Source organism: Candidatus Methanoprimaticola sp. MG2 (genome assembly GCF_047501175.1).
Taxonomy (GTDB): domain Archaea; phylum Thermoplasmatota; class Thermoplasmata; order Methanomassiliicoccales; family Methanomethylophilaceae; genus Methanoprimaticola.
On the sequence record NZ_JBEQWH010000013.1, the window covers coordinates 1 to 44,676 of the forward strand.

Consider the following 44,676-nt stretch of genomic DNA (forward strand, 5'->3'; position numbering starts at 1 on the left):
CCTCCGGACCGTCCCAATGAGGGGGCGGTCCGTCGGCCGTACGGGTGTTCGCGATGTCGGAGGAGAGGCCGTCGTTTTCCAAAGGAGATTGGATCGTTGAGCGTTTCGGAACTCTAGCAGGCGATTGTTTGGAAAGGCATCCTTGTAAGCGTTCCCTGACGGCCTCGAGAGTACATGGATGATTCCGTATTTATAGATTGGCTGATACATCCAACCATCATAGGGTCCGGAATATGATGTCCGGGCCTATCCTGTCACGTCAGATCGGTCTCGGCCGGATCGGCGTCTCATATGGCGTCTGAGTCGACTGTTGGGTCGCACTGGAAGCATCGCGCATCCGGGAGATGGTCCTCGGGGAGTCGAGTGCGGCCACGTGTGAACAAGGGCATGTTGATCCTCAGGCATCGTCTACATTCCGCGCACCAAGGGTCTGGGAGTCGGGGAAGACGCGGTGTGCTTCCCGCCGTACGCGGTCCCATCGTTGTGATCTGCGAAACTTGATGTCAGCGGGATCACGGCCTTACGTTGCATCGGATCGATGGAGAGGTCGCCGCTTCCAAAAGGAGGATTGGATTATGAGCATTCTGGAACCCAAGCAGGTGATTGTCGGGACATGGCAATATCAGGTGTTCCGTGACGACCTCGGAAGTACATGGGAGGTTCTATATTTATAAATTGGCTGATACATCCATCCATAACATTCATGGAATCGACGCATATGTCGGTTCGTATGAGGGTGCATGCGGAGGGTATGATGAATGGTGAGGTGACAGATGATCGTCCATCGGCATACTGCTACAGATGTGGGCATTTCTGGACGACGAGGGCCGATTCGACACCTCGGAGATGTCCTCGGTGTCATTCATCAAGATGGGACGTTCCGGAGAGACGCGTCCGTATCTGCAGATTCTGCGGCAATGAATTCAGGATGGAGTCGTTGGAGTATTCATGTCCGTCCTGTGGGCGGAGGCAGAACGAGCCAGATTCGGATCGGAACCTGCATTGCAACCAATGCGATTATGATTGGGTCCGTAGAGGGAGTGCCCTTCCCAAAAGCTGTCCACTCTGTCGTTCGACCGGGTGGAACCTTCCAAAGGCGGAACGCATTATGTGTCAGCAATGCGGATATGTGTGGAGGAACCAGTCTCGGCATCCGTCGAAGTGCCCTCTGTGCCAGTCCCGGGTGTGGGACCGTCCTTCCATGGCCGTGCGCTGTCAGAGGTGCGGGCATGCATGGAGGATGAGGCCTACGCGGTCGGACGATGCCGCATCCATGTGTCCCAGATGTAAGAGCCGGAAGTGGAACGAGCCTATGGCCGTGGTAACAAACTCCGGGGATGGAGTTCCACAATACTCCGGTGTCAGGACCCGTCCCGAGACGATGCTCATCGTCTGTAAGGGATGTGGCTCCAAGTGGTACACAAGGGATGGCGGGACGATATCATGCCCTAGATGTGGGCTCCAGGTAAGCTATCACGACAGGATCGAGACGACATCCATGCGTCTATGGTCGTCCGAGAGCATGTTCCTGACATATGTGGTAGAGAACGGCTATGGATGCGTATACCTGTGGGATGATGACATCCCGGTCTCGTGCATGTACATTCAAGAGGTACTGAGGCAATTGGACCTGACCATCGGGGATCTGATCAGGCGTGTGAACAACGGCGAGCTGAAGGACGAGTTCTCGTCGCTCGCGAACGATATGGTCCGGCATAAGGACGATTATGTGCAGACCATCGATTATTTCAGGAAGAGGCTGTCCCTGACCTTCGATGATGCGGAGATCCTCGCATTGCATTTCACGGGCATGGGGACGGAAGCGATAGCCAGACATCTGTTCAAGGACGAGGGCGATGTCCGGCAGGCCTTCGACAGGATAATGGACGCTTATTCAAATTCCGGCATCATCGTGGACGATACGATATTCACCGAGGACCCGTTCAGTCACTATCGTCGATGTTTTTTCTGTAAAATGACCTTAATTACGAGGATTCTACACATTGTTCGAGGTCATATTACATAAGTTACCACTTTTTTCCATAACAACATATTAGAAACAATAATTGATATTGGATGATATGTCCAACACAGTGCACAACGCTCTTCAGACACTGGATGAGCATGCAATCGGATCGGACCACAGGGCGGTTGGCATCGTGGAGGTCAAGATGGACAGGGACGGCATATGCAATTGTCCCTTCTGTAACAGCGGTTTCAAGGTCACGACCGCGGATGATGACAGTGATCTTCTGAAGTGCAGGAGATGCGGTTATCGGTGGATGAGCAGAGGCGGTGAGCCGATGAAGTGTCCCAAATGCGGTTCATATGCCTGGAACAAACCGATGTTGGAGTGCAGATGCAACGTGTGCAACTACAATTGGATATCCAGGAAGGTCGGAGGGCCGTCCCGTTGCCCCAATTGCAAATCCAACAGGTGGGACGAGGTCCCAGGGATGTTCTTCAAGGAACTGGTCGAGGAGGATGCCCCGGAGGTCAAGAGAAAGTGGGTGCTGTCCCGTTATGAAGCGGGGGAGGGATGCATCCAGATAGCGTCCGCGTTGGGCCTTCCGGTGTTCAATGTGATCCGGACGATCAAGGAAGCACAGAACATCGACTATCTTCCAAGGTTGTGAACCGGGAGTCCGGGCATGTGTCGGCATCCACTTGATCGGATGGCAATGCACTCGACATCGGATGAGCTGGAGGGCCGCATCCCCTGCCGCGGCCATGGCCACGTGCTTCGTCTCCCCTCCGCCCACGATCAGGACGTCCCCGTCCACCATCGATGTCAGCTTGCGTATGTTCTCGGACACTTTCGGCTTATGGACGTCCATGTCCCAGTTCGGCAGCATGATCAGGCGTCCGTCCTCCATCACCCACGTGGTGCATCCGTCTCCCCCGGCCCTTATGCCGGCATTCCTCTGGTCTATCCCGTTGAAGACCTTCTCCGAGGCCTCGCTGATGACGACCCCCTGCTGATACCTGCCGAGGACGAAGGTCGGTACGGACATGCACACCGCCCTCATGCCCAGTGCGGAGAGGAACTCCGTCCCGTTCCTGTTCAGCGACACCCCTCTCTGCCGTATCTTCACGAGGTCGTAGTCCAGCAGGATGTTCAGCAGGCTGCGGGTACTGCCCTCGCCTATGCCGAGGTAGGTAGAGATCCTGGACCTGCCTACCGTCTTCCCATCCGACAGATAGTCCAGCAGGTAGAAAACGTCGGAGTCGGAGAGCATGCTGCCGGAACCGTTTTTCTTGTAGTCCAGGATCAGAACCATGTCCGTTCGTACGAGACGGTCATGATTTAGAGTTTGTCAGAGATGGACGGGTCTGTGGCACACTGTGCAGAACGTTAAGGAAACGTGGAGAGCATGCGACGGGATGGTCCGTATTGGTCATGGTGTGCCCGTACGACCTATCCGCCCGGATCTCTTGGCCGCCGGTACACACGATGCCGACCTGCGGTTCCGTATTTCAATTGGACCTCGATTGGTTGGATGCATATTCCACATAGTACGGAACATCGTCCCATTGCGCCGGGACATCCGGATCCCCTGCATGGGGAGCGGGAGTCCGGACCTATCCGCCCGGATGATGAGATCGGTGGCATACGGGTTGGATGCGGGCACTTTTTTATAACCATATTATGCTGACATCTCATCGAATCCAGGTGAGATTGTGGACGTATCGGAAATCGCGGAAAGACTGGCCTCCGGAGGCGAGGCCACGGATGTGGAGCTTGCAGCTTTGATCACTGCCGAGGGAGAGGACCGTGATGCGGTCTTCGAGGCAGCACGCAGGGTCCGTGACCGCGAGTTCGGAAAGAAGACGTTCCTCTATGGGTTCGTATACTTCTCGACCTACTGCAGGAACGAGTGCTCCTTCTGCTACTACCGTAAGAGCAACGGGATCGACAGATACCGTAAGACCAAGGACGAGATCGTGGACCTGGCCAAAGGGATAAAGAAGGCGGGCATCAACCTTGCGGACCTGACCATGGGCGAGGACCCGTTCATGATCAAGAACAACTATGAGAACTTCCTGGACCTGGTGTCCACCATACGCGATGAGGTCGGGCTCTCCATAATGGCTTCTCCCGGAGCGGTCCCCCAGGAGGACTTCCCGAGGATGAGGGATGCCGGGGCGGACATCATGGCCTGCTACCAGGAGACGTACAACAGGCAGCTCTTCGCGGACCGCCGTCTCGCCCAGGACTTCGACTACAGGCGCAACCAGAAGGTCTGGGCGATGCAGAACGGCATGCTGGCGGAGGATGGCATGATGGTCGGCATCGGCGAGACCGTCGAGGACCGTGTCCATGCGATACGCGAGATGATCGCGCTGGGATGTGACCAGGTCCGCGCCATGACGTTCGTCCCCCAGGAAGGGACCCCCATGGAGCAGTCGGGCACCGTCGATTCGGTCAACGAGCTCCTGTGTCTCGCGGCGATGAGGCTTCTGCGCCACGATGTCCTCATACCGGCCACCCTGGACGTGGAGGGCATCGCCGGGATGAGGACCCGTCTCGATGCCGGAGCCAATGTCGTGACGTCCATCATACCCGCACAGAGCCAGCTCGCAGGAGTGGCACAGTGCAGCATGGACATCGAGGACGGGCACAGGTGTGCCGATTACGTGATAGAGCGTCTCAGGGAGATGGGGCGCGAGCCTGCCACCGCCGATGAGCTCAAGAACGAGTTCGCCAGGAGGAAGGCCAGGATAGTCGCCTGATGTCCCGATCGGTCAGGGGGCCGTCCGTCCCCTGACCCGACACTCTGTCTGGGTCTCGTCCGATCGTCGGACGAGGGACCCTTTTCAACCGTCCTCCTTCAAAGCATTAATACCGCCTCTCCGATGGGGCTGTCATGTCAGATCAGATCGAGGACACGATCAGGAAGTTCGCCCTCCAGAACGCTGTCTTCTTCAAAGGGAAGGCCAACCCCAAGGCCGTCGTCGGGAAGGTCCTGGGAGGATGCCCCGAGCTTCGCGCCAGGGCAGGCGAGATCACGCCTCTCATCAACTCCATCACGGAGGAGGTCAACGCCATGGGCCTGGAGGCACAGACGAAGGCCCTTCAGGAGATGGACTCTTCCCTTCTCGTCAAGGAGAAGAAGGAGCGCAAGTACGAGCTCCCGGAGCTCAAGAACGTCGATGGGAAGGTCGTCATGCGCATCGCCCCCGGTCCATCCGGGCCGCTGCACATCGGGCACACGCGCGTGTCCATACTGAACGACGAGTACGTCAAACGCTACGGAGGGGACCTCGTCCTGAGATTCGAGGACACCAACCCGGAGAAGATCGACCCCGATGCGTACGATATGATCCCGGAGGACCTCGAGTGGCTCGGCGTCAAGTGCAACAGGACATACATCCAATCAGACCGCTTCCCCCTGTACTACGATTACACCAGGAAGCTGCTCGAGGACGGCCATGCATATGTGTGCACATGCAACGCCGACCACTGGAGGGAGCTGAAGGAGAAGGGGATGCCGTGCCCCTGTCACGACCTTCCCGTGGAGGACCAGCTGGAGAGGTACGACAAGTTCCTAGCCGGAGGATACGCCGACGGGGATGCCGTCGTCGTCGTGAAGACGGACCTGAAGCATCCCAATCCTGCCGTGAGGGACTTCGTCGCCCTCCGTCTCGTCAGGACGCCCCATCCCAAGACCGGTGACAAATACATCGCGTATCCGATGATGAACCTCTCCGTTGCCATCGACGACCACGAGATGGGTATGACCCACGTCATCCGCGGGAAGGACCACCTGAACAACACCCACCGTCAGGAGTACATATTCGACTACTTCGGATGGAAGAAGCCCGAGTACTTCCACTACGGGCTGGTGAACATCCCGGACACCGTGCTGAAGACCTCGATCATCAAGCAGGAGATCCGCGACGGGGAGTATTCCGGATGGGACGATGTCCGTACGGGGACCGTCCGTGCGCTGGAGAGGCGTGGTATCAGGCCGGAGGCGCTCAGGCGCTACTGGGTGGAGGCCGGGATGAAGAGCGTCGACATCCAGTTCTCCTGGGACGGGCTGTACAGCATGAACAGGGATATCATCGATCCCGTCTCGGACAGGTTCTTCTTCGTGGCAGATCCGGTCCGTTACGACATCGACGGCATCGACATCATCGAAGGGAGCGCCCCGTTGCACCCGGACCATCCCGAGAGGGGGGACAGGACATACAGGCTGGAAGCCCCCAGGACGGTGTTCCTGGCGGCCGAGGATTCCAAGATGTTCTACGATTCCAAGAAGGTCCGTCTCAAGGACCTGTGCAACATCGATTACGGGCTTCCCGCCAAGTATGCCGGGAACGACGTGTCCGTCCTGAGACATGGTACGAAGGCCATCCAGTGGGTCGGGGCGGATGCCGTCAAGGCGAAGCTGCTGATGCCCGACGGCGAGGTCCAGAACGGTCTTGTCGAGAGCTCGATCGTCTCCGAGAAGAGCGACACCGTCCAGCTCGAGAGGATAGGGTTCGCCAGGATCGAGAAGAAGGATGCCGATGGCATCACCATGGTGTTCACCCACCGTTGAAACCAGTTGCCTTGTCGGGGTTTTCCCGACAAGGTCTTTCTATCAAGCACAAGCACAAGCACAAGCACAAGCACAAGCACAAGCACAAGCACAAGCACGTTTTATATTTTTATTATATAAATAATTATAAATCAATATATAATAAAATTACAAGGATTAATTGAACAAGAGCATAAGCATAAGCACAAGCACAAGATAAAACAATATTTGTACGAGCATTCTCATTAAGCATACATGGCATTGGGAATAACTCCGATATCCATCGAAAAAATTCTAAACGACGGTATCATCGAAAACAGTCGTGTGGAATACAAGGAAGGCTGGAACCCGGAGAGGATCCTTCGCACCATATGTGCATTTGCCAATGACATAGAAAACGTCGGAGGAGGATACATCGTCATCGGTGTCAAAGAGGTGGACGGGGTGCCGGTGGCGTTTCCAGGCCTGTCTCCCGCAGATATCGTCACGATAGACAGGGAATTGACGGAGCTATGTAACCATCTTCGTCCAAGGTATTTCCCCCATTTGTCTCAGGAGACCTTCAAAGGTGTGACGCTTTGTATCCTGTGGATCCCTCCTGGGGAGAACCGCCCTTATAGCTGTCCTATCGTGATTGGGAAGGATGTCAAGGACAGAGGCAGGGCGTACTTCATCAGAAGGCTATCAAATACCGTACAGGCCAACCATGATGAGGAAGTGGATCTCATCCAAAGGTCCAGTAAGGCATCTTTCGACAACATGACGAATGATGTCGCATCCTTCGGGGATATCTCCCGGTTGGCGGTCGTCGAATACGTTTCGAAGATGAACAGTCGTTTGGACATCGTCGAGAGGGACCCGTTGAGGATCTATCAGGACCTGAGGATAGTGAGAGGCCCTCCGGAGAACATCAGACCCGTGAACGTTGGGTTGATGATGTTCTGTCAGACACCCGAGAAATTCTTTCCGAAGACCTACTCCCAGGTCACGATCAAAGGTCCGGACTATTCCGAACAGATGGAGACCAGGACCTTCACGGGCACCGTGTGGGATCAGATCGCCCAGACCATGAGGTTCCTGCAGTCGGAGGTCATCATCGGAAGGATCAACAAGAGACCTGGTCAACTGGAAACCGAGAACTATTACAATTACAGCTATGACGTCCTGAAGGAAGCGGTCGTGAACGCGTATTTCCACAGGGACTATCAGATCGAGGAGCCTGTGAAGATCGATGTGTTCACGGACAGGATCGAGATCCAGAACTTCCCTGGACCCGACTACAGCATCACCGATGAGGCGATGGCAAGGAACGATTTCTCCTGCGGATATTACCGCAATAGTAGATTGGGGGACTTCTTGAAGGAATTGGATCTCGCCGAGGCCCGTAACAGCGGCATTCCCCGTATGATAAAGGATACGAGAGCCAACGGGTCCCCGGACATCACATTCCACACGGACCAGGGACGTCGTCTGTTCCTGGTCAAGATCCCGATCCATCCCGATTTCATCAATGGTTCGGAAGACAAGGGGTCCGAATTCAAGCAACCGGAGGTCTCGGAGAAAACGATCCGTACGGCCGATGAGATCAAGGACCAGATAATCGAGCAACTCAGGCTCAATGGCTGCATGTCATCCTCCGAGATATCCCGTAGATTGGGCTACTCCCGTATCACGGCGACCTTCCGCAGATGCATGGGGGAATTGTTGGATGCGGGACTCGTGGACTATCTGTATCCGGACAATCCGCATACGAAGCATCAGAAGATCTGTCTGAGGACAGGCAGAAGGAGGTAATTGCCCCCTTCCGGGGGCGTTTATGGTCACTCCAGGAGCGTCTTCCAGCAGTTCTGTATGAGCTGCTTCTCCTGACGGATCGTCTCGTCGCGGAGCATCATCTGCTCCACGGCCCTGGCGATCTGCGCATCGGTGGATGCGGGCGAAGTCCCGCCATAGGAGTTGCGCCTCTCGACACACCTCATGACGGGTATGTACTGGTAGACATCCTCCTCGATCAGGGGGGAGAACTCCCTCAGCTGCTCCAGAGTCATGTCCTCGAGGTTCACTCCGGTGTCGATGCTTTTCCTGACGGCGGCCCCGACGATGCCGTGAGCTTCCCTGAACGGGATGTCCTTGGTCACGAGGTAGTCCGCAAGGTCCGTGGCGTTGATCTGTCCCGCAGCGGTCACAGACATCATCCTGTCCTTGTGGAATGTCGTCGTCGACACGACCTTGGCCATCATCCCCGCGCTGGAGATGACGATGTCCATCGCGTCCATCACGGGTGCCTTGTCCTCCTGGAGGTCGCGGTTGTACGTGAGCGGGAGCCCCTTGGTCATCACGAGCATCGCGGTGAGCGATCCGATGACCTGTCCGGTCTTCCCGCGGACGAGCTCCGCGATGTCTGGGTTCTTCTTCTGGGGCATGATGGAGGACCCCGTGGTGTAGCGGTCGTCCATCTCGATGAACGAGAACTCCTGGGACGACCACAGCACGAGCTCCTCGCAGAGCGACGACAGATGGATCTGGGTCTGGGCGCAGCAGTATGCCAGCTCCGTCGCGAAATCCCTGTCGCTGACCGAGTCCATGGAGTTCTCGGTCGGCTCCCTGAATCCCAGGGCCTCGGACGTCATGCCGCGGTCGATGGGGAAGGTGGTCCCCGCCAGGGCGGCGGACCCGAGGGGACACTTGTCCATCCTCCTGAAAGCGTCCAGGAAGCGGTCCGCATCGCGGGAGAACTTGAACGCGTGGGCCAGCATGTGCTGTGCCAGCGTGACGGGTTGGGCGTGCTGCATGTGGGTGAATCCCGGCATCACGGTGTCTCCGTTGTCCTCGGCTATGCGCACCAGGGCCATCATCAGGCCGTTCGCGGCCTCCGCGGCATGGAGGGCGGCATCCCTCAGATACATGCGGAAGTCCGTCGCGACCTGGTCGTTCCTGCTCCTGGCCGTGTGCAGCTTCCCGCCTGCGGGACCGATGTTCTCGGTCAGGGCGAACTCTATGCAGGTGTGGACGTCCTCGCGGGAGCGGTCGAACTGGAACGTCCCGTCCTCGACACTCGTGAGGATCTCCTTCAGTCCCGCCTCGATCCTGTCGGCGTCGTCGGCGGGTATGATCCCGCGGGCCTTGAGCATCCTGACGTGGGCGATGGACCCCATGACGTCGTAGAACGCCATGCGGGAGTCCGTATCCAGGCTACAGGTGAACGCCAGGGTGGAATCGTCCATCCCGTTCTCGAACCTGCCTGACCAGAGGGCCTGCTTCATGCGGATCACTTCTTCTCGGCACGGGCCTTTGTGACGGTCCTTCCGGGAAGCCCCCATACGTAGATGAACCCGACGGCGGAGGTGTGGTCGAAGCTGTCCCCGGACGCGTATGTGCTCAGTCCCTCGTCGTAGAGGGAGTTGGGCGACTTGCGGCCGACGACGATCGCCTGCCCCTTGTACAGCTTCATCCTGACGGTCCCGGTGACGTACTCCTGGGTGGAGTCGATGAACGCGTCGAGGGGCTCCCTGAGCCCGCCGAACCAGAGTCCGTCGTAGACGATCTGGGAGTACTTCTGCTCGATCCCGCGCTTGAACTCTATGACGTCCTTGGGCATGGTGAGTCCCTCGATGGCGCGGTGGGCCGCGATGAGGGTCACTGCGGCGGGGCACTCGTATATCTCGCGGCTCTTGATCCCGACGAGACGGTCCTCGACGTGGTCGATCCTTCCGACGCCGTTCTCCCCGGCGACCTTGTCCAGCTTGTTTATGAGTTCGACCCCGGACATCTTCACGCCGTCGAGCGACACGGGGACTCCCTTCTCGAATCCGATCTCCACGTATGTGGGCTTGTCGGGTGCGTCGAGGGGGTCGACAGTGTTCTCCCACGCGTCCTTGGGGGGCTCCGCCCAGGGGTCCTCGAGGATACCGCACTCGCAGGACGCTCCCCAGAGGTTCTCGTCCCTGGAGTAGGGGGTCTCCTTCTTCACGATGATCTCGATGCCGTGCTGCTTGGCATAGTCGATCTCCTCCTCGCGGGTGGTGTGCCACTCGCGCATGGGGGCGATGACCTGTAGGTCGGGGTCCTGCGTGACGATCCCGACATCGAACCTGACCTGGTCGTTCCCCTTTCCGGTGCAGCCGTGGGCGATGTACTTGGCGCCCTCCTGCTGTGCGATCTCGACGAGCTTCTTCGCGATGAGGGGCCTTCCGATGGCGGTGCTCAGAGGGTAGACGTTCTGGTACAGGGCGTTGGCCTTCAGGGACGGCCACACATACTCGTCGACGAACTCGTCGCGGACGTCGATGAAGTCCGCCTTTATCGCTCCGTTCCTGAGGGCGCGGGCGACGATGTCGTCGGAGCTGGGGGGCTGTCCCAGGTTCAGTGCGATGGCGATGACATCGACGTTGTACTTGTCCTGGAGCCAGTGGATGGCGACGGATGTGTCGAGGCCTCCGGAGTATGCGAGGACGACCTTGTCCCTTCCTTTCTTGTCGGCGGAGCAGTCCGCTTTGATGTCTGCTACCATGTTTATCGGATGCCTTTACCGACTTCCTGATAATAAAGGTCGCGACACTGTTCGGAGCAGGTTGTGTCTGTAATCGGTCACATCGTGTAGGGGTGTTCACACACGGGCCCTGTTTGTCGGTTCCCGACCCTCGGAATACGGAGTTCCCAGGGTGAACGTGGGGGTCTCCCAACCGCCAAAGCGTTTTGCTGGAAACGGTCGGGACAAGATGTGTCTCATTTCGAACAATAGCTTTAACTCGCGTTCACATGTAATCATGGAACATACATGGAGCGTAACCTATGACAGGCATCGGCATAATCGGAGGAACGGGATACACGGGCGGCGAACTGGCGCGTCTGCTGTGCAGGCATCCCGACGTCGAGATCCGTGCCATGACCTCCCGGCAGAATGCCGGCAGGCCCGTGGCAGAGGCGCACCCCTACCTGAGGAACTACGTCGACCTCGAGTTCACCGAGAAGATCTCCGACACCGAGGGCCTGGACCTGGTGTTCGTCGCCACACCGCACGGTGTCGCCATGAGCGAGGTGCCGAAGCTCCTGGAGCAGGGCATCAAGGTCATAGACCTCTCCGGGGACTACCGTCTCAAGGACGTGGATGTCTACGAGAAGTGGTACGGTCATCATCACACCGATGTCGAGAACCTCCGCAATGCGGTGTACGGGCTTCCCGAGCTGTTCCGTGACGAGATCTACGGGGCGGACCTGGTCGCCAATCCAGGGTGCTACGCGACGTCGATGATCCTGGCCTGCGCCCCGCTGATGAAGTCGGGGCTGGTGGGGGACTCCGTCATAGTGGACGCGAAGTCCGGTACGTCCGGGGCCGGCATGAACCCCTCCGCAAGGACGCATCACGCGTTCTGTTCGGATTCGATCATACCGTACAGCGTCGGCACCCACCGTCACACCCCGGAGGTGGAGATGGCGGTCGACATGTTCGCCGGGTCGGACATGAGGCTCACGTTCATACCGCATCTGGTCCCGATCGTGCGCGGCATCCTGTCGGACTGCTACTTCGACCTCAGGAAGGAGACGTCCCAGGAGGAGCTCGACGCGGTGTTCGAGAGACAGTACGGCAAGGAGCCGTTCGTCCATTACGTCAAGGAGCCGTCCATGAGCGAGATCGCCGGATCCAACCATGCCGAGGTCGCGTCCCGCGTGATCGGCGACAAGGCGCTGGCCTTCGGAGCGGTGGACAACCTGGTCAAGGGCGCGTCCGGACAGGCGGTCCAGTGCATGAATCTGATGCTCAAGTTGAAAGAGTCGGCCGGACTCGATTTCCCCGGCCTCGGAGTGTGATAACATGGTAGAGATAATCGACGGTGGCATAACCACCCCCCAGGGATTCAAGGCTGCAGGAGTGCACAGCGGTGTCAAGTACCGTTCCCTGGACATGGGGCTGCTGTATTCCGAGGTCCCCGCGACCGCATACTGCGCGTTCACCAGCAACAACGTGAAGGCCGCGCCGGTGCAGGTGATGATGGAGGAGAACTCCCCTCAGCTGCAGGCCGTCGTCGTCAACAGCGGGAACGCCAATGCCCTGACCGGGCACCGCGGGATCGAGGACGTGCATGCGATGAAGCAGTCCGTCGCACAGGAGCTCAATCTGGACCCGAAGACCGTCGGCGTCATGTCGACGGGGCTCATAGGCCGTTTCCTGGACATGCACAAGATCCGCTACGGCATATCCCGTGCGGCACGTTCGCTGGACGTCGGTCCGACGTCCGACCAGTCCATCCGCGAGGCGATCATGACCACCGACACCATCCCGAAGGAGTGCGCCGTGCGCGCACGTCTCTCCGACGGGACGCTGATCTACGTCGCCGCCATATCGAAGGGGAGCGGCATGATCTCCCCGCACATGCAGGTCCTCCACGGCACGACGCTGTCGCTCATCACGACCGATGCCACGCTGGGACCGGACTTCGCGGAGGTGTGGCAGTCCATCCTGGACGACACCATGAACATGGTCTCCGTCGACGGTGACCAGTCCACCAACGACACGGCGATACTGCTCGCCAACGGGCTCTCCAAGAGCAAGCCCGCCGATCACGACCCCGAGTTCGAGGCCGCCCTCCGCACCGTGATGACGAAGATCGCCCGCACCATCGCGATGGACGGGGAGGGGGCGTCCAAGCTCATCGAGGTGAAGGTGTCCGGGGCCGAGACCCGCGATGACGCGGTCAGCGTGGTCAAGGCCATAACCAACTCGCCGCTGGTCAAGTCCGCCATCTTCGGGTCCGACCCGAACTACGGGCGTCTCATGATGGCCGTCGGGAACAGCGGTGCCAAGTTCGATCACGAGAACATCCGCCTCACGATCAAGGGAGGGGACATGGAGGTCCCCATCCTGGATTCCGGGGCCCCCGTCTTCCAGGACGAGCGTTCCGTGGAGGTCGTCCGCATGGCCATGGACAACAAGGAGGTGTCCATCCTCGTGGACCTCGGGGTCGGCGACGAGGAGGTCACCGGCTGGGGATGCGACCTGACATATGACTACGTGCGCATCAATGCGGAATACGCGAGCTGATCGACGTGAGCCTGTATCTGCTCAAGTTCGGAGGCAACGCCATCCGCGGGCACGACGACATGCTCCGTCTCTCGCGCGAGGTGGCGGAGCTCATCAGGGGAGGATGCAGCGTCATCCTCGTCCACGGCGGCGGGCCGGAGATCTCGGAGGAGATGGAGCGCCGCGGAATGACGCCGAAGAAGGTCGCGGGGGTGAGGGTCACCGATGCCGACTCCCTGGAGGTGGCGGAGGTCGTCCTCAGGAGGATCAACTCGGACATGGTGTCATGTCTGGAGGAGTGCGGCGTCACGGCGGTCGGCATCCCCGGGTACTTCTGCACGGTGTGCACCCGCAAGGCCCCGGTCACAGTTGACGGCGAGGAGGTGGACCTGGGTCTGGTCGGAGAGGTCTCGGGGACCGATCCGAACAGCATACAGGACCTCCTCGACCAGGGCATCACGCCCGTCGTCTATCCGATAGGCAAGGACGCCGAGGGGAGGATGCTGAACGTCAACGCGGACACGATGGCGGCAGGCATCGCGGCGGGAGCCGGATGCACCGAGATGATCGCCATAACGGACGTCCCGGGGATACTGATGGACGTATCGGACCCCTCGTCGAAGATAGACGAGCTCACCCTGGAGAGGGTGGACGAGCTCATCGCCGACGGCACGATATCCGGAGGGATGATACCCAAGGTCGAGGCCTGCAGGAAGGCCCTGGAGGCGGGGGCCGGTGCCGTCCGCATGGTCAACGGGAAGGACCCGGACAGCATAGTAACGGACATAATCAGAGGGGTCCCGCACGGGACCCTCATCACGAAGGGATGACAATGAGCAGTTTCAAGGACATCAAGGCGAAGAGCGACAAGTATCTGTTCCAGAACTACGGACGCATACCGCTCTCGTTCGACCACGGACAGGGATGCTACCTGTTCGATTCGGACGGCAAACGGTATCTGGACCTGGTCGCGGGCATCGCGGTCAACTCCATCGGATACTCACACCCCGACTGGGTGAAGGCCGTCCAGGACCAGGCCGCGAGGATGGCCCACGTGTCCAACCTCTATCACGTCGAACAGCAGGCCGACCTGGCGGAGAGGATAGCGTCCATATCGCCGGAGGGGATAGACCGGACGCTGTTCGTCAACAGCGGTGCCGAGGCCAACGAGGCGGCCCTGAAGATGGCCGTGAAGTACACCGGCCGCCACAAGGTCATGTCCGCCCTCAACGGGTTCCACGGGCGCACCTCCGCGTCCCTGGGGGCCACGGGGCAGGTGAAGTACCAGAGCGGGTTCGAACCGCTGATCTCGGATGCCTACGAGTACTACGAGTACGGGGATCCGGAATCGGTCAAGAGGATGATCACGAAGGACGTCGCGGCCGTCCTCGTCGAGCCCATCCAGGGCGAGGGAGGCGTGATCACCGCCGATGCCGAGTTCTTCCGGACCGTCCGCGACCTATGCACCGATTCCGGCGCACTGATGATCGTGGACGAGGTCCAGACGGGGATCGGGCGTACGGGAGAGTGGTTCGGCATCGACAACTTCGGCGTGGTCCCCGACGCGATCACCATGGCCAAGGCCCTGGGCGGAGGGGTCCCGATCGGCGCCCTCGCGGCCAAGGAGGAGTATGCGATGACGCTCGTCCCCGGCACCCACGGCACGACGTTCGGCGGAAGCCCCCTGGTGTGCGCGGCGGGATGCGCCACGCTCGACATCATGGAGAGGGAGAACCTGGTGCAGAACTCGAAGGACCTCGGTGCCAAGTGGCGCAGGAAGATCTCCTCCATAGGGTCTGATAAGATCAAGGACGTCCGCGGGTACGGTCTGATGATCGGTGTGGAGATGGATTCGCCGGAGACCGCGTCCAACGTCCAGGCCGTATGCCGCGAGAACGGGGTGCTCGTGAACGTGGCCCACGGCAAGACCGTGCGCCTGATACCTCCCCTCATAATCGACGAGGGGCAGACCGACGTGTTCACCGACATGCTCGCGGACATCATTCGTTGAGTGACAGAGATGTCGCTTTTCCAAACCTTTTATCATTTCTTTGTCTCTCTCTGAACAACCTAATATATCACGACGGGGATATGGGACATATGCCGAAAAGTCCAGTGAAGGAGAGTCTGGCGGAACGCACGCGCGTTTACATCGATGCCCATCCGAGCATCAAGGACTGCGTATCTAAGGGCTTGATCAACTATTCCTCCCTGGCGAGGATGATCATGAAGGACCTGGGCGTGGACAACGAGGAGGCGGTCATGATCGCCTGCCGCCGCTACTCGTCCAAGCTCTCGGTCACCACCGACCACGAGCTCAGCATCCTCAAGATCCTGAAGGACAGCAGGCTGGAGATGCGCACCAAGACATGCATAGTCACGGCCAAGAACGACTGGTCCGTCCTTCACAAGATGGACAACCTCTTCAAGGACCTCTGGAACGAGGACAGCATAATGCAGTGCGTCCAATCGGCATCCGCCGTGACGATCATCGCCGACACGCGTCTCAAGGACAGGATCATCGATACCGTCGGAAGGTTCAACCTGATCAAGGTGAGGGAGAACCTGGTGGAGATCGCCGTGAAGTCCCCGGAGAAGATCGTCGACACCAGCGGTGTCATAGCCTATCTGATCACGAACCTGTCGGATGCCGGCATCAACATCGAGGAGACCGTCAGCTGCCACACCGACACGATATTCATAGTCGGCGAATCAGACATGATCAACGCGTACTCGGTCCTCACGAAGTGCATACAGTCCGCCGAGGACACCATCGTCGGCGAACAGTGAACCCTGACAGGGGGAGGCACCCCCTGTCCATCCCATTCTCAACCTCTCCCATCCCTCATCCATCGGATCATCCTCATCGTCGCAAACATTATTATAGTGTGCCGTGCTAGCACGTAGCACGGTGAAAGACATGTTCGGAAAGAGCATCAGGATCGAGAGGATCATAGACAGGCAGAGCGGCAACGCGGTCATAGTGCCGATGGACCACGGGATCAGCGTGGGCCCCATACCAGGGCTCATAGACATGAAGGGGACCGTGAGCGACGTGGTCGATGGCGGTGCAACCGCTGTCCTGATGCATAAGGGGATCGTCCCACAGGGCCACAGGACCTCCGGTCATGACGTCGGCCTCATCCTGCACCTCTCGGCGTCGACGGACATCGGGGTGAGCTCCAACAGCAAGGTCCTCGTCGCCACGGTGGAGGAGGCCCTCAAGCTGGGTGCCGATGCCGTCTCGATGCACATCAACGTCGGGGCCGAGACGGAGGGCGAGATGCTGGAGAACCTGGGCATGGTCTCCAGGCAATGCAGCGAATGGGGGATGCCCCTGATCGTCATGGCATACCCCCGCGGCCCCAGGATAAAGGACTCCTTCGATCCCCAGGCGGTCGCCCATGCGGCGCGTGTGGCGATGGAGCTGGGCGCGGACATCGTCAAGTGCAGCTACACCGGGGACATAGACTCGTTCCGGGACGTGGTGAGGGGGACCATGGTCCCGGTGGTCATCGCAGGCGGTCCGAAGATGGACTCGGACATGGACATCCTGAACATGGTCCACGACTCCTTGGAGGCCGGAGGCCACGGAGTGTCGATAGGGAGGAACATCTTCCAGAACAGGAACGTCAGGGGGATGATGTCCGCGGTGTCCGACATAGTCCTTCACGGGGCCACCGTGGAGGAGGCGGCCAGACACATAAGGGTCTGAGGGAATCGGGGGTCGCAGACACCGTTGCGACCCCTCATCCTATGAGCCGTGGTGTTCACAGCGTGTTCAGTGCGACGTCGATGCTGATCAGCCTCGCCATGCTCTCGTTCTCAGCACTGCATACGATCAGGGCATCGCCATCCTCGGCGTCCACCGATTCGAGGACGGTCTTCGAGAACCCGGGGGACAGCTCCTCCATGTTCATGTCTGGGGCCATGAACATCCTCCTGTCTCTGATGACCCATGTGGTGCACCCCTCTCCTCCGGACCTTATCGCCAGATTCCTCTGTTCGGTCCCGTTGGATATCAGGCGTGCCCCTCCGCGGATCAGGGCCCCGTTCTGATGTTGGCCTATCACGAACCTTCCGACGTTTATGCTAACAGGGACGATCCCAATCCTGTCTACGAGCTCCAGTCCGTAAGGGGTTATGGACGATCCCTCCTTGGATGTCATTATGAGTTCCTGGTCGCGCATGAGGGAGAGGAGGCCCTTGATGCTACCGTCCCCGAGATCGAGTTCGCGGCAGATCTTCCTCCTGCCCACCGCGGAATTCCTGCTCAGCATGTACAGTGTGCAGTAGAGGTCCGCATCGCTGTACATGCAGCCGCGTCCCATGCGGACGGTCCTTATCAGTATCATGGATGACCGTCTCCCGTCGAGAGGTTATATCGGTTGTCATAGTTGGACGGGTCGTTTGTCCGCATCGGACGATATGGGCATGTTATGTAAATTGGACGATAAATCCATCTACCGCCATTATGTCGGAACCTGTGGACAGATAGAACCGACCCACCAGCATATGCTTATATATCATGACAATGAAAATCCTATTTTCGATGAAGGTGAGGTGTTCCGGGTCGATAATATCGGGTGTCCCGGTAGCTGATTTCATCAGGAACATGATAATATGAAATGCAAGTATGTTGCAACTGTCCTGGCGCTCGTCATGTGCCTCGGGGCGGTCGTGATCGCCGTGGATGCGGACGATTCGGATGCGGCTACCGCCGGTTCGATGAATATCTACATTTACGACGGCAGTTCCTGGTCAGACTATCCTGCGATGGCCGGATACAACGCACTCCAGGCTCTGAAGGCGACCGGTCTCTCGATCACAGCTGACGAGGACTATGTGGTCCAGAAGACCAACGACTACGGATCCTACGATGAGATCAACAGCAATTACGGAAACATCTCGGCGATCGGAACGGTCACCGAGACGACAACCAGCGTTTGGAACACCATCTGTTACAACGACGGATGGGCAGTCGGACCCGACGCGATCGGATTCATCACACCCTTCACCGACGGAGCCGCAGCTTCCGCGAATGTTGTTCTGTACTACGGAGCGAACATCACATCCGTTCCTACTGATGTGAGCAATTACCTTGCCGGAAAGACACTGGCGACAATGATAACGCCCTCAGGATCCAACTATCAGTACACCTTCTATCTGAAAATTGATGCAGATACTGGAGCTACTCCTGTCATTGCTGATGGCACTAGTGTAACATACAAGAATGCAGCAGGTCGTTGGACTTCAAAGACACTGACTGCAGATGACCTTTCCAATGGTATAACTGTCCGCGGAGTGGGATCCAATGCGTATGCTGCTTTGAAGAATGCTGTAGGTTCGTCCAATGTGAGTGGAACAGACACAGCAGGTGCATACAACGGATGGCTGAACACCATGTTCAACCTTGGAACCGTATCTGGGGCCAATTACATCTATTGGGTTCAGAACACAGGCGCTGACGCGTATCTGTCTTTCAACCTTGGGGCATACAGCACCTTGGATAACGTGCCGACTGATACTAACTGTGATTTCGTCGAGTCCAGTTTCAAACTAATCTATTCGACGTACGTCTACAGTTGAAAACTATCCAGAGAACCCATCCGTACGCAGGACCAATGCGCCTGATGTCGTTCTCTGTTTTTCTGAACCAGGGGGTGAGCGTACGCACCCTCTCTCAAGGTATCAATCATGATGGTCTACTCTGAATTCTGAGTTGTTCCGTTCTGACATGAAAGATCGATTCTGCATCAGTGGAACCTGTCTTACCTTGACGGAGGAAAGAGTAATGAATCGTAAAATGAGCTTGGTACTTGCAATAGTATTGGCGTTGACGCCTGTGCTGGTTCTCGCCGAATCCGGATATTCATCCGAAGCGCAGTCTGTCGACGGGAAGGCCGAGGTTTATATTGGATCGTTTTTCGATGTAGAGTTGGATTCAAGTGATAGTGGGTTCCAGATTAGCGTGGGCAACTCCATAGTTGGTCTAGATATAAAATCCATAGTCGAATATTCCGACGGTGGCTACTGCTTTTATAAGTGTTCGATAAGCGCGTCGAACGGTGCCACAGTATCGTTGATTGATAGCAGTGGAACATTCAATTCAGTGATCACTACAGTCAACAATCAAAAAGCGTTCATATGGTTAGGAAAATACACGGATTACGAAGTAAAAGACGGAGTTACAACTTACTACAATGTGGATCCAAAAGATGTCAAAACACAGATCACAGTAAAGGATGGAAATGTGGAGGACATAAAGAATAGTGATGGGAGTATGGGAATGGTTGTGTTGCCAGAATGTGTGATTATTGGCGATAATACCATTACAATCAATTCTATATGTAAAGATTCAACAATAGACTGTGTAGGAACAGAATCTGTAGGGTCCTTTGCATTACTGAACCAATCTGTAATTGGAAATAAATTCTGTTCCACTGATTTTGATTCTGAAATATTTGGTTTTTTTAATAATATTGTATGTCTGAACACGGTTCTGCCAGAAGACTTCTTATCAGTAGCTGGACCTTCAGTTGAAAATGCTTTATTATTCGATGTAACGTCTGATTACGGGCAATTTGATTATTACAACCATTCAGAAGAATCACCATTCACATTTAATTTGGTTGTAGGTGGAACGGTATTGCCTGGGTGTCCCCTGGCTAAAGGGCCGGATGTTTTTGGAGATAGTATTAAAATAACCATCATTTCAGATGAATTTGATTATAGTAGTTTGCTGGAGAATTTGGGGGAATATGAAACATCAAGAACAATGGTGTTTTCACCCGTAGTAGACAAGACATCTTCATACCAGTCGTCAGTGGATTTAGGATCTGTAGATTTATCTGTAGTATTGCATGACGACCTCATCATCGGAGATCACGCATTCGACTGTGAAAACAACATCAACATCTCATTTTCCGGAGACCAGCCCCAGCATCTGATCTCAGTTGGCGATTATTCCTTTGGTAACAGGGTTACTTTTACGGAGGGTACTGTAAAAACAACTGATGTGGGTACTGGGGCCTTTGAAGGTAACACATCCCTCAAGACGTTGACCATTCAGTCAGGAGATGTTGGTTCTGCAGCATTCTCGGGTTGCACCGGTTTGGAATCAGTCAGTGTTGAACAAGGTGTGACTAGCATTCAGGATGATGCTTTCTCTAAGATCAATCAGACAATTGACTTCAATGGAAACAATGCAGATTACGATAAACTCGGATATGGATGGGTAATACCTTCATTCTGGACAACCACTGAATCAAAGACTGTAGAAGGTCTTAGCGGTGAATGGAAATCGTTCGAATCTGCAGGGATGTACGGGTTGTTCAAGGTAAACGACATAACAAAGACTAATCTGCACATATCAGAAGGAGATGAACACTGGATCATCTATTCTAACGCTTTTAAGGGCATCACGGGGAGTTTTTCCATTACACTCGATGTGTCCGAGGTGGGCAATAATGCATTTACCTCGTCAGGAATAACAGCAATCACCTCTAATGGCGAGACGAAATGGGGGGATGAGGTATTCAAAGACTGCAAGAATCTGACTACTGTTACTGGAATTACAGATCTTTCCAAAGGCATGTTCCAGGGATGTTCCGAACTAACAGAGGTCACAGGAGTAACAACATCCGAGATTCCAGATCTTTGTTTCTACAATTCAGGATTGAGTTCCTTCAATTCGGAAGTCATTGGAGAAGCGAATCTGAATGGCGTGGTTTCGTTGGGTAGGTCGGCTTTTTCTTACACTAGTATATCCGTTCTGAAGAACTTCTCAGTTTCTGATGTCGGGCCATCCTGTTTTGAAGAATCCTTGATTTCCGAAGTTGATCTCGGCAGCGTTAAAACACTTGGATCTTCTGTTTTCAAGAATTCCACTCAGTTGACGAAAGTTACCGGTTTCGGGTTGACGGAAATGCCTAGTGAGGTCTTCAACGGATGTTCATCACTTTGTGAGATCTCATTCGTTTCCGGATATGGCTATGACAAGATTACAAAATACGGCAGCAACTGGTGTACTGGTACTTCAATATCCATTGATGGAGATCTGACGCTTTCAGGAGAGCAAGGTGCATATGCGTTCGAGGGGATGAAGTTCAACAAGGTGACATTGTCGGGGCCGTTGGACGACAACGCATTCAAAGATGCGACCATAGGTGAGCTGATCTGTCAAGACATCGCCATTTATAAACAGAATGCAGAGAAAGACAAAATGCCGTTCCGTTCTGCGAAGATATCCACGTTGTCGATAACGGGTGATGTGGGGGATGGCGTATTCCAGAATTCCGAGATGGGTAATGTGACCTTTTCTGGAACCGATGTCAATGTAGGAAATTATTCATTCAGGCAGTCTTCAATAAACTCGATATCTTTCGATAATGTGAAGACGATTGGTGAAAGCGCGTTTATGTCGTCTACCATTTCGTCACACATCATCCTTCCGGCAAACCTTACGGTGAGTAATCATGCTTTTAGCGGTTGCACAGGGGCCTCATCATTAGATGTAGGTTCTAATGCTATTCTAAGCAATTACGCTTTCAGTAGTTCCAGCATTCAATCTGTTTCATTTTCCAACGGTGTATCGATTAATCAATACTGTTTCAAAGACTCAAGGCTGAGTGGAAAGGTAGATGCCAGTAAAGTCAAGAGCATTGGTGGTTATGCCTTTTACAACACGTCATTGGATGAACTGATTATCGGAATTGATACGATTATTGGTAAAGAGATCTTTAACAATAATTCAGTGGTCCATTACTCAGATGGAACGAATGTATACAAAACTCTTCCAATGGACGGTGGATCGGTCTATTATAGTGAGACAGACGGTAAGAAGACAATCGTGGGTGCGGATTCCACGATTATTAAAGCTGATTTGAGGAATGAGAATATTGTAGGTATTGGAAATGCAGCATTCAGCGGTTGTTCAAAACTAACAGAGATATTCTTGCCGGAAGGAATGGATAGCCTCGGCGAGTTTGTATTTTCAAACTGTGTCAATCTCAAGTTCATAAATGATGATAAAAACAGTTTAGAGTCTATTACAACGATAGGTCCTGGTGCTTTCAAGGGTTGCACATCACTGAACCACATTTCTCTGGATAATGTGGAGACAATTGAGAGTGGTGCCTTTTCAGGTTGTTCTTCTCTCAAGGATGTCACGTTCGGACAATCTCTCACCACCATCCGGGGATCGTTCTCCAACTCAGGCATCACAAATTTAGTGCTCCCCACCAAGGATGGTATTAGTGTCGGGTCCTCCTCATTCCTGGGTTGTAAGAATCTCGAGTATGTAGAGTTCAATGGAAAAATCAGATTGAACGATAATCTATTCAAGAACTGTTCGTCGTTGAAGACAGTGTCCGGTTTGGAGCATGTAACCAGTTTCGGTACTGCATGTTTCAGCGGATGCGGATTCGAAACACTGACCATCACTGCCGGAGTGAAAATCGAGGGAGATGGTCAGTGGGGAATGTTCTCAAACTGCTCATCGCTCGAGAGTGTGATCTTCGAAGGATCAAACACTGTCGGTTCCAAGGCATTCGTGAACTGCGAGAAGCTGGCTTCCGTCGAGTTCTGCGGGATGAACAATGTAATCGGAACCGAGGCATTCTCGCATTGCATCACATTGGGTTGGGACGAAACGCATCTTCTGAAGTTGGATGGTGTCATTTCGATAGGTTCGGGGGCGTTCAAGGATTGTGCGTCACTGAAGGCCATCTCGATCCCAGAATCCTTGACAGAATTGAAATTCGATTCCTTCGAGGGATGCATAGCTGTGAACTCTATTGCTGCTAGTAATCATTTCGAATTATGTGGTGAATCTTTGAATGGTTACTCAAATGTGGTTGTTCTATCCTCTGATAAGAAGAATGTTATTTTTGTAAGTCCGTCCGCGAAGCAGATCACAATTCCAGCCGATGTTGAGACGATTCCTGGATTCTCTGGGGATCCGTTATGCTCCGAGGCCAGGAATGCCCTTTCCGTCATTCCCAGTTTGGAGAAGGTGACTGTGGATTCCCCTAATTCAAAGTTCTCGAGTAAGAGCGACGGAGTTTTACGCACAACAAGTGAGAAGGTAATATCCGTTCCACGGGCTATAGCAGAGAACGGAGAATTGACTTTGGAAGTCGATTCTGTCGGTAGCTATGCGTTCCAGGGTGTTGCAGTATCGGATCTGTGTTTGAAAGGCACGACATCTGTGGCAGCTAATGCATTCTACGGATGCAGCAGTATAAAGGATCTGAGAATCGATTCAGAGAACAAGACTGTTGAACTCAACTTGAATGCTTTCTCTGATGCGGAAGAATCTCCAAGGGTTTTCGAAAACGTAGTCGTGATGGCCAAGGATGTCATTTTGTCTGGGTCAACAGCCAATATTAGGAATGTAACTCTCAAATGTACTGGCGATTTGACTGTTCCGAGCTTTGCATTCTTCTCACATAATGTCAGTTCGCTCAAGGGAACTAATTATCTGAGGACTGTGGAGCTTGTTGCGCAGGCTTTGACCATATCCAAGAATGCGATCTCCGGGGCCCATTATCTGGACAAGGTTATCATAGTCTCCGAGACTGCAACGGTTCAGGGGGTAATCGCATCCGACTGCAAGAAGGCAGCCTACTATCTGGATTCGAAAGGTATTGTGGAGAATAATCTTCCTGCAGGGCGCGAAAGCACATACATTTCAAAAGAAATGAAGGATGGTTTCTCGAACACTGACGGATACATCCATTATCATGAAGACTATGGAATCGTGAATGCTGCCGACGGTGCGGATAACGTCTATGTTGTCACAAAACTGAATGGCGTCGTTGTAAATGTGAATGGCAATACATTCACCATAGTTACAGATGATCGTCATACGCCCTCGGATCTCACTGTAATGGATGGAGATGACGAATTACAATCCGATAACGGCACCTACACTCTGGAAGACTCATCAGTTGATCACATTCTCAACATAACTGAGAACTGGGGCAATGATGAAGACGAGTGGGCTATTGTTTCTTTCGATTCTGGATGTAATATCATCGTTTCTGATATTATGGTGCCCATCGGTCACTCCATCCTCAAATCTGTGTTGCCGGAACCATCCAGACCTGGATATGCCCTTGTCGGATGGTTCATCGACAAGAAACTCACGAAGGAGTATGATCAGTGTCTGATCGAAGGTCAAAACATCGTACTGTATGCTAAGTGGGCCTCACTTGGTGACTATCTCGATGTGAACTCTGAAGCGGGGACCTTCTATCGGATGAACGGGGATGAGAAAGGAGAGATCTACGAAGGCGGTACGTTCGTATCAGGTGAGGACATCGTCCTATGCTTCATTCCACGCATCGGCTATTCCTTATCAGGATTTTCAGCTGATGTTGGGATGGAATACACTCAGCAGGGCAATGTTGTAACAATAACCAATGTTAGCGGATATGTGTGTCTGGTTCCCGAAGTGGAATATGTCTCGTCATCAACAGACCTTACATACGTGGTCGAACAGAAGACTCCCGTGCCAAGCGAGGAACTGCTGAGGATGTGGTTCTGGGATGGTGGATCCGTGACACAGAGCGGAATGGTCTGGAGCGGAATGCCCAGTGTTCCGTTGATAGTGGATAATCATGTCTTCATTCAGGCCAACAACGCGATCTACAAGTTGGATTCCATGACCGGATCGTTAATCGATACCGTCGTCACCTATTCATCCACCACGGATTTCTATCACTATTTGGGATATGCTGGAGGATACATCGTCGACTACACATCACACAAGGTCTACGATACGGATCTGAACTATGTCTGCTCAATGTCCGATGGTATCAAGTACGTCGTTTGGAGCGATGGTTTCTTCTATGCAATTGGAAACAGTATCAGTTCTGATTCGGGAACGGTTTGGAAGATGTCCCCTGCTGAGTTGGAAAACGGGGTCATGAAGAACCTGTGGGAATATGAAACCAAGAAGGTCAATCCGAACCAGTACCTCTACGGAACGACATCGAAGGCAGTTATCGACGAATCAGAGAATGTAATGTACTACATCTCGACCGAAGGTTCGGTCATTTACATCAATGCTCTGGACTTCGATGATGGCAAGTATGATAAGAAGCAGCTCACGGGATTGACCGGCTATTACCTGGACGATGGATGGCTGACTCTCTACAAAGGTCATCTCTACATGACCGCCTATACCGTGGGTCTATTCGGAACATCATCCGTCTCCGGCAGCTCGACGATAGCATACATGGACGTGAACGGAACCACAATAGGTGATCTGAAGACGGTCAGCCTCGCTCACTCCAACACCCGCGACAGCCTCACCTCGGCATTGGTGATCCAGAACGACCGCGCCTACGTGAACGTCACCGTCTCGAACTCCACCAAGGCATACTTCCAGGTATACGACATCTTGGAGGATGGGACCCCCAAGTTCGTCGAAGAGATCCAATCCATATCGTCCCACGGTAGCCTGGTGGCATCCACATACTACCTTTCCGGGAAGGGCGACGGGATGAACGGCAGCGTCTACATCTACCTGTTGAACTATTCCTCCGACCAGTACCTGTACATCTTCACAGACAACTGCGTCAATGGCAAGTGGGATCTCGAGGATGTCCCGTCCATCAAGTCCCTGGACCCGGGATTCGGTTCCCAGGCGGTCCGTGTGGGAACGGACGGTCAGCTGATATTCTACAACGATTCGGGGAAGGTCTACAGCTACGGGTCTCCGAGACTCTCGGGAACGTACTACTTCCTGGAGGATACGGGGTCCAATGCGACCGTCAGAGAGGGATTCGCCGTCGATAGGGATTCCCAGGATGCGTTCCTGAAGGCATTCGAGGATGCATTCAACGTCAAGAATGCTAGCTTCGGAGATAATGGCATGTTGACGGTCGGTAAGAATCAGTACTATGTCTACATGCTGGATGAGAGCGGTCAGTTGACCTCCATATTCGATGGAAATGATCTTGTCGAGGATTTCTCCAAGACGAGAGGATTCTATCTCACAACAGTAAGCTCTGGGGACGATATAGATCCGGACAAGGTCTGGTACGGGAGCAACGGTTCCGACAGGGGCGTGAAGGGGTCTGGTGGCCTGAGCATCAGTGATGACCGCATATACCTTCATGCGGAGTCCCTGGACGAGTCTGCGAGCACACACGTCCTGACAGTGACTAACAGTCTCGGAGGTGCCGTCAAGTGGTCCTCCACGGCATCCAACGTGGCATCCGTGAGCGTGGATGGGACCGTGACCGCGCATACGCTCGGACAGGCCCTGATAACCGCTACCGTGACGGATTCGAACGGGAAGAGCACGTCCGTGTCATGCATGGTGTATGTCACGCAGACGACGACGCTCGATATCATGTCCAACATCACGATGATGGATGGGACCGCATTCACGGAGGTGAAGGTGATCTTCGACTATGACGTTGAAGGCGTCGACAACGAGATTAAGCAGGGTTCCATCGGCGAACTGATCGAACTTCCGAACCCCAAGTATGAAGAACCAAGTGAGGGCTCCGAAGATGGATCCGAGGGAACAGGGTCTGAGAATAGCACACCCCTCAATGACAGATTGAATGACTTCTCGCTGATCGGATGGTCCGATGGGACTACCGTGTTCAAGCCTGGTGAGATGTACATCATCACTGGACAGACGGTCCTGACCGCGGTCTGGGTGAAGAATAACGTCTCCATAGTCGATATGGAGGTGCGTTATGGCGGAGGGGATGTGTCGGACCTGGACTCCATCACCCTCAGGTATGGCGAGTCCGAGGTCGTCGAGGTCACCATCTACCCGGAGGGGTCGGGAGTCGTATCCGTCGTCTCCAGCAATCCGAAGGTAGTGGAGGTAACCGTCACCGGCAACAGCTGGACCCTCAAGGCTCTCAGGCCGGGTACCGTCGACATAACGGTCACGGGCAGTTCCACCATAGACAAGAAGGAGATATTCACCATCACCGTCCCCGCGCTGAGTGTCCTGGTCGAACCCGAGGACGTCAACCTGGGGGTCGGGGACAGCAGTTCGGTCTCCGTGTCGTATGAGGAGAGCGGAGAGGTCGTCACGGGCAGTTCCACGTACGTGTCTGAAAGTCCGAACGTCGTATCCATCGATAAGGATGGGACTTTCACGGCGGTCTCCGCTGGGACCGCGGTCATCACGGTCGCCGCACCCAACGGCGTCACCTCCGAGTTCCTCGTCTCGGTCAAGGGAGTGGAGTCCATCAGCATCTCCGGGTACGGGTCTCCGATCCAGTCCGGGAGGAGTGTCACTCTGAAGGCTGTCACGGACCCGGTCGGGACCGATGTCTCCTGGTCCTCCGGCAACACGGCCGTGGCCACGGTCGATGCCAACGGAAAGGTCACCGCCTTGTCCGAGGGGTATGCGGTCATCACCGCGACCGCCAAGGACGGGAGCGGAATGACCGGGACAGTCGTCATCCAGGTCGTCAGCATCAAGGTCACCGACATCGAGCTCGAGGACTACTCCCTCTCACTCAAGGTGGGCGAGGCGTACGCCCTCAAGGCGACGGTGTCCCCGGACAACGCTGCGGACAAGACCTTGTTGTGGACTTCAAGCAATCCCGCGGTGGCGTCCGTCTCGTCCTCCGGTGTGGTCACAGGGATCTCCGCCGGGACCGCGGTGATCACCGTCTCCACGAAGGACGGATCGGTCACCGAGACGTGTGACGTGAAGGTCGTCCCGTTGGCAACGTCCGTCTCCTTCGTCGGGGACGAGACGAGCTATCTGAATAAGGGGGACACCCTGACCCTCAACGCGGTCACAGAGCCTGTCGGGGCGAAGCTCGTGTTCAAGAGCAGCGACCCCTCGGTCGCCTCCGTCTCGTCCTCCGGTGTCGTCAAGGCACTGAAGGCCGGGACCGCGGTGATCACCGTCACGGCAAGCGGGACACAGCTCGAGGACACGTGCACAATCGTGGTGACAGACGTCACAGTGGACGTGAAGACCGAGGAGGACGGTACCAAGACCACGATCGAGACGTCGGAGACCATTCTCTCCGAGACCTCAACCGTGAAGAGGGAGTCCGTGACCAAGACCGATGTCGACGGAAACGTCACCGGTTCCACGACGAAGGTCGTGGCCGAGGACACCAAGACCGGGGTGAAGGTGGAGTACACCGAGACAGTCGACGGTTCCGGCAAGACCACTCATGCGACGGACGTCCGTCTGACAGCATCGTTGTCCGTCTCCGGAGGGATCCAGAACGTCAAGGTCACCCCTGCCGCGATGGATGCCCTCGCCGTCCAGATCTCCGCCGTGTCCGAGATGATTGGTTTGGAGGTGGACTTCGAGGCCGAACTCGATGCCCGCACAGACGATTCCGAGATGCCGGTCAGCGTGGTGCTACCCTCCGAATCCCTGGGGAAGCTCATCGACGACGGTTCCATGACCCTCAAGGTCAGGACCAACCTCGGTGCCCTCTCGGTATCGTCGGAGACCATCGAGAACCTGGTCGGGATCGGCGGAGACATAAAGGTGGACACGTCCACCGTCGATGTGGGAGTGATGACGCCTGACCAGGCTACCTCCGCAGGAGGCAGGACGGTCTACAGCATCACCATGTCCGTTGGAGGGAAGGCGGTGTCCGCACTCGGAGGAACGATGGACATCACCCTCCCGTACACCCTCGGAAGCGGCGAGAGCCCATCGGACCTCACGGCCTACTACCTTGATGACAGCGGGAAGATCACGGGCATGGGAGGAAGCTACGACTCCGATTCCGGGGAGTTCACCTTCCGCACCACCCATCTGTCGTACTATTTCATCGGATTGTCCGAGAAGTCCGATGCCGATTCCTCGGGAGGGATGAGCACCATCGAGATCATCGGATGCGTCATCGCAGTGCTTCTCGCGGGAATGCTTGCGGTCATGATATACGACAGGACCTTTGGAGGTCGCAGGCGTTCCGACTGAGGCCTCGGCAAAAGGCGGGCCCATCGGGACCCGCCCCCTTGAAACGATGTTAAACTGGCCCGTCCTCAGGGAGGATGGGCCTCCTTTCATCATTCTGACATCCGGCCGATCATAATCGTCCATGAAATGACGTATGGGTGCTACGGCCGATATGTCGTAACCTATGACCAGGTAGAACCAACCCGAGCCGTCAGCCTATTAAACCCCGTCTCGGAAATCTGTATCTCCGATAATCATGACCGCTGTCAGAAGAGCAGTAGCAGTGATGATGGTCGTCGTTCTCGTGACGTTCGTCCTCACTGTCGTGGAAGACGACTCGGACGCTGCTTCCGGCTCCGCGCGCGTGTTCATCGACGGTGATGTCGAGTATAGTGGGAGCGGTTCGACCGTGGAGAACATCATTGTCGGGGCATTGAGCAACGGAGGCCATTCTGTAGAGAAGAATGCGAATGGTACGATCAAATCGGTCGATGGGAAGACCTCCGACAAGGATCATACGTGGATGATATACCAGTGGGTCCCTCCCGAGGGATGGAAGGTCACATACATGACCAAGACCGGTGACGCGAGTTTCGTCAGCGGTACCTCATATTATGTTCATTATGCCACCCGGACATCGGGCGATTCGGTCGGGTACACCGTACCGGACTTCCAGCCCACCTCCGTGGCCTACTTCTACATAGTCTTCAACTCCCCGGAGGACGTCAACAACGGTACCGATGTGACGGAGTTCTTCGATCAGGAACAGAGGGAGAAGGGCTTCTGGATCTCCGGGACTGGAAGCAATGCCGCATGGGCTTTCAAAGATGCCTGCGACAAGTACGGCCTCGAGCTGAACATGTCCGACGGTGTGAAGGACGGGGAGACGAACCTCGACTACATAGGGTGGCTGTTCTCTTTCATGGGACTGGTCGACATAAATCTCGGTAACGGTGATTACAGGTATTGGTCCCAGTACCATTACGAATCCGGGAAGTGGATGTTCAGTGAGACCCTGGGGCACTATGATCCGGGCGTCTGCAAGTACTACGGATTCGTCAGACAGGTGACTAAGGAGGACCAGGCGGACAATATGGGACCCAAGGTCCTGCCGAGCTCCTGTCCCAAGTCCCTCATGACGGGGGGATGCACAGTCACGTTCATCGACGGTGACGGCAAGGAGACGAAGCAGAAGGTCGACTACTTCGGAACCGTGAGTGCTCCGACCACATCCAAGAAGACCTCCACCGATACGACTGATTACGAATTCATCGGCTGGGACAGGGATCTGGACGGGATGGAGATCATAAGCAACATCACTGTCCATGCTCAGTTCAAGGAGGTCCCACGCGAGAACGTTCCCGTTACCGGGGTATCCATCAGTAATGCTCCTTCCGACCTCGGGGTCGGGAAGTCCGCGCAACTTCGGGCATCCGTGAGTCCCTCCGACGCGATGAACAAGGCGGTGTCCTGGGCATCCAGTGACAGCTCCGTATTGACCGTATCCTCGGATGGGACGGTCTATGGGAAGGCAGAGGGTACGGCGACCGTCACCGTGAAGACGGCCGACGGAGGGTTCACGGACTCTGTGAGGATCAATGTGACATCGAAGACGGTCCCAGTTCAGTCCATAGCCCTTTCCAACACATCTATGAAGCTCAAGGAGGGGGGTTCAGGCACTCTGACATGCACATTCTCGCCGTCCAACGCGACGGACCGCGGACTGACATGGACACCTAGTGACACGGACGTCGTGACGGTCGAAGGCGGAGAGGTGACAGCTGTCGGACCTGGGACGGCGACCGTGACGGCGAAGGCTTCCGATGGAGGATTCACCGCATCTTGCGAAGTCACCGTTGCTGCAGAGGGGGAGTTCGATGGAACCCTGACGATATCATGTTCCGCAGTCATACTTCAGAAGGGAGATGGGATAACGATCTCCGTCGATGTCGAGCCGTCCTCCGAATCAGGACGGGTCAAGTGGGCAGTATCGTCCGGGCCTGATGTGGTATCCGTCAGCGGGGGGACCGTAAAGGCTCTGAAAGAAGGTACCGCAATAGTCACTGCATACATAGACGACGTCCTGGCATCATGTCAGGTCACGGTGGTCGATGACGTGAAGGAGCTCGCCGAGAAGCTCAGGGTCATAGACCTTACCGGTATCGATGATACGGAGTACATAGTCAGTGTTACCAAGAACCAACTCCTCGCCTTGGTTGATGCGGACTTCGATTTCAATGTGAAGACCCGTGTCGGAGACGTAACCTTCTCCACAGACGCCGTGAAGACCATCGCCGAGAAGTACAACGAGACCCTGTTCTACAATGGGATCCCCATATCGATCGGATATGCAGACCTCAACGAGGCCCAGAAGGCAGCGGCCGATGGTGCCACGGTCTATTCCCTGTCCGTCTCCAATGGCAGCATCAGCAAGTTCGGAGGGGATGTGACAGTCTCCCTCCCGTATGAGGGGGAGACCAAGGGGATCAAGGCATTCCATCTCGCAGATGACGGGACGCTAACGGCCATAGACTGCACGTACGATCCGGAGACGGGGATGGCGACGTTCGTCACAGACCATTTCTCCGAGTATTTCATCGGAACCTCGGATGCTCCCCTGCCGGATCAGCCCGGAGACGATTCCGGATCGATGGTGGCCATAGGTGTCGTGGCGGCGGTGGTTCTGTTGGGAATCGTCGCAGTGGTCCTTCTCAAGAGGAACAAGGCTTGAAACCACCAGGGAGGCGATGATCTGAACCATATCGGGAAGAAGCTGATAATAACGGTGGCGGTCATCGTTACGACCGTCATCATCGCCTCCTCCGTCGGTTCAACCCAGTCCGAGCGCGATCAGGCACAGGGCATGATGATCGATTTCGGATATTGGGATGTCGACTGGATCGAGATGACCTTCGAGGAAGGTTCGAACGGATATGATGCACTAAGGTCCGCATGCCGTATCGCGGGGTACGAGGTCCTCTTCAAGAGCGACGGCGGAGTGTACTCCGTGAACGGCCAGTCCAATCTAGAGGGGATATCATGGGCCATGTATGCCCTGGATCCATCGGGGGCATGGACCGAAACAGATCCTAACGGGATGGTCTCACCCGATCATCGTATCCTGTGCTTCGCAAGGGCATCCGGGCCTGATACGGTGGTTCCGGGAACCGATTGCACCGGATTCGAATACTACAGTTATGCCAAGGAAGGTGTCTCGGTCAAGACGGGAGAGGATCTGAGGATCGTGTCCCTGGCGCCGTCTGTCACAGAGACTTTGTGCGCGGTCGGCGGTCTGGATCACATAATAGGGACGGACCTTTACAGCAATTACCCGCACGAGGTCACCGAGCGTCAGAACGATGGGACCATAGCAATAACGGGCGGTTATACGGACCCCAACTACGAGTACATCGTCCGTCTGGCCCCGGACATCGTTTTCTGCGAGGGTGGGACGGGAGAGCATCTGTCCATGGCCGACAAGCTCCGTAAGTCGGGGATCGACTGTGTGGTCCTCTATGACGGTTCGGATATCGAGACCCTGTATGCGAACATATGGATCGCAGCATCCGCGCTCGGAAGCTCGGACAGTGCGAACGATACGATAAGGGAGCTGAGACACAGCATAGACGTCTCCTCCGGAATTGCCGGGATGACCAACAAGAGGGTGTTCGCGGCACTTTCCCCGGACCCGTCCCCCTGGACAGCGGGGTCTAACACATTCATGACGGACATCATAGCCTCGTCGGGGGGCAGGAACATATTCGAATCCCAGTCCTCCAGTTGGTTCATGGTCTCCAAGGAGCAGATCTATGCAAAGCAGCCACAGGTGATCATCGTGATATCTGCCACGGAAGTCACCTCCGAAGAGCAATATCGCGATATCCTCGACCGTCTGGATCCTTTGTGGAAGCAGACGCCGGCGTATGCCGAGGGTCAGGTGTTCGTGTTCTCCGGGGATGCAGGAGACATCCTTCAACGTCCTGGGCCGAGATTATCCGAGGCTGTCGAACTGATCTGCAAGATACTCAATCCCGAGGCATTCCTCCAGCGTGATCCCATGGACCTCGTTCCAATGTACTTCGGGGACGACTACCAGCAGTATCTGAGATATCAGCCGGAGGCGTAATATGAGAAGGATAGCACTCATCGTGGTCGCCGCGCTTCTGGCGATAGGCATGTTCGCCTTCCCTTCGGATGCGGACGATGCCGACAACAATATGCTCTTGGACTATGGGAACGGGAATACCGTTTGGATGCATGCAGACGGCCCCACGTACTATGAGGCGACGGTCGCCGTGCTTGATGGCTCAGACATCCCTCACGCGGAGTCCGACGGTCGTTTCGTCTCCATCGGCGGGATGGAGAACCATTGTGTCGGAACTCAGCCCTGTCAATGGAACCTGTATGTCTGGACGGGAGTTGCATGGACTGCATCCGATGGATACGCGGAGTCCGTCTCTTCGGCCTTCGCCATCGGATTCTATCCGGATTCCATCGTCCCGGTCGAGACTCCGGATGAGCAGTATGCGTGGACATCCGTCAGAGGGGACTCCTCCTGCTCGGGGATATCCGACTCCTACGGGACCGAGACTCCCGCCACCCCTCTGGAATGGTACAACACCTATTCGACGGGATATGTGGATTCGTCGATAATCGTCGCTGGAGATCTTCTGTATCACACGACAGGCGGAACCTATGGTGCCAGCGGATCCGACAGGATGCCGTGGGTGTATTGTCTGGATCGTTACACAGGCAAAGAGGTCTGGAGCTTCATGATGAGGTACGGTCAGGGGTATGAGGTGACCTCTCCGCTAGTCGTCGGAGACATGCTCGTCGTCACTTCCACCTGTTGGGACGTGTATCTCTTCGACAGGTTCACAGGCACACTGTACGACACGGTCACCTTAGAGGACGAGTATCCGATGGACTCGGATGCGGATGTCATATGGGATGGGAGGACGTTCTTCACCGGAGGCACATCACCGGTATATGATTCCGGGGCGATCTATTTCGGAACAAGCGACGGGAAGATCGAGGCGTATTGCATAGAGACCTCGGGCATCGGATCGGAGCGCACATCAAGGCTGGTGAACCTATGGGAATACGACCCTCCGGCGACCGTATCCGATGGGAAGTACACTGGTACCAAGGGATGCTTCTACTATCACGCACCCGTGATCTACGATGTCGACGGTGTTCGCACGTTGTTCCTTGGAAGCTACGAGGGTTACGCGTATGCGGTCAACGCGTCGACGGGCGAGATGATCTGGACCCAGAGGATCATAGATCTCCGTGAGAGCAATGACAATGCCCCCGGCACCCCAGGGTCCGTGACAGGTTTCACACCCCTTCCCGATGGGCGTATGATCGTCACATGTTCCGACGGGAGCATGGATCCCACGGTCGGGTTCGGGGTATGCGTCGACCAGACGACCGGTACGGGTCCCGATGGCTCCGAGTATTACTGGAAGCACAGTTTCCGCATGGGTGGCCCGGTGGTGGATGGGGACGGTTTCATCTGTTACGTCGGGACGGTCCCCGGAGGGGATGACTCACTGAACATGGTCGGCGGGGGAACGATGGACGTCGTGTCCGGGTTGTACAAGTTCGATTTCAACGGTGATGTGATCTGGTGCACACCTCTCAACAACACGATCAAGGCTACTCCGACATTGGCGGACGGACTCGTGTATCTCGTCGATTATAGCAACGGCACCAAATACCCCAATGGTGGAGGGGTCGCCGCATACTCTGCCGTTGACGGCTCCCAGGAATGGAAAGTAAGGTTGGAACCGTTTTCGAAGGACTCATGGTCGATGGTCGCGGCCACGGTCATCGGGGGCAAGATCTACACGGGAAACGATTACGGTGCAGTATACTGCATCTCGGATGTTCAGGGGAAGGCATGGAACGATTCCGGTGAGATCACGATCGACTCTCCGGGATTCAAACACTGGTCGTGGTTGGCGGTGGTCGCTTTGGCGATTCTGGCCATCGCATTGCTTTACAGATACTATTGAGGTCATATGATGGATAAATCGAAGAAGAGCTGGCTTATGAGGGGCGCTCGTGGCCTCAAGAAGGACATGGAGTATTCGGAGGATGACGATATCAGCGAGATCGCCCGTAAGAAGAGGCGGTTCAAGGTCATAGTGGTGTTCGGAGTCCTCATGTCGGCAGTGGCGTTCCTCATCTCCATATCCATATCATCTGGAGGAATCATCCCCATCAGCGATGCGATATCTGCCCTGATATCATCGATCCAGAACGGAGGGCAGAACCTTGACCCCGTTGAGAACTACATCTATTATTCCAGGCTTCCCAGGACAATCGCGGCGATAGCTGTCGGTGCCGGTCTCGCCATTGCAGGATGCATGTTCCAGGCGATAATCAGGAATCCGTTGGTCGACCCATACATCACCGGAGTGTCATCCGGTGCCGGATGTCTCGCCATCGCTGTTTCTGCGGCAGGCATGTCCATCCCGTTCATAGCTGCAAATTCACTGTACATAATACCTGTCGCAGCCATCATCGGTGGACTCGTGGCATTCGCTATCACGATGGGCGTGGCCGAAGGTTCCGGAGGGTCCACGACTAATTACATACTGGCGGGTGTCATCGTCGGATTCGCATTCTCATCGGTACAGACGGTGTTCCTGACATTGGACAAGGGGAATCTGACGGATTCCATGTGGTGGCTCTACGGTTCGTTCAGCCAGATAACATGGGAGAACGCATGGCTGGTATTCGTGCCGGCCATGGGGATAGCATTGGTCGCATTGGTCTGGGCGAGGGAGTTCAACCTGTTCTCGATGGGAGAGGAGCAGGCGAAACAACTGGGACTCAATGTGAGGCTGTTCAAGAGGTCGATGATGATCATCGCTTCCGTCCTCACTGCAGTGTGCGTGGCATTCGTCGGGATCATCGGTTTCGTGGGACTCGTCGTACCTCATGCTTGCAGAATGGCTTTAGGTAGCGATCACAGGCTCATCATGCCCGCATCTGTCGCGCTCGGGGCGATGCTCATGCTGTTCTCGGACCTCATCGCAAGGACGGTGATGTCTCCCCTGGAGCTCCCCGTTGGAGCGATAACCGCGATGATCGGGACTCCGGTCTTCGCATACATGCTCATGAGGAGGGGGCGCGAATATGACGGATGATCTCCTTTCGATCGAGGGTCTCGGGATAGAGTTCGATGGATTCCATGCTCTGGATGGTGTGAGCCTATCCATCGGAAAGGGGAAGCTCGTAGGATTGATCGGACCCAATGGATGTGGAAAGTCCACCATGATGCGGTGCATCAGCAAGATATATACTCCGACCCGGGGAAGTGTGGAGGTGGATGGGCACAGCATAGCCGATCTGAAACCTGCCGAAGTGGCCAAATTGGTGGCAACGGTTCCGGCCGAGCTCGGTTCGACGTTCAGCATGTCGGTCATGGACATGGTCGTTCTCGGAAGGTACCCGTTCGTCGATCGTCTGTGGTGGGAGACCCCGGAGGACGAACGCATCACACGTGAAGCTCTAAGGACCTTCGGGTTGGACGGGATACGTAATCGTCAGCTGTCCCTCTGCTCATCGGGCGAACGTCAACGCGCATTGATCGCCAAGGCATATGTCCAGGAACCGAAACTGATGCTCGTGGATGAACCGACAGCCCATCTGGATATGAAGTATAAGCTACAGGTGATGGAATATCTCCGCAAGATGTCCTTGACTGACATGACCGTCCTTGTTGCGGAACACGACATATCTCTCATGGCACGCTACTGCGATACCTGCATCATAATGAAGGAGGGGAGGATCGTCACCATCGGGGATCCGAGGGAGGTCATCACAGAGGATCTGATCCGTGACGTCTATGAGGTCGATTCCCGTGTGGGACTGGATGCGGACGGCGAGATATACGTCCTACCAAAGAAGTACATCGAGGGATCCATCTGACACACATCGAAGTGTCGGAGGGCGGTCAATGTCTTCGTGACACCCATTCTGTGGAGGAGTCTTCGGCTTACTGTTACAGATGCGGACACTATTGGAACCTCCGTGGAGAGGCTATGCCCAAAAGATGTCCGCGCTGCAGGTCATCCCGTTGGGATGTTCCAGAGGAGAGACAGATCCGGTGCAGTTGCGGAATGACCTGGACCCTCACCGATTCCAAGCAATGCTGTCCGTCGTGTGGTAAAGGTGTGCGGGGCGTGCAGGTATTGACGAAGCTCCACTGCAACCGTTGCGAGTACGATTGGTTCCCTCGCTCCGCAACGATGCCTACACGTTGTCCTCTCTGCAGGTCGAAGCAGTGGAACGACCCGACCAGAAGGTTGACGTGTCACGCATGTGGGCATGTGTGGGTGGCTGGAAGTAACGATCCTGCCCGCTGTCCCAAATGCCGTTCCTCGAGATGGAATGTTCCCCAGAACAAGGTCCAATGCAAGGTATGCGGATACAAATGGGTCCTCAGATCGAATCGTACTTCCGATGATGTCAAGAAGTGTCCCAAATGTCACTCTCTCAAATGGAACGTCACTCCGAAGATCACACACTGCAACGAGTGCGGGCTCAGCTTCGTTTCCAGATTCGTAGGAAGCCAGAGCTGTCCCCGCTGCAATAGGAGGACCAATTTCAGTGATCACAGATGTAGTTTCTGCGGTAAGGAATGGACATCGCCAGATAGCATCTCTACGCCGTGTCCGCGTTGCACATGCGTTGCGGACCAGGTGTCGGAGAGCTTCGATATATGGTCGTCCGGCAACTCCGTACTCAGGTATGTCTATCGTGACAATATGGCTTTCATATATCTCTGGGTGGACGAGATCCCGGTCGCCACCCGTTACTTTCAGGATGTGTGTTCAGAGTTCGGATGCAATGCGACCGAGCTGGCTGAGAGGTTCTCAAACCCCTCCCGTTCGCCAATTTTCTCCAAGATCGCAGAGGACATGATGAATCACAGGAGCGATTATCTGAAGATTACGGATTATTTGATGAAGAGACTGGGACTGGATCCGGGTGATGCCAACATACTGGCGATCCATTTCACAGGGATGGGTCCGGAAGCCATCGCGTTGTGTTTCGGGATGGAGTATCAGGATGTGCGGCGTGCCTTTGACAGGATAATGGATGCCTATGTCGAGTCAGGTGTTGTCGTCGATGATTCTGTCTTTGTTGAGAACCCATTCGATTATTACTGATTCAGGGGGCGATATGTGGTTTTTGTTCTGTTCTCGAGCAATCATTTATTTGGAATATACATCCATTATTTTTCCATTTATATCCATATAAATCCACATAAACTACTTTATAGACAATTGGATGATTATTCCAGTGTGGTGGCCATGATCGCCAAAGCTTCGAACATCACAGACCCGTTCGGGAATATGGAAGGGGGAGGGGGAACACGGAAGCGGAGCGGTTCGACAAGGCGCAGGAGTGTCAAGGACTCCAAGGCGGCATGCACATGCCCGTATTGCGGCGGGCGTTTCTACACAAACCGTCTGAAAGGTCCAGACGATCAGAGTACAGGCATCCTCAAGCACTGCAACCAGTGCGGATACGACTGGGAGACGAGGACCGCCAATCCGATAAAGTGTCCCAAATGTAGTTCAAGGAGGTGGAGGGAACCTGCTTCCGAGTGTGTGTGCAACAAGTGCGGATACAGATGGCTCACAAAGAAGATCGATTCCCTTCCGGTCAGATGTCCAAACTGTCGTACCACCAAATGGCGTGAGTCAAAGGTTTGCAGAACGTTCATCAGCGACAAGTTCGTGGAGATCGATGATGACTATCGCGCAAAACGCATCTATGACGATTACAGGAGTGGTATGGGGTGCATAGAGCTGTGCATCCGCGAGAAGTTACCCCTATTCCTAGTAATGGATCTCGTACGGGAATTCGATGGTAGTAGGAAGCCGAGGCTCCGATGACCCGTCACCCCATAATGATTCTGATAATCATCTGCATCATTTTGCTGCCGGCTGTCGCGTCATGCGATGCATCAACGGATGGCTCCTCGGAGTACGAATCGTACGATGCGACATATGGCTATAGGACAAGCGGTTCCACTTCCGCCGATTACAGCTCGGAGTTGATATCTGTACGTTCTGATGCTGATATTCTCTACGTTCAGGCGGCCATAGAGGGGTATCCTCTGAGAATCATATCCGAGGGGGCGTTCGACGGTCTGGATGTGGACATTCTCGTTATTCCGGCGACGGTGGAGGTCATGAGCGCGAGCCCATTTCAGGGCACGTCGATCGAAGAGGTGGTGTTCCTCGGAGACCGTCCGCAAGGTCTGGAGGATCTCGGGGGCCACAGGGTTTCCGCGCTCGATGGTGCACGGGGGTGGAATGGAATCGACCTGCTGGATGTGAAGACTGTGGATTCCGGTAGTGGAAAGGTCTCCTTCACGGTGATCTCCGGAGAGGCGACAGTCCTCTCTCATGTTTCAGGGACAGAGGTCATGATCCCAGAACACGTGGAATGGGACGGTTCCAAGCATACGGTAACGCGCATAGGGGACAGGGCGTTCTATGGGGCCGACGTGACCTTGGTCTACATGCCCGATTCCATACGCGTAATAGGGGTGCGTGCATTCTATCTGTGTGACAAGATGGTCGACGCCAATATCCCTGGGTCCATCGAGGTTGTATGTGATGAGGCTTTCAGGGAGTGTGCAAAGCTTCAGAATGTGGATCTCCACGGGGTCCGTTTCCTTGGTTTCGAATCATTCCGTATGTGCTATTCTATGACTGAGGTCAGGGTACCGGATTCAACCACTGATGTGAGGGGCGGGGCATTCTATGTCTGCTCTTCCATAGAGTCTGTGTCTCTGGGCAGATCCGTGGATCTAATAGACGAGCGCGTCTTTGGATACACTTCCTCTTTGAACGAATTCTCATTCGATGGAACGGTAGCCGAGGTGAGGCAATCTGCATTCTACAGATCTGCGATTACCTCGATCGACCTGCCGGATGTCACGGACATAGGGGACATGGCATTCTATCAATGTGACAGATTGGAGTCTGTGACATTCGGAAGCGGACTGATATCGATAGGTGAAAGTTCGTTCAGCAAGTGTCTTCTATTGGAGGAGGTGTCATTCCCCCCAACTTTGGAGAATATCGGGAACATGTGCTTCTATGATTGCAGAAGCCTCGAAAAAGTGACATTCAATGGAGATATGCCGGAGTTCGGGTCAGATGTCTTCAGAGATACGGATGCATCGTTGTTTGCATTGGCATCTCATGCAGATTCATGGAAGGAGTATGAGGGGGATATCTCTTTTATTGATGAAGGCAAGGGCGAGAATCAGGGCAGTGAGATATATGGATTCCTGGTTGTGGTATTTATCGTGGTTTCCACGATGGCATACATCATGATCCGTAGAAGGCACGACTGATCCGATTCTGACAAGCATGTGATAATACGAGTATGGACTGGAGTCATCATACGTTACGTTTACAGCAGTGATGCCGGGGTCGATACCATGAGTCGGGATTCGTCACCTCTCAATCTGGATCGCATATGTAATCGACCTGGACGGTTTCTTTGTTCTAACTTCATCTTCATTGTTCCCCTGGTCTCGGAACGGTCGAGACCTCTTGTATATAAAATTTATACACTGTATACATACTGACCCGAAAAAGTCAGTTTTTCAGTCATTATGTCTACACTATAATCGCTAAATACGTGGACCATCTGATAACCGTCGCCAGGGTGAAGTCCGGTGCACAGGACTTCTATACCCGTGTGCCGGACTCCGTCCTGAGAATCCTTGGAGGTGATAAGCACGTCCGAAGATAGGAAGGACCAGAGTCTCTACTTGCAAACGGCGACCCTGGTCCTCAGCATCATTCGGCTGATCGTCGAACTGCTGAAGTAAAACCTTTTACAGCCGCCGTGAGGCGGCTGGTCAAACATCTCACGGTCGTCATGGGACGACCCTCGTGTTCACTTTTGGAATCCGTTTATCGTAATTTAAAGTATCGTGACGATACCGTTATGCCGATGCGATGAGGATGTCCGGAAGGTCCGAGTTCATCAGGTTCGCGACGATCTGCTTCATGAAGAGCATCAAGGAGGCGGAATGATGACCGTCATCCGGACCGATCCCTGTGGTCTTGCGGAATCGGGTATAAATACGGTCCGCGTGTATGGAATGTCCGAGGAAGGTATGACGGCTCCCGAGGGAGCCGGATTCCTTGAGGCGGATCAGACCCGATCATTCCTTACGGAATGTCGATGGTGACCGTGACCTCGTCGGTCTCGATCACCACACGGAAACCGTTGCCACGGCTCTCAATGCGGACCTCAACGATCCAAACACCTCCTACCGGGACGGTACCGAATCTGCCGGGAAAGTGAGACGTCACGACAGATTCGGACTTCCCGCCTACCGGCATTTCTGCGCAAATTGCGGATCGGACATAGATATATCGTGCAATCAGTGTGTTTCCTAATTCCTGGATCATGTGACTCGGTCATGTTGTTTCTTCAAACAGTCAGTGAAAAATGAAAGTCCATCTCCATAACTGAGTTGAGAATTGTAGAATCGCCCCAGGCCCGGCCACTGCATTGGACTTCTTAGGGGCCGGGGGTGTCGACTTCATGGTAGCCTTCGATCGTGGCTATCGTTCCGTCACCAGGATACTGAGCTATTGTCTCGCGAAGTTGGGCCTCAGAGGGATATCTCACAGTCAGCTGCACAAACGTGTAGGCAGGTTGCCGTCTTCCTCGGGCATGCGAGCACCACTGAGGCGAGGTACTACGCAAGGGTGAGCGAGAGCGGACGGAGAGGAGAACGAGGGTACGGAGAGGGAGCGATCCCATGAGGAATGCGAAGGTTGTGAAGGACGTGCACGTAGCGGAATGGACCGGCGAGATGATCGATTTTCTGTGGTCGGAAGTCGAAATCAAGGAGAAGCCCAACGCAAAAACTAGGAAATTGGCGAACGGGAGGGACGGTGCTTGATTCCCCCCAAAGCAGCCATTTTCATCCTCGAAGGGAAGGATGGAGAGTTTTCATCTCAGGGATTGGACATTGAGATCACGAGGGTCGCATCTGAAACACACATTGCGATTGAAACGAAATTCAACAGGATCTCAGGTGTCCTTCTCGAGGCATTTGTAGATGAACTCGGAGATCTGACAATGATCTTTCCAGAGTCTGACATCAGATTGCCTATTGTGGAGGCAAGTGCATGATGCTAGGTCTCTGTAAAGATTGTTCTCGGCGTGTGGTTTTCCGCACGCCAACCCTTTTGGATCCAGATGGTGGCGATATCCATCATCGTTGTACCTGGTCCAATAAGGAGATTCTCTGCTGTGAACAGAAGTGTTCGCACTTCGAGAGAGTAATTCGCGAGTGATGATCGTGTTCTCATCAACATCGGCAGCAAGGGCTACATCGGGTTCAATCCCCGAGCCGATGGAACATATAGCACACGCACACACGCACGCACACGCACACACCGTTGCTGTGAGTGGCCCCAATTCGGTCGTTGATATTTGAACGCTTTATAAAGTATACTCAATTTTGTGCAATCTGCCGCCTGGCATTTGCCCAACTTGAGCGTACTTCCCGACGCGCTCAGACGCCAACAGAAAACGTGGGGCGCTAGCTAGGGCTATGTCGGGGCGGACATGAAGCAACGCGGAATGTCTGGCCCCGACAGAAACAGGGGAAATGTGTGTGCGTGCGTGTGCGTGCGTGTGCTATATGTAGATGAGCGAGGAGGTTCAACATGAGCGGAATAATCGTTGCTCTCTACGCGAGAGTTTCAACAGAGGATCAGACAACGGATAATCAGATCATCCGCCTCCGCGAAGCTGCGAAGTCTCGTGGTTACATGATCTACGGAGAGTTCATCGACACTGCATCCGGTGCATGTGCATCCAGACCTCAACTCGACAGGATGATGATTCTGGCGAAACAAGGCAAGGTCCACAGGATCATGGCGACGAAGCTCGACAGGATGACCCGGTCAGTGATCAATCTGACTTCGATGATGCAGCTTCTGGAATCCTGGGGGGTGTCAGTTGAGTTTCTGGACCAACCGATTGATACATCCACCGCATCCGGCAGATTCACCACGACGATCCTAGCAGCCGTCGCAGAGTTCGAGAGAGAACTCATATCGGACAGGACCAAGGATGGGCAGGCTCGTGCTATCGCTCAGGGCAAGGTCATCGGTCGTCCGGGGAAATCGCTGTCTGACTATCAGCGTAAGAAGATCATCAGGATCAAGTAGGAGAATCCAGACATTTCCGACTCCGCATTGGCGAAACAGTTCGAGGGGATCTCGAGGACAACATTGATCAGGTTGGCGAGAGAGGAGGGGTTGATCTGATGGACCGCTCTGATGCAATCGAGAGGATTGTCTCACCTTCTGCCGGGTAGGTCTCTCTAGGTTTGCCGTCAGACTGGAAATCCAGGCAGAGCCTAGGGATTTCCCCGCTTTGGCATTTCTGCGCAACTTGCGGATCGGAAGTAAATCTATCGTCCGCAATCATGATTAACGGCACTGCGCATGGCGGTGCGAAAACTCATCATGGGTTGCCATCACTCATTATTATGGATTCGCAACTCCATCAACGTGGTGGCAACTCTCCCTTCTCGTATGCATCCTTTGTCCATTGGATGCATGCTTCGACACCGTGTGATCTGTTTGCAAAAACACGTCTCTCTATCATAGAATCAATCCAATCGATGAGTTCCTGGTCAACAGTTATTCCGAGACGGGGCTTATTCTGTGACATTCAATCAGATTCAATAGAATCAATGAATATAAATACTAGTCTAATACAATTACATTCAATCAGATTCAATCTGATTGGAGTTGCGAAACATGCAAGAAATCAACCATTCAGCGGACGCTGTAGACCTCGCCGTGGAGGTCCTTCAGCCGATATGGGACGCACCGACGGACGGGTTCGTGGCGGTGATGATCTGGATGCCGCAGAGGACATCCGCCGCACTGCTGGAACGCGTGGAAGCGGAGACTTCCGCCTTCGTCTCGAAGCTGCATGCCGCGAAGGACATGCCTCTCTGAGGGATCTCATAGGAGGATTCGCAATGGCTGCAAGGGACAGGATCCTGATAGACATCAGGACATGCGACCTCACTCTGTCGGAGGTCATGAGGCGGATGGCCCGCTATCAGTCGGAGATGCCCGGTCACGAGGTCTTCATGGACGGGGACCTCTACGCAATCGTCG

The 44,676-nt window shown here is 54.8% G+C and carries 28 protein-coding genes and 1 pseudogene; 25 read left to right on the forward strand and 4 right to left on the reverse strand.

The window, feature by feature from the left end:
• Window positions 1–1,312: 1,312 nt before the first annotated feature.
• Complete coding sequence (locus V5D86_RS08735; RefSeq protein ID WP_414596302.1) at window positions 1,313–2,026, forward strand: hypothetical protein; 714 nt, start codon at window positions 1,313–1,315, stop codon at window positions 2,024–2,026.
• Window positions 2,027–2,324: 298 nt separating this feature from the next.
• Here the strand turns inward: V5D86_RS08735 and V5D86_RS08740 are convergent, their stop codons facing one another.
• Window positions 2,325–3,281: a DUF4443 domain-containing protein gene (locus V5D86_RS08740; protein WP_414596303.1), complete on the reverse strand. Its 957-nt coding sequence runs from the start codon at window positions 3,279–3,281 to the stop codon at window positions 2,325–2,327.
• A 400-nt stretch (window positions 3,282–3,681) separates the two neighbouring features.
• On the opposite strand from V5D86_RS08740, the gene pylB reads away from it, so the two are divergent.
• The 3 genes from pylB to V5D86_RS08755 all read left to right on the forward strand — a co-directional run bounded on the left by pylB (window position 3,682) and on the right by V5D86_RS08755 (window position 8,321).
• On the forward strand, window positions 3,682–4,734 hold the full coding sequence (gene pylB, locus V5D86_RS08745) for a methylornithine synthase PylB (RefSeq protein WP_414596304.1): 1,053 nt from the start codon (window positions 3,682–3,684) through the stop codon (window positions 4,732–4,734).
• Between the two features lie 146 nt (window positions 4,735–4,880).
• Complete coding sequence (locus V5D86_RS08750; protein WP_414596327.1) at window positions 4,881–6,548, forward strand: glutamate--tRNA ligase; 1,668 nt, start codon at window positions 4,881–4,883, stop codon at window positions 6,546–6,548.
• A 234-nt stretch (window positions 6,549–6,782) separates the two neighbouring features.
• Window positions 6,783–8,321 carry an RNA-binding domain-containing protein gene (locus tag V5D86_RS08755; RefSeq protein ID WP_414596305.1) on the forward strand — a complete coding sequence of 513 codons (1,539 nt, stop codon included), beginning with the start codon at window positions 6,783–6,785 and terminating at the stop codon, window positions 8,319–8,321.
• Window positions 8,322–8,347: 26 nt separating this feature from the next.
• On the opposite strand, the gene argH is transcribed toward V5D86_RS08755, so the two are convergent.
• Together argH and V5D86_RS08765 are read right to left on the reverse strand one after the other, a co-directional pair.
• Window positions 8,348–9,790: an argininosuccinate lyase gene (argH, locus tag V5D86_RS08760; protein ID WP_414596306.1), complete on the reverse strand. Its 1,443-nt coding sequence runs from the start codon at window positions 9,788–9,790 to the stop codon at window positions 8,348–8,350.
• Window positions 9,791–9,795: 5 nt separating this feature from the next.
• Window positions 9,796–11,037 carry an argininosuccinate synthase gene (locus V5D86_RS08765; protein WP_414596307.1) on the reverse strand — a complete coding sequence of 414 codons (1,242 nt, stop codon included), beginning with the start codon at window positions 11,035–11,037 and terminating at the stop codon, window positions 9,796–9,798.
• Between the two features lie 281 nt (window positions 11,038–11,318).
• On the opposite strand from V5D86_RS08765, the gene argC reads away from it, so the two are divergent.
• The 6 genes from argC to V5D86_RS08795 all read left to right on the forward strand — a co-directional run bounded on the left by argC (window position 11,319) and on the right by V5D86_RS08795 (window position 17,260).
• On the forward strand, window positions 11,319–12,335 hold the full coding sequence (gene argC / locus V5D86_RS08770) for an N-acetyl-gamma-glutamyl-phosphate reductase (protein ID WP_414596308.1): 1,017 nt from the start codon (window positions 11,319–11,321) through the stop codon (window positions 12,333–12,335).
• 4 nt (window positions 12,336–12,339) lie between these two features.
• Window positions 12,340–13,566, forward strand: a complete 1,227-nt coding sequence (gene argJ / locus V5D86_RS08775) for a bifunctional ornithine acetyltransferase/N-acetylglutamate synthase (protein ID WP_414596309.1) — start codon at window positions 12,340–12,342, stop codon at window positions 13,564–13,566.
• A gap of 5 nt (window positions 13,567–13,571) precedes the next feature.
• Window positions 13,572–14,375 carry an acetylglutamate kinase gene (gene argB, locus V5D86_RS08780; protein WP_414596310.1) on the forward strand — a complete coding sequence of 268 codons (804 nt, stop codon included), beginning with the start codon at window positions 13,572–13,574 and terminating at the stop codon, window positions 14,373–14,375.
• Between the two features lie 2 nt (window positions 14,376–14,377).
• Window positions 14,378–15,556: an acetylornithine transaminase gene (locus tag V5D86_RS08785; RefSeq protein ID WP_414596311.1), complete on the forward strand. Its 1,179-nt coding sequence runs from the start codon at window positions 14,378–14,380 to the stop codon at window positions 15,554–15,556.
• 89 nt (window positions 15,557–15,645) lie between these two features.
• Window positions 15,646–16,335 carry an ACT domain-containing protein gene (locus V5D86_RS08790; protein WP_414596312.1) on the forward strand — a complete coding sequence of 230 codons (690 nt, stop codon included), beginning with the start codon at window positions 15,646–15,648 and terminating at the stop codon, window positions 16,333–16,335.
• Window positions 16,336–16,465: 130 nt separating this feature from the next.
• Window positions 16,466–17,260, forward strand: coding sequence for a 2-amino-3,7-dideoxy-D-threo-hept-6-ulosonate synthase (locus V5D86_RS08795; RefSeq protein WP_414596328.1), 795 nt, complete (start codon window positions 16,466–16,468; stop codon window positions 17,258–17,260).
• Window positions 17,261–17,315: 55 nt separating this feature from the next.
• On the opposite strand, the gene V5D86_RS08800 is transcribed toward V5D86_RS08795, so the two are convergent.
• Window positions 17,316–17,900 carry a DUF4443 domain-containing protein gene (locus V5D86_RS08800; RefSeq protein WP_414596313.1) on the reverse strand — a complete coding sequence of 195 codons (585 nt, stop codon included), beginning with the start codon at window positions 17,898–17,900 and terminating at the stop codon, window positions 17,316–17,318.
• Window positions 17,901–18,168: 268 nt separating this feature from the next.
• On the opposite strand from V5D86_RS08800, the gene V5D86_RS08805 reads away from it, so the two are divergent.
• The 15 genes and pseudogenes from V5D86_RS08805 to V5D86_RS08875 all read left to right on the forward strand — a co-directional run bounded on the left by V5D86_RS08805 (window position 18,169) and on the right by V5D86_RS08875 (window position 44,511).
• On the forward strand, window positions 18,169–19,134 hold the full coding sequence (locus V5D86_RS08805) for a hypothetical protein (protein ID WP_414596314.1): 966 nt from the start codon (window positions 18,169–18,171) through the stop codon (window positions 19,132–19,134).
• 1,189 nt (window positions 19,135–20,323) lie between these two features.
• Window positions 20,324–24,739, forward strand: a pseudogene (locus V5D86_RS08810) (leucine-rich repeat protein); the annotation flags it as partial.
• 321 nt (window positions 24,740–25,060) lie between these two features.
• Window positions 25,061–29,485 carry an Ig-like domain-containing protein gene (locus tag V5D86_RS08815; RefSeq protein ID WP_414596329.1) on the forward strand — a complete coding sequence of 1,475 codons (4,425 nt, stop codon included), beginning with the start codon at window positions 25,061–25,063 and terminating at the stop codon, window positions 29,483–29,485.
• 235 nt (window positions 29,486–29,720) lie between these two features.
• Window positions 29,721–32,195 (forward strand): Ig-like domain-containing protein, encoded by a 2,475-nt coding sequence (locus V5D86_RS08820; RefSeq protein ID WP_414596315.1) that lies wholly within the window; start codon window positions 29,721–29,723, stop codon window positions 32,193–32,195.
• A 54-nt stretch (window positions 32,196–32,249) separates the two neighbouring features.
• On the forward strand, window positions 32,250–33,590 hold the full coding sequence (locus V5D86_RS08825; protein WP_414596316.1) for an ABC transporter substrate-binding protein: 1,341 nt from the start codon (window positions 32,250–32,252) through the stop codon (window positions 33,588–33,590).
• Between the two features lies 1 nt (window position 33,591).
• Window positions 33,592–35,484 (forward strand): PQQ-binding-like beta-propeller repeat protein, encoded by a 1,893-nt coding sequence (locus tag V5D86_RS08830; RefSeq protein WP_414596317.1) that lies wholly within the window; start codon window positions 33,592–33,594, stop codon window positions 35,482–35,484.
• Window positions 35,485–35,493: 9 nt separating this feature from the next.
• Window positions 35,494–36,624, forward strand: a complete 1,131-nt coding sequence (locus V5D86_RS08835) for a FecCD family ABC transporter permease (protein WP_414596318.1) — start codon at window positions 35,494–35,496, stop codon at window positions 36,622–36,624.
• A complete protein-coding gene (locus tag V5D86_RS08840) occupies window positions 36,614–37,408 on the forward strand; it encodes an ABC transporter ATP-binding protein (RefSeq protein WP_414596319.1) in 795 nt (264 codons plus the stop codon). Before V5D86_RS08835 ends, V5D86_RS08840 begins: the two co-directional genes overlap by 11 nt.
• Window positions 37,409–38,247: 839 nt before the next feature.
• The gene (locus V5D86_RS08845; RefSeq protein WP_414596320.1) at window positions 38,248–38,652 is read left to right on the forward strand and encodes a hypothetical protein; all 405 of its coding nucleotides are present in this window, start codon (window positions 38,248–38,250) and stop codon (window positions 38,650–38,652) included.
• A gap of 117 nt (window positions 38,653–38,769) precedes the next feature.
• On the forward strand, window positions 38,770–39,384 hold the full coding sequence (locus tag V5D86_RS08850; RefSeq protein ID WP_414596321.1) for a hypothetical protein: 615 nt from the start codon (window positions 38,770–38,772) through the stop codon (window positions 39,382–39,384).
• A 14-nt stretch (window positions 39,385–39,398) separates the two neighbouring features.
• Complete coding sequence (locus tag V5D86_RS08855) at window positions 39,399–40,859, forward strand: leucine-rich repeat domain-containing protein (RefSeq protein WP_414596322.1); 1,461 nt, start codon at window positions 39,399–39,401, stop codon at window positions 40,857–40,859.
• Between the two features lie 1,428 nt (window positions 40,860–42,287).
• Window positions 42,288–42,431 carry a hypothetical protein gene (locus V5D86_RS08860; protein ID WP_414596323.1) on the forward strand — a complete coding sequence of 48 codons (144 nt, stop codon included), beginning with the start codon at window positions 42,288–42,290 and terminating at the stop codon, window positions 42,429–42,431.
• Window positions 42,428–42,664 (forward strand): hypothetical protein, encoded by a 237-nt coding sequence (locus V5D86_RS08865; RefSeq protein ID WP_414596324.1) that lies wholly within the window; start codon window positions 42,428–42,430, stop codon window positions 42,662–42,664. Before V5D86_RS08860 ends, V5D86_RS08865 begins: the two co-directional genes overlap by 4 nt.
• A 539-nt stretch (window positions 42,665–43,203) precedes the next feature.
• Window positions 43,204–43,710 carry a recombinase family protein gene (locus V5D86_RS08870; RefSeq protein ID WP_414596325.1) on the forward strand — a complete coding sequence of 169 codons (507 nt, stop codon included), beginning with the start codon at window positions 43,204–43,206 and terminating at the stop codon, window positions 43,708–43,710.
• 597 nt (window positions 43,711–44,307) lie between these two features.
• Entirely contained in the window at window positions 44,308–44,511 is a 204-nt protein-coding gene (locus V5D86_RS08875) for a hypothetical protein (protein ID WP_414596326.1), read from the forward strand.
• The last annotated feature ends 165 nt before the right edge of the window (window positions 44,512–44,676 follow it).

Bases quoted from the DNA above. Each gene is read 5' to 3' on its own strand.
- V5D86_RS08735 (WP_414596302.1), top strand. From the start codon at position 1,313: ATGGCCGTGGTAACAAACTCCGGGGATGGAGTTCCACAATACTCCGGT.
- V5D86_RS08740 (WP_414596303.1), bottom strand. From the start codon at position 3,281: ATGGTTCTGATCCTGGACTACAAGAAAAACGGTTCCGGCAGCATGCTC.
- V5D86_RS08755 (WP_414596305.1), top strand. From the start codon at position 6,783: ATGGCATTGGGAATAACTCCGATATCCATCGAAAAAATTCTAAACGAC.
- argH (WP_414596306.1), bottom strand. From the start codon at position 9,790: ATGAAGCAGGCCCTCTGGTCAGGCAGGTTCGAGAACGGGATGGACGAT.
- V5D86_RS08765 (WP_414596307.1), bottom strand. From the start codon at position 11,037: ATGGTAGCAGACATCAAAGCGGACTGCTCCGCCGACAAGAAAGGAAGG.
- argC (WP_414596308.1), top strand. From the start codon at position 11,319: ATGACAGGCATCGGCATAATCGGAGGAACGGGATACACGGGCGGCGAA.
- argJ (WP_414596309.1), top strand. From the start codon at position 12,340: ATGGTAGAGATAATCGACGGTGGCATAACCACCCCCCAGGGATTCAAG.
- V5D86_RS08785 (WP_414596311.1), top strand. From the start codon at position 14,378: ATGAGCAGTTTCAAGGACATCAAGGCGAAGAGCGACAAGTATCTGTTC.
- V5D86_RS08790 (WP_414596312.1), top strand. From the start codon at position 15,646: ATGCCGAAAAGTCCAGTGAAGGAGAGTCTGGCGGAACGCACGCGCGTT.
- V5D86_RS08795 (WP_414596328.1), top strand. From the start codon at position 16,466: ATGTTCGGAAAGAGCATCAGGATCGAGAGGATCATAGACAGGCAGAGC.
- V5D86_RS08800 (WP_414596313.1), bottom strand. From the start codon at position 17,900: ATGATACTGATAAGGACCGTCCGCATGGGACGCGGCTGCATGTACAGC.
- V5D86_RS08805 (WP_414596314.1), top strand. From the start codon at position 18,169: ATGAAATGCAAGTATGTTGCAACTGTCCTGGCGCTCGTCATGTGCCTC.
- V5D86_RS08820 (WP_414596315.1), top strand. From the start codon at position 29,721: ATGACCGCTGTCAGAAGAGCAGTAGCAGTGATGATGGTCGTCGTTCTC.
- V5D86_RS08830 (WP_414596317.1), top strand. From the start codon at position 33,592: ATGAGAAGGATAGCACTCATCGTGGTCGCCGCGCTTCTGGCGATAGGC.
- V5D86_RS08835 (WP_414596318.1), top strand. From the start codon at position 35,494: ATGGATAAATCGAAGAAGAGCTGGCTTATGAGGGGCGCTCGTGGCCTC.
- V5D86_RS08840 (WP_414596319.1), top strand. From the start codon at position 36,614: ATGACGGATGATCTCCTTTCGATCGAGGGTCTCGGGATAGAGTTCGAT.
- V5D86_RS08845 (WP_414596320.1), top strand. From the start codon at position 38,248: ATGGCTTTCATATATCTCTGGGTGGACGAGATCCCGGTCGCCACCCGT.
- V5D86_RS08855 (WP_414596322.1), top strand. From the start codon at position 39,399: ATGATTCTGATAATCATCTGCATCATTTTGCTGCCGGCTGTCGCGTCA.
- V5D86_RS08860 (WP_414596323.1), top strand. From the start codon at position 42,288: ATGAGGAATGCGAAGGTTGTGAAGGACGTGCACGTAGCGGAATGGACC.
- V5D86_RS08870 (WP_414596325.1), top strand. From the start codon at position 43,204: ATGAGCGGAATAATCGTTGCTCTCTACGCGAGAGTTTCAACAGAGGAT.
- V5D86_RS08875 (WP_414596326.1), top strand. From the start codon at position 44,308: ATGCAAGAAATCAACCATTCAGCGGACGCTGTAGACCTCGCCGTGGAG.